The organism is Pedobacter sp. GW460-11-11-14-TSB4, from assembly GCF_059423705.1.
The window spans coordinates 57,672-110,203 of the sequence record NZ_JBWKYI010000018.1 but is presented as its reverse complement, the minus strand read 5'-3'; the positions used below and the strand labels follow the sequence as shown (position 1 = coordinate 110,203).

35 protein-coding genes (1 of these 35 only partly in view) are annotated in these 52,532 nt (G+C 38.8%); 33 read left to right on the top strand and 2 right to left on the bottom strand.

The genetic code is table 11. The features are described from left to right. The first annotated feature begins 327 nt into the window (after positions 1 to 327). Genes AC07YT_RS17155 through AC07YT_RS17145 form a run of 3 tightly spaced genes read left to right on the top strand, consistent with a single transcriptional unit; the run spans position 328 to position 4,403 of the window. Positions 328 to 696, top strand: coding sequence for a BlaI/MecI/CopY family transcriptional regulator (locus tag AC07YT_RS17155; protein WP_086547904.1), 369 nt, complete (start codon positions 328 to 330; stop codon positions 694 to 696). Continuing rightward, positions 693 to 2,246, top strand: a complete 1,554-nt coding sequence (locus AC07YT_RS17150; protein ID WP_086547903.1) for an N-acetylmuramoyl-L-alanine amidase — start codon at positions 693 to 695, stop codon at positions 2,244 to 2,246. The genes AC07YT_RS17155 and AC07YT_RS17150 overlap by 4 nt, the downstream gene beginning before the upstream one ends. 12 nt (positions 2,247 to 2,258) lie before the next feature. Next, positions 2,259 to 4,403 (top strand): M56 family metallopeptidase, encoded by a 2,145-nt coding sequence (locus AC07YT_RS17145; protein WP_494945430.1) that lies wholly within the window; start codon positions 2,259 to 2,261, stop codon positions 4,401 to 4,403. 123 nt (positions 4,404 to 4,526) lie between these two features. Here the strand turns inward: AC07YT_RS17145 and AC07YT_RS17140 are convergent, their stop codons facing one another. Next, entirely contained in the window at positions 4,527 to 5,657 is a 1,131-nt protein-coding gene (locus AC07YT_RS17140) for a BamA/TamA family outer membrane protein (protein WP_086547901.1), read from the bottom strand. A gap of 150 nt (positions 5,658 to 5,807) precedes the next feature. Here AC07YT_RS17140 and AC07YT_RS17135 point away from each other — a divergent pair, with 150 nt between their 5' ends. The 29 genes from AC07YT_RS17135 (at position 5,808) to AC07YT_RS16995 (ending at position 38,532) form a co-directional block, all read left to right on the top strand. Further along, on the top strand, positions 5,808 to 6,491 hold the full coding sequence (locus tag AC07YT_RS17135) for a carboxypeptidase-like regulatory domain-containing protein (RefSeq protein ID WP_494945429.1): 684 nt from the start codon (positions 5,808 to 5,810) through the stop codon (positions 6,489 to 6,491). 47 nt (positions 6,492 to 6,538) lie between these two features. Beyond that, positions 6,539 to 6,784 carry a hypothetical protein gene (locus AC07YT_RS17130; protein ID WP_494945428.1) on the top strand — a complete coding sequence of 82 codons (246 nt, stop codon included), beginning with the start codon at positions 6,539 to 6,541 and terminating at the stop codon, positions 6,782 to 6,784. 1,071 nt (positions 6,785 to 7,855) lie between these two features. Beyond that, positions 7,856 to 8,836 carry a deoxyhypusine synthase family protein gene (locus tag AC07YT_RS17125; RefSeq protein WP_086547898.1) on the top strand — a complete coding sequence of 327 codons (981 nt, stop codon included), beginning with the start codon at positions 7,856 to 7,858 and terminating at the stop codon, positions 8,834 to 8,836. Between the two features lie 255 nt (positions 8,837 to 9,091). Continuing rightward, a complete protein-coding gene (locus AC07YT_RS17120; protein ID WP_086547897.1) occupies positions 9,092 to 10,384 on the top strand; it encodes a c-type cytochrome in 1,293 nt (430 codons plus the stop codon). A gap of 48 nt (positions 10,385 to 10,432) precedes the next feature. Then, positions 10,433 to 13,465, top strand: coding sequence for a TAT-variant-translocated molybdopterin oxidoreductase (locus tag AC07YT_RS17115; RefSeq protein ID WP_086547896.1), 3,033 nt, complete (start codon positions 10,433 to 10,435; stop codon positions 13,463 to 13,465). 26 nt (positions 13,466 to 13,491) lie between these two features. Beyond that, positions 13,492 to 14,964: an NrfD/PsrC family molybdoenzyme membrane anchor subunit gene (gene nrfD, locus AC07YT_RS17110; protein WP_057931705.1), complete on the top strand. Its 1,473-nt coding sequence runs from the start codon at positions 13,492 to 13,494 to the stop codon at positions 14,962 to 14,964. A gap of 2 nt (positions 14,965 to 14,966) precedes the next feature. After that, the gene (locus AC07YT_RS17105) at positions 14,967 to 15,503 is read left to right on the top strand and encodes a DUF3341 domain-containing protein (RefSeq protein ID WP_029275887.1); all 537 of its coding nucleotides are present in this window, start codon (positions 14,967 to 14,969) and stop codon (positions 15,501 to 15,503) included. Continuing rightward, positions 15,475 to 16,080: a c-type cytochrome gene (locus AC07YT_RS17100; protein ID WP_086547895.1), complete on the top strand. Its 606-nt coding sequence runs from the start codon at positions 15,475 to 15,477 to the stop codon at positions 16,078 to 16,080. The genes AC07YT_RS17105 and AC07YT_RS17100 overlap by 29 nt, the downstream gene beginning before the upstream one ends. Before the next feature lie 14 nt (positions 16,081 to 16,094). After that, positions 16,095 to 17,318 carry a quinol:cytochrome C oxidoreductase gene (locus AC07YT_RS17095; protein WP_086547894.1) on the top strand — a complete coding sequence of 408 codons (1,224 nt, stop codon included), beginning with the start codon at positions 16,095 to 16,097 and terminating at the stop codon, positions 17,316 to 17,318. Between the two features lie 69 nt (positions 17,319 to 17,387). Beyond that, a complete protein-coding gene (locus AC07YT_RS17090) occupies positions 17,388 to 18,620 on the top strand; it encodes a cytochrome c oxidase subunit II (RefSeq protein WP_086547893.1) in 1,233 nt (410 codons plus the stop codon). 23 nt (positions 18,621 to 18,643) lie between these two features. Then, complete coding sequence (locus tag AC07YT_RS17085) at positions 18,644 to 20,524, top strand: cytochrome c oxidase subunit I (protein WP_494945427.1); 1,881 nt, start codon at positions 18,644 to 18,646, stop codon at positions 20,522 to 20,524. Positions 20,525 to 20,606: 82 nt separating this feature from the next. Further along, positions 20,607 to 21,665 carry a COX15/CtaA family protein gene (locus tag AC07YT_RS17080; RefSeq protein WP_086547891.1) on the top strand — a complete coding sequence of 353 codons (1,059 nt, stop codon included), beginning with the start codon at positions 20,607 to 20,609 and terminating at the stop codon, positions 21,663 to 21,665. A gap of 12 nt (positions 21,666 to 21,677) precedes the next feature. Next, positions 21,678 to 22,586, top strand: coding sequence for a heme o synthase (cyoE, locus tag AC07YT_RS17075; RefSeq protein WP_086547890.1), 909 nt, complete (start codon positions 21,678 to 21,680; stop codon positions 22,584 to 22,586). Between the two features lie 15 nt (positions 22,587 to 22,601). Continuing rightward, complete coding sequence (locus AC07YT_RS17070) at positions 22,602 to 23,168, top strand: cytochrome c oxidase subunit 3 (RefSeq protein ID WP_086547889.1); 567 nt, start codon at positions 22,602 to 22,604, stop codon at positions 23,166 to 23,168. A 31-nt stretch (positions 23,169 to 23,199) separates the two neighbouring features. Further along, positions 23,200 to 23,913, top strand: coding sequence for a cytochrome c oxidase subunit 3 (locus tag AC07YT_RS17065; RefSeq protein ID WP_086547888.1), 714 nt, complete (start codon positions 23,200 to 23,202; stop codon positions 23,911 to 23,913). Positions 23,914 to 23,938: 25 nt separating this feature from the next. Then, positions 23,939 to 24,292 carry a cytochrome C oxidase subunit IV family protein gene (locus AC07YT_RS17060; RefSeq protein WP_086547887.1) on the top strand — a complete coding sequence of 118 codons (354 nt, stop codon included), beginning with the start codon at positions 23,939 to 23,941 and terminating at the stop codon, positions 24,290 to 24,292. After that, on the top strand, positions 24,292 to 24,987 hold the full coding sequence (locus tag AC07YT_RS17055) for an SCO family protein (protein WP_086547886.1): 696 nt from the start codon (positions 24,292 to 24,294) through the stop codon (positions 24,985 to 24,987). The genes AC07YT_RS17060 and AC07YT_RS17055 overlap by 1 nt, the downstream gene beginning before the upstream one ends. Positions 24,988 to 25,039: 52 nt before the next feature. Next, positions 25,040 to 25,582 carry a DUF420 domain-containing protein gene (locus AC07YT_RS17050; RefSeq protein ID WP_086547885.1) on the top strand — a complete coding sequence of 181 codons (543 nt, stop codon included), beginning with the start codon at positions 25,040 to 25,042 and terminating at the stop codon, positions 25,580 to 25,582. A 182-nt stretch (positions 25,583 to 25,764) separates the two neighbouring features. After that, positions 25,765 to 26,364 carry an RNA polymerase sigma-70 factor gene (locus AC07YT_RS17045; protein ID WP_086547884.1) on the top strand — a complete coding sequence of 200 codons (600 nt, stop codon included), beginning with the start codon at positions 25,765 to 25,767 and terminating at the stop codon, positions 26,362 to 26,364. 62 nt (positions 26,365 to 26,426) lie between these two features. Then, entirely contained in the window at positions 26,427 to 27,587 is a 1,161-nt protein-coding gene (locus AC07YT_RS17040) for a FecR family protein (protein ID WP_086547883.1), read from the top strand. Between the two features lie 340 nt (positions 27,588 to 27,927). Beyond that, positions 27,928 to 31,515 carry a SusC/RagA family TonB-linked outer membrane protein gene (locus tag AC07YT_RS17035; RefSeq protein WP_494945426.1) on the top strand — a complete coding sequence of 1,196 codons (3,588 nt, stop codon included), beginning with the start codon at positions 27,928 to 27,930 and terminating at the stop codon, positions 31,513 to 31,515. Between the two features lie 11 nt (positions 31,516 to 31,526). After that, positions 31,527 to 32,981, top strand: coding sequence for a RagB/SusD family nutrient uptake outer membrane protein (locus tag AC07YT_RS17030; protein WP_086547881.1), 1,455 nt, complete (start codon positions 31,527 to 31,529; stop codon positions 32,979 to 32,981). 16 nt (positions 32,982 to 32,997) lie between these two features. Next, on the top strand, positions 32,998 to 34,326 hold the full coding sequence (locus AC07YT_RS17025) for a zinc-binding metallopeptidase (RefSeq protein ID WP_494945425.1): 1,329 nt from the start codon (positions 32,998 to 33,000) through the stop codon (positions 34,324 to 34,326). Positions 34,327 to 34,337: 11 nt separating this feature from the next. Beyond that, a complete protein-coding gene (locus tag AC07YT_RS17020) occupies positions 34,338 to 35,654 on the top strand; it encodes a DUF4302 domain-containing protein (RefSeq protein WP_086547879.1) in 1,317 nt (438 codons plus the stop codon). A 117-nt stretch (positions 35,655 to 35,771) separates the two neighbouring features. Then, positions 35,772 to 36,044 (top strand): hypothetical protein, encoded by a 273-nt coding sequence (locus tag AC07YT_RS17015; RefSeq protein WP_086547878.1) that lies wholly within the window; start codon positions 35,772 to 35,774, stop codon positions 36,042 to 36,044. 4 nt (positions 36,045 to 36,048) lie between these two features. Continuing rightward, complete coding sequence (locus AC07YT_RS17010; RefSeq protein WP_086547877.1) at positions 36,049 to 36,447, top strand: DUF983 domain-containing protein; 399 nt, start codon at positions 36,049 to 36,051, stop codon at positions 36,445 to 36,447. A gap of 92 nt (positions 36,448 to 36,539) precedes the next feature. Further along, positions 36,540 to 37,199 (top strand): DUF2461 domain-containing protein, encoded by a 660-nt coding sequence (locus tag AC07YT_RS17005; protein ID WP_086547876.1) that lies wholly within the window; start codon positions 36,540 to 36,542, stop codon positions 37,197 to 37,199. A gap of 78 nt (positions 37,200 to 37,277) precedes the next feature. Then, on the top strand, positions 37,278 to 38,117 hold the full coding sequence (locus tag AC07YT_RS17000; protein WP_086547875.1) for an OmpA/MotB family protein: 840 nt from the start codon (positions 37,278 to 37,280) through the stop codon (positions 38,115 to 38,117). A gap of 208 nt (positions 38,118 to 38,325) precedes the next feature. Beyond that, entirely contained in the window at positions 38,326 to 38,532 is a 207-nt protein-coding gene (locus AC07YT_RS16995; RefSeq protein WP_086547874.1) for a hypothetical protein, read from the top strand. A 241-nt stretch (positions 38,533 to 38,773) separates the two neighbouring features. Here AC07YT_RS16995 and AC07YT_RS16990 read toward each other — a convergent pair whose 3' ends face one another. After that, a complete protein-coding gene (locus tag AC07YT_RS16990) occupies positions 38,774 to 41,365 on the bottom strand; it encodes a hypothetical protein (RefSeq protein WP_086547873.1) in 2,592 nt (863 codons plus the stop codon). Between the two features lie 240 nt (positions 41,366 to 41,605). On the opposite strand from AC07YT_RS16990, the gene AC07YT_RS16985 reads away from it, so the two are divergent. Beyond that, on the top strand, positions 41,606 to 52,532 hold the 5' portion of the coding sequence (locus AC07YT_RS16985) for an Ig-like domain-containing protein (RefSeq protein WP_086547872.1). Its footprint extends 1,727 nt past the window's final position; the window shows 10,927 of its 12,654 coding nt (coding positions 1-10,927); it begins with the start codon at positions 41,606 to 41,608; its stop codon lies off the right edge, out of view.

The window sequence follows — 52,532 nt, the reverse complement described above, 5'->3', positions numbered from 1 at the left end:
AGCAGAGGTCTGTTACAGGTTCTAGATCGTAAGTCTGGATCGCAGCATAGTTCACCTCTGCTTTTAAGGTTTCCTTTATCAAATTTAATTCTTTGATAATCTTTCTCAAACCTAAGGGACAGCAGCGGTAGCCCCGATTTTTTTATGAGGGCTATAGCGAATGGCGGGGCTACAGTTGCCAATCACTACAATCTTTTCGTTTGCTAATTAAAAGAAATTTGTATTTTATTTATCTGTAAATCAGTTAATTAATTTTTTAAACTGATTTTTCAGTAATACAACTTGTTTTTTAGTTGTAAAACTGAAAAGTAAGTTATAGATTTGGGTATGGAAGAATTAACTAAAGCAGAAGAGCGTATTATGCAGATTTTATGGAAACTGCAAAAAGCATTTGTGAAAGATATTATTGATGAGCTGGAAGAAGAACCTAAACCACCTTATAATACCATCTCATCAATTGTGAGGCTTTTAGAAAAGAAAGGTTATGTTAATTATAAGGCTTATGGAAAAACCTACGAATACTTTCCGTCGATTACCAAAGATGAATATGCCAAAACTACCTTTTCAAAATTATTTTCAGGTTATTTTGATAATTCTCCAACCAGTCTTTTATCTTTTATGGTAAAAGAAGAAAAACTAAGTGAAAAAGATATAGAAGAAATTAAAAAAATCATTAACCAGGATTCGAAGTCATGATTTTAATTTACTTATTAAAGGTTTCGGCCTGTACCGTAATCTTCTTTGCGGCCTATCAGTTCTTGCTGGCTAAACTCACGTTTTTTAACCTGAACCGTGCTTATTTATTAATGATGCTGGTATTGAGTTTTAGCATCCCGGCAGTGACCATCGAAAATCGCCACGAAGTAACAGTAGCCAGTCAGGAGATTCCCTCAAAAATAGCGTATAGTAATGATGGTTTTGTAGAGCAGGATTTTGCAGATGAAGGCAATGCTACTAACACTAACATAAACTGGAACCAGCTAGTGATGTATGGTTATTGTTTAATTCTGGCCGCCCTTGTTTTTAGAATGCTTTTGATGATGGTACGCATCCAGATTCAATTGCGCAAACATGCGATAGATAGAAATGGAGCTGTAATCTTGGTCGATGGTAAATCAACCATAAAAAACTGCTCTTTTTTTAACCAGATTATTGTCGACGACTCGTTACAGTTGGAAGAGAAGAACCTGGTGATTAAACACGAATCGATCCACGTAAAACAGTGGCATGCTTTCGATAAACTTTTAGTTAACCTCGTAACTGCAGTCCTCTGGTTTAACCCCATTATTTATTTTTGGCGGAATGCCATTGATCATAACCACGAATTTCTGGCCGACCGTGAAACTTCTAAAGTTGCAGATAAGAAGGTTTATGCTTCTTTACTTTTAAATCTGGCTATGCCAGCTAAAAAATTAGCCATTAATAGTTTTAGTAAACTTCCACTAAAAAATAGAATCATGATGTTGTACAAAGAACCAAACGCAAAGCTGCAAAAGCTTGTTTATTTAGGCATTATTCCGGTTTTAATGATTTGCTGCATGGCATTTATAAACCGCAAAGAAATTATTGTTGAGAAAACATTGGATGGGAAACAGGCCTCGGCAGATGCACCGATAAAGCCAAATGTTTATGCCATGAATTACTTAAACAGCACGATTAAGGTTAATCCAAACCCTGCTTTTAATGAAGTAGAACCTATATTGGTTATTGATGCCGGCCATGGTGGGAAAGATGGAGCTGTAAGCGCCCTGGATGGTCAAAAGGAAAAAGACCTGAATCTAAGGGCAGTAAAAATCATTAAAGAAGAAGCAGAAAAAAGAGGGATTAAAGTTGTATTGACGAGAACTTCTGATGAATTTATCTCACTTCGCGATCGTTTGCCTAAACAAGAGGCTATGGCATTTATTTCCATCCATCATAATGCAGCAGTTGCAAATGAAGCAGTGCCTTTCGGTGGTATTGAGGTTTATGTTTCTAAACTGAACAGCAATATTAAAACAGCGGAAGACCTGGGTGCCGGAATTTTAAGCAATTTAAAGCAGCTTAAAGGAATGGAAGTAAGAGATTCGTTAAAAAATGCAAACCTTTTATTACTCCGTGAATCTAAAGTGCCTGCAGTTTTAATCGAGCTTGGCAATATATCCAACAGTAAGACCCTTGATTACATTAATAAGGAGAAAAATATCCGAAAAATCAGCAATCTGATTTTAGATGGCTTTGTTGCCTTTTCGAAACGTGGTTGTTAATTAATGATAGCTATGGAATGGTTAACCTATCTGCTTAAAGTTACCGCCTGTACGGTACTGTTCTTCGGATTTTACCTGGTGGTTTTAAGAAAACTCACTTTCTTTAAGATCAATCGCTTTTATTTGCTGGCTACGCTGTTGCTGAGTTTTATTATTCCGGCTTTACATTTTGAAATTAAACGCGAAATAACAACGGTAGAAACTGAGGCCCCGGTTAATATACCTGAAATAAAACCTGCTGATGAGGCACCAGTGCAGCTTATTCAGCCCATTATGCTGAAGTACCAGCCAGAGGTAAGAACTCAAGTCGACTGGATGCTGCTGATGTATACTGTTTACGGTGCTACGGCTGCACTTTTATTGTTGGTTTGCCTATGGCGGCTGTTTGGTTTGCTTAAACACACCGGTAGTTACACCCAAAATTACGACGGATTAAAGCTAATAAGCAAAACACAAGGTTTTACCAACTGCTCCTTTTTTAACTATGTTTTTATAAATGATGAGGATTTAAGTGCTGCTGATCTATCAGTTTTGCTGAAACACGAGCAGGTTCATGCCAGGCAATACCATTCTATAGATAAGCTAGTGCTCATGGTTTTTAAAGCTGTTTTATGGTTTAACCCTGTGGTTTACCTATACGATAAAGCTTTAGAGCAGGTACATGAATATGAGGCAGATGAAGTCACCTCAACAGGTTATGGCAGTAGGGCATATGCCAATCTTTTACTAAAACTGGCCATAACCAAGAGCGAGATGCCATTGATCCACAATTTTGTTAAAAGCCCGATTAAGGACCGTATTAAAATGTTGTTTAACCAAAAATCAACGAACATGAAAAAGTTAGTGTATGTATTGGCATTGCCGATATTATTGGGACTGGTGTATAGTTTTACAGTAGCATATGTTGATGTTGCCCCTACGGTACAAACCGAGATTAAAACATTGCAAACCGATTCTTTACTTGGAAAACCGATAGAAGGCGTGGTGATTGAATTTGGTAAGAAAAGGAACCATAAAACATTTGGCTTAAAAACGGCAACTGGTACTTATTCAATAGAATATAACAATGTTAACAATAAACTTAAAATAGGCGACAAAATAGTTGTACTAATTAGCGCAAGTATATTGCCGCCTGCACCAATTGGAGAGCCCAACCGATTTAAAGATGTCGACATTACTTACGTGCCACAAACCATAAAGGATTTAAAGGGCAATTTGATTTACGAGTATAAACCTGAAAAATATGCTTTTCTGTATGAAGCCAATAAGGCCCGTTTTGCCACCTCTAAAATTAAGTCGATAAAAAAAGGTGCGAATAATAAACTTGAAAAAATTGTTTTAAATGATGGCCTTTTTACTATCAATTTAAATCTTACCGCTCAAAATATAAAAGATGACAATTTTAAAAGGGGCGATAAGGTACTGGTGAAATTTATTGGCGAAAAGTTGGTTTCAAAGAATACCTATACGACTGATAAGCTGATCATTTTGTATTCTGAGCCTAAAAAATATATAATTAAAAATGAGGCGCTCTATGACCGTTTTTATCATCAGGATGGGAAGCAAAAGATTGCTGTTTTGAAATCGAATGATTATGCTGCGTTAGTGCCAAAAATTATTTCTTTCAGGACGCTTCGTGGAGATGTTAAAGGAAATATATCTTATTTCTCATTTGCTGACTTAATAATCGGGAATAGTAAGTTGATCGCGGAAGAATTAATTTGGGATAAAGAAAAAGGTTTAATAACTGCAAAAAAGGCAAGATTAGATGATAAAATGGGGGATGGATTCATTTCTGCACAAATTGTTCTGGACCTTAATAAATCAAAATCAAAAGATTTTTCTTCTAGCGGAAATGCAAAATATCTAATTACTTACATTGAGGATGGTCCGGCAAAAGGGAGTTTACTAGGGACTATAAAATATGGCGCTATAGATTCAGTTAAAACATCTAAAGATCAAAAACTAATAAATCTGTATGGAAGGGCTAGAGTTTATAATGATGATTTAATGTTAGAAGCGGATAAAATTATTTTTAATAAGCAAAACGGTGATGCAAAAGCTATAAATGGCTCACTATTAACCAAGTCTCGTGCTGGCGTCAAAAGATTTGATAGTCTACATGTAAAGTTTGATATTCAAGATAAAAAGAACTGAAGATCTGTCTTTTAGGAAAAGTAATTGGAGCATTTGGAATTGTAGGTCCTTCACTGCGCCCAAAATGGCAAAAAGCAGAGTATATATTCCGTTATCCCTTTTCCATTATACATCTTACATCCTTTAAAACGCTTCTGCTAAACTGATATAAAATCCCGATTGGCGTTTTTCGTTTGGCAGTTTTTCGCCAATGCCGTAATCTACCCGCACACTTAAACCTTTTGCCGGATCGAAAAAGTAGCGCCCTCCAAGGCCAAAGTTTGGTTTTAATCCATCGGCATTAAACTGGCCGTTTGCAAATACCTTACCGGTACCCGCAAAAGCTACAATACCAAAACGGTTCATAAAACGGTAACGGATTTCGGCTTGTGTGGCCATCAGGTTTTCATCACGGTAGCGACCGCTGTAATAACCGCGCATCATTTGGTCGTTGCCTAACTGTTGTAAAAGGTAAAATGTCGTAGCTTTACTTTGTATGGTGTAAAAAATACCCTGTACCCCTAAAACTACTTTTGGCGCCAGACTGAAGAAACCGCGAAGATCTAGCTTCATCTGTGAGCCGGTAAAACTATCGCCACCAAAAAAATCGGGTGCATACTGGTAGGTTGCCCTGCCAAAAAAACCCTTTGTTGGGTAATTGTTGCTGTTACGTGTGTCGTAACTCTGCGATGCACCTATCCACGCTACTGAGCCTCCATCTTTATCTAAAATTTGTGGATTCGTTGTATAAATGCCACCAATTTCCTTATCTATAAAGCGGTAATTCTCGAAACCCAATGATACTCCTGTATATGCTTTGGGTAAAGTGTTCATCTCGGCATCGAACAGCGTTTTAAAAACCCGTTGGTCTAATTTATCTTCATCTGCTTTTTGTGCCTTATTGCCAATGCCGTAAAAATTGAAAGGCTGATTTTTAAAACGGACATCGCCGATAAAATGGTATTTATTCCCTTTGGTCCAGGAATCGCCCTTAAGCATAAAATTGGCAGTTTTTTTTGTAGAATAGGTCGTGTTCAAAGCGAAATTCGAACTCCTGTTCAAAGTATCTTTTCTATCGACATAAAAGGAGTAAATCGCGCCAAGCCCAAATTCAAAACCGGTTTCCTGACTATAGCCGAAGGCGGGTAAAGGTAAAAAGCTGGCTTTGCGGGTGGTATCTTTTTCGTTCGAGAGCATCTTTTTAATCAATTTCATCTGCGCCATACCAGGCAGCGTAATTGTTAAAAGGAAAAAGAAAATGTAGATTCTTTTCATGGCGCAAAGAAAAGGAATTTTAAATTATGGTTTAACAATTGTCTGATTAAATTAATTTTATAAATTGAAAACAAAAGTAAAACGCTCTAAATAACGATGTATAAATTCGCGCTCCTAGTATTGGTATTCTGTTTTGGCAATTTTGTGACTATGGCTCAGAATAATTTTGCCATTAGTGGGGTAATTAAAGCTAAGGATGGAAAACCCATTGAGGCTGCTACTGTGTTTATAGCCGATTCGAAAAGTATTACCTTAACGGATGAGAAAGGAGCGTATTTTATTGGTGGATTGGCGAGTGGTAATTACGAATTAGTCGTAAAAATGATTGGTTATGTTTCTGAGAAAAGAAATATGAGCATTAATGGCAAATCGTTGGTGCTGGATATAAAATTAGCAGATGCAGTTGTAGAATTAAATAGTGTAACCATAAAATTTGACAAGAAAAGAGAAGAATATTTAAGGATATTTAGAGATGCCTTTTTAGGAACGTCGCCAAATGCAGCCAGTTGTGAAATAGAGAATACAGATGTTTTAAAGTTTAAATCTAAAACTGATTATTTAAATGCCACATCCAGCGATTTTTTAATCATTACAAATCATATGCTTGGTTATCGGATAAAATATCTGCTAAAGGACTTTACTTTTACCAGGGCTAGCCGTTTGACCAGTTTTGATGGTGATTGTGTTTTTGAAGAACTAACAGGTAATCAGGAGGAGCGAAGCGAGTGGATGGAGAACCGGAAAGTTGCTTACTTTGGTTCTTTTATGCATTATTTAAGAACTGTGTTTGCAAACAATGCAGAGCAAAATGGTTTTTTACCTATGCCGCTATAAATGAAACGGGACCGATGAAAATAAGTACTCAACCTACAAATCCCAGTATGTTTACGAGTGTAGTAGATAGTAATTTTATAAAACTTGAACTCCCCAGATCGGTGTATGTGTTGTATAATCATAAAATTGCTACGCGTTTGGATTATAATGCTGGATCACTTTTACGCCCTTACCTTAAGCATACACTGGTTGATAGCAAAGGTAGTTATGTAGATTATAAAAGTTTTTACGTGCGTGATTTTTGGGGCGGCAAAAGAATAGGGGATAGGTTGCCATTTGAATACCAGCCTTAATAATAGGTAAATGAGATTAGCTTAATTTCCACGAAAGATCCTGAAACAAGTTCAGGATGACGAAGCACGAGGGGAATTGGTTAACTGTTAATTAATAACTGTCAATTGCCAACTATTTCCATGAAAGATCCTGAAACAAGTTCAGGATGACGAATCGCGGTGTGAATTGGTTAATTGTTAATTGCCAACTATTTCCATAAAAGATCCTGAAACAAGTTCAGGATGACGAAGCACGAGAGGAATTGGTTAACTGTTAATTAATAACTGTCAATTGCCAACTATTTCCATGAAAGATCTTGAAACAAGTTCAGGATAACGAATCGCGGGGCAATCAGTTAATTGTTTATTGATAACTGTTAATTGCCAACTATTTCCATTAAAGATCCTGAAACAAGTTCAGGATGACGAACCACGAGGGGGAATCGGATAATTGTTTATTGATAACTGTTAATTGCCAACTATTTCAATAAAAGATCCTGAAACAAGTTCAGGATGACGAACCATGAGGGGAATCGGTTAACTGTTTATTGATAACTGTTAATTGCAAACTGTACTATTTCTGCTGCCCGTTGACACCTAAACCGGATTGAAGGGGAAAGCCCACAGGCGAGGTACGAGCCGAGGACTTTTACCGAAAAGCCGGACTGACGTTAAAAGGATTGCTGCAATTGCTTTTCAAATAAAGGATACTAGCTTAATTTTCATAGAGATCCTGAAACAAGTTCAGGATGACGAACCACGAGGGGAGAATTGGTTAATTGTTTATTGATAACCATTAATTGCCAACTATTTCCATTAAAGATCCTGAAACAAGTTCAGGATGACGAATCGGGGAGGGAATCAGTTAATTGTTTATTGATAACTGTTAATTGCAAACTATTTCCATTAAAGATCCTGAAACAAGTTTAGGATGACGAACCGGGAGGGAATGATCAGATAATTTTATGTAAGTTAATTGGCGCCATGCCCTAATCGCCATGCGCCAAACGCGATGCTCCAAGCGCTAAACGCTTTTACGTTTTAACCTTTCGGCCTAAATACCTATTTTTGCGGCAAACAATACAAAACGAAATGAGCAATACAAGAGGACCAATATCTCAGTTTATGGAGCGTAATTACCTCCATTTTAATGCTGCGGCAATGATGGATGCGGCTAAAGGATACGAAACGCATTTAGACGAAGGTGGTAAAATGATGATCACACTTGCTGGTGCAATGAGTACTGCAGAATTGGGAATTTCACTTGCAGAGATGATTCGCCAGGATAAAGTGGCGATTATTTCTTGTACGGGTGCGAACCTTGAAGAAGATATTATGAACCTGGTAGCACATTCACATTATAAACGTGTACCAAACTACCGCGATTTAAGTCCGCAGGACGAGTGGGATCTTTTAGAGAACCATTACAACCGTGTTACCGATACCTGTATCCCGGAAGAAGAGGCTTTCCGTCGTTTACAGAAACACATTCATAAAATATGGAAAGATGCAGATACGGCCGGTGAAAGATATTTTCCGCATGAGTTCATGTACAAAATGCTTTTAAGTGGCGATTTAGAGCAATATTATGAAATAGACCCTAAAAACTCGTGGATGCTTGCTGCGGCAGAAAAGAATTTGCCAATTGTAGTACCGGGATGGGAAGATTCTACTATGGGTAACATTTTTGCCTCATATGTGATGAAAGGTGAATTGAAAGCAACTACAATGAAAAGCGGTATTGAATATATGGGCTGGTTAGCCGACTGGTATATTGCAAACAGTGGTGGCAAAGGAATTGGTTTCTTCCAGATTGGTGGTGGTATAGCCGGCGATTTTCCTATTTGTGTAGTGCCAATGCTTTATCAGGATATGGAAATGGAAAATATTCCTTTCTGGAGTTATTTCTGCCAGATCTCGGATTCGACTACTTCTTATGGCTCATATTCTGGTGCTGTACCGAACGAAAAGATTACCTGGGGTAAATTAGATATTCACACCCCTAAGTTTATTGTAGAAAGTGATGCAACAATTGTAGCACCATTAATGTTTGCCTGGATATTAAAACAATAATCAGAAAAAATAAATAAACCAAATTGGTTTCTAGTATGCCCATTCGAGATAACATATCGAAAATGGGCATTTTTATTGCCTGAATGGCCTGAAACGACATTTGTTTAGAATGATTATAAATTGTATTTCCAGTCACTATTATGTCATGGGATTTATTAATAAGTTATACTTTTGTTCAAGTTTTGGTGGGGCTACCCCTAGTTCAGCATCAATTTCACAACAAAAAGTAAATTAAATAAGTATAAAGTGTTCATTATGAGAGATATCTCGATGATTTTAAAAAGCGTTTGGAAGTCGTTATTCGTATTTTCAGCAATTTCCGTAATAGCGGTTTCTACCGTAAGTGCGCAGGATGCTAAAGAGGGAAGAGCGCTTTTCAAAGCAAAATGTTCTTCGTGCCATGCGTTAGATGCTAAATTGGTTGGTCCGGCCTTAACTGGTGTAAGCGATCGTCATGATGAAGCATGGCTTTTGAAATGGATCCCTAACAGTGCTGCATTAATCGCTTCTGGCGATGCTGCTGCTGTTAAAGTTTTTAATGAGAACAATAAGGTGGCGATGACTTCTTTTCCTGAATTGGATGAGACTAAAATCAAAGACATCTTACAATACATTAAAGAAGGTGAGCCAAAAGCAGCTACTCCAGCAGGTGGTGTTGCAGTAAAAGACGAATCTACTTCAGGTTTATCAATTGCAGGTATCGTTGCTATCGTAGTATTGGCAATTGTGATTTTAGTAATCTTAGGTCGTGCTTCTAAATTGTTAGAGCGCCTGATTTTACAAAAACAAGGTATCGAGATTGAGGAAGATGTGCCATTAAAGGTTGGTGTGCGCAAGATGTTCAAAAACAAGAAATTTGTGATGTTCTTTATCTTGTGTTTAATCATCTGTTTAGGTTCGTTCGGTTGGATGGGCATGTGGAATACGGGTGTTCATACCGGTTACCAGCCAGTACAGCCAATTAAATTCTCTCACGAGTTGCACGCGGGTATCAATCAGATCGATTGTCAGTATTGCCACAACGGTGCATTTAAATCTAAAAATGCAACTATCCCATCATTAAACGTTTGTATGAACTGCCACAAAGCGGTTCAGGCAAGAGATAAATATGATGGTGAGATTTCTCCTGAGATCAAAAAAATCTATAATGCTTTAGGTTACGATCCTGAAACACAGAAATACGATGAAAGTAAAGCTAAACCAATGGAGTGGGTACGTGTACACAACCTTCCTGATTTTGCTTACTTCAATCACTCTCAACACGTAGTTGTTGCAGAAGATGCAATCCGTAAAGCAAAAGGATTACAACCAACAGAACCTGTATGTTTCGCTTGTCACGGTCCGGTTAATACCATGGAAGAAATTTATCAATATTCTCCATTAACCATGAAATGGTGTATTAACTGCCATAAGGAAACAGATATTTCTGGTCAGAAAAATAATGCTTTCTACGCTAAGGTTATCGAAGCGCACGAAAAGATTAAAAAAGGCGAGAAAATTACACCAGCGTTATTGGGTGGTTTAGAGTGTGGTAAATGCCACTATTAATAGATAGAGTTTAGTAAGAACGTTCGAATAAACAGTAATATAGCTTAAATGGAAAGCAACAAAAAATACTGGAAAGGCTTAGAGGAGTATAACAATACACCCGATTTTGTTAAGAATAACAAAAACGAATTCGCCGAGCCACTTCCAATAGAAGATGTTTTAAATGAAGCAGGGTTAAGTACCGTTACCCCACGCCGCGACTTTTTAAAGGCGTTAGGTTTTGGTTTAGGTGCAGTAACTTTGGCAGCCTGTCAAACTGCCCCTGTTCATAAATCTATTCCTTACCTGGTAAAACCTGAAGAGGTTACTCCGGGTATTCCTAACTATTATACTTCGAGCTTTAATGGCCAGAGTATTTTAGTTAAAACAAGAGAGGGACGCCCGATTAAAATTGAACCAAATCCAAATGCGGGTCAATTTAACTGTGGTACAGATGCGAGAGCCCAAGCTTCGGTTTTAGATTTATATGATGTATCTAAACTAAAAGCACCAGCTTTAGTAAAAGACGGAAAAGTGGAAGAAACCACCTGGGCAAAAATCGACAGCTTTGTAAAAGGCGAGTTGGCAAAAGCACAGGCAGGTGGAAAGAAAATCCGTATTGTATCATCAACAGTAAACAGCCCATCAACTAATGCGGTTATTGCACAGTTTATTGCAAAATATCCTGCTGCTAAATTGGTTCAGTACGATGCGGTTTCTTATACTGGTATTATCCAGGCCAACCAAAACAGTTTTGGTAAAGCCGTTTTACCAAAATACAACTTTGATAAAGCCGATTTAATTGTAAGTTTCAGTGCCGATTTCTTAGGTACCTGGATTAGCGGAGAAGAGTTTACCGCTCAATATACCGCTAACCGTAACTACAAATCGTTAGAAAATAAAAAAATGAGCCGCCACATTCAGTTCGAAAGTGGAATGAGCTTAACAGGTACCAATGCAGATACCCGTGTTCCGGTTAAATTATCGGAAGAAGGACCTGCTTTAATTGCTTTATACAATGCCATTACCGGTAGCGCTTTACCTGGTGGAACATTAGGTAATAACACCACTGCCGATAAAGTAATTAAACTGGTAGCGAAAGAATTGGTACAAGCTAAAGGTAAAGGCCTTGTAGTTTGTGGTTCGAACGATGTTTCTACGCAGATTTTAGTAAATGCCATTAACGCCGCTATCGGAAGTTATGGCACTACGATCGATTTAGATAACCCTTGTTATTTATATGCAGGTAACGATGCCGAATTTAATGGCTTAGTTGCTGAAATGAGCCGTGGCGAAGTTGGTGCTGTTTTATTCTTAAACAGTAACCCGGTTTACGATGCAGCAAATGCAAAAGCGTTTACTGATGCATTGGCTAAGGTTCCGGCTAAAATTTCATTCTCTGATCGTGCTGATGAAACTGCAACTGCTTGTGATGCCATTGCAATTAACCATAACTATTTAGAATCGTGGGGTGATGCAAATGCTTACGAAGGATATTATTCTATCGTTCAGCCAACCATCAACCCGGTTTTCAATAGCCGCCAGGCTGAAGAGAGTTTATTAACCTGGGCTGATGCTCCGGTTAAAGATTACTATCAGTTTGTACGCAGCAACTGGGAAGCTAAAATGTTACCAGCTGTTGGTTTGAAATGGGAAGAAGTTTTAGAAAAAGGAGTGGTTACGGCAACAGCAAAAACTGCCGGAGCTTATTCATTCACACAATCTTTAGCGCAAGTTGCTACTTCAATTGTTAGCAGCAGCAAAGCTTTAGATAAAGATATTCAGTTACAGGTTTACGAAAACATCCCGATGCGTGATGGTAAAAATGCAAACAATGCATTCTTACAGGAATTACCTGATCCGGTTTCTAAAGTAACCTGGGATAACTATGTTGCCCTTGCACCAAAATTTGCTGAGAAATTAAAGGTTAAAGAATTTGATGTGGTAACGGTGAAAGCCAGCAACGGATATTCAGTAGACCTTCCGGTATTGATTCAGCCAGGACAAGCACAACAAACTGCATCTATTGCATTAGGTTATGGCCGTACCAAAGTGGGTAAAGCCGGTAACGATGTGGGTAAAAATGCTTTCCCTTTTGTTTCTTTTATAAATGGAACCTTCCAATATGCCACTACAGTAACCATTACCCCAACAGGCGGTTACTATGAGTTAGCTCAAACACAAACTCACCACTCTTTCGAAGGTCGTGCAGTGATTAAAGAAGCTACTTTTAAAGAGTACTTAAAAAATCCTGGTGCGGGCAACGAAAAAGGCGAGCATAAAGATTACGATCTTTGGGATCAATACGAAAAACCAGGTAACAACTGGGTTATGGCAATCGATTTGAATGCCTGTACAGGTTGTGGTTCTTGTATTGTTGCTTGTAACGTTGAAAATAACATTCCTGTTGTAGGCCGTGATGAGGTTCGCCGTCGTCGTGAAATGCACTGGATCCGTATCGATCGTTATTACAGCTACGAAACTAAAGACGGTGACGTAACCAGAGAAAAAGAAATTGCTAAGTTAGAAGACTTAGATCACGTTTCTGTGGTTCACCAGCCAATGTTATGTCAGCACTGTGATCACGCACCTTGCGAAACCGTTTGTCCGGTATTGGCAACGGTACACTCAAGTGATGGTTTAAACCACATGGCTTATAACCGTTGCGTAGGTACACGTTACTGTGCAAATAACTGTCCGTACAAAGTACGTCGTTTCAACTGGTTTAACTACTGGAACGATTCACGTTTCGATAACTATTTAAATAACGAGTTTACCCAATTAGTTTTAAACCCTGATGTAACTACACGTTCGAGAGGGGTAATGGAAAAATGCTCTATGTGTATTCAACGTATACAAGGTGGCAAATTACAAGCTAAACTGGAGAAACGTCCATTAAAAGATGGCGATATTAAAATGGCTTGTCAGGAAGCTTGTTCAGCAAATGCGATTGTATTTGGTGATGCAAACGATCCAAATTCAGAGGTTTCAAAAGCATTACGTTCTGAGCGTATTTACTACGTATTGGAAGAGATCAATGTGAAACCGGGTATCGGCTACATGACAAAAATTAGAAATACAGATACAACAGTACAAGCGTAAGCTTTAGTATAAAGAAAATACAAATTATGTCAGGACATAACGAATCAATACTTAGAGAACCATTAATTACCGGAGATAACATCACGTATGCAAAAATTACGGATGATATTTTAAGCCCGGTAGAGAACAAGCCGAACAAGGCTTGGTGGATTGGTTTCATCGTTGCCTCATTAGGTGCTTTACTTTGGGTAGTAGCAGTAAGCTACACTTTCTGGAATGGTATCGGTGCATGGGGTTTAAATAAAACAGTTGGTTGGGCTTGGGATATCACCGGTTTCGTATGGTGGGTAGGTATCGGTCACGCTGGAACACTAATTTCAGCAGTACTATTACTCTTCCGTCAGAACTGGCGTAACTCCATCAACCGTTCGGCAGAGGCGATGACCATTTTCGCCGTAATCTGTGCCGCAACTTACGTTGTATCGCACATGGGCCGTCCTTGGTTAGCTTATTGGGTTTTACCTTTACCGAATCAGTTCGGATCACTTTGGGTAAACTTTAACTCACCATTGGTGTGGGATATGTTTGCGATCTCGACTTACTTCTCTGTATCATTATTATTCTGGTACACAGGTTTATTACCAGATATCGCTACCATCCGCGACCGTGCAGTGGGTACACGTAGAAAAATCTATTCTATCTTCTCTTTTGGATGGAGTGGAAGTGTTAAAACCTGGCAACGTTTCGAAGCGGTGTCTTTAATCTTAGCAGGTATCTCTACACCACTTGTACTTTCGGTACACACCATTGTATCAATGGACTTTGCAACATCGGTAATTCCGGGATGGCACACCACCATCTTCCCTCCATACTTCGTGGCAGGGGCGATCTTCTCAGGATTTGCGATGGTATTAACCTTATTATTGGTTGCACGTAAAGTATTGGGCTTAGAAAACTACATCACCATGTTCCACATCGAGTCGATGAATAAAATCATCATCTTAACCGGATCAATCGTAGGTGTGGCTTATTTAACTGAGTTCTTCATCGCATGGTATTCAGGTTCGGAATACGAGCAGTATGCATTTATCAACAGGTCTACTGGTCCTTACTGGTGGTCGTACTGGATGATGATGACCTGTAACGTAATCTCTCCGCAGTTGTTATGGTTCAAAAAGATCCGTTTAAGCATTAAAGCGACCTGGATTTTATCAATCGTAGTAAACGTGGGTATGTGGTTCGAGCGTTTCGTAATTATCGTTACTTCATTACACCGTGATTATATTCCGTCAAGTTGGGCAATGTTTTATCCAACATGGGTTGATATCAGTGTATTCGTAGGTTCAATCGGTTTGTTCTTTACTTTATTCTTATTATTCTTAAGAGTATTGCCATCAATCGCTATAGCAGAGGTTAAATTATTATTAAAAACTGCAAGTGAGCAAGCTAAAATGAAACAGATTAAAGAAGGGCATGAGAATAAAGAATACGTTGCAGAATACGTAGAGTCTTTAGAGAAATTTGATAGTGTTAAACAAGAAGATTACGCAAAAATATAACAATGAGTGATATCAAATATATTTTAGGCAGCTTTGGCGATCCTGACGAAATGATGCACGGCATCGAAAAGCTTCAGGAAAATAACATCAGCATTCATGATGTATATACACCGATGCCTATACACGGAATAGAAGCCAAATTAGGAATTAAAAGATCTAGAATCGATATCGCAGCATTTTGCTTTGGTATTACCGGTACTTGCTGTGCGTTCGCTTTGATTTATTTCTGCGCAGTAATCGATTGGAGAGTAAACATAGGTGGTAAACCATCATTCGCATTGCCGGATTTTATTCCGATAATGTTCGAGCTTACAGTATTATTCTGTGCTTTCGGTATGGTGTTAACTTATTATGCATCTACTCACTTATTCCCAGGAAGAGCACCAAGAGTGATGGATTTACGTGCTACTGATGATCGTTTTGTTATTGCAGTTGATGCAAAAGACAATGTGGAACATACTGTAATTGATGGATTATTAAAAGATGCAGGTGCTTTAGAAATAAAGTATAATGAAAGAAAGTACATTAGCTATGAATAAGAATAAATTTGTTTACACGGCGTTTTTAGCTATCGCTTTTGCAGCTACCTTTTCTGCTTGTAAAGATAAACGCAGTACTGGCTTAGAATATGCCAGAAACATGTATGATCCGATTGCTTACAATCCGGATCAGCCAAACAAAAATTTTAAAGATGGTAAAACAGCCCAGTTGCCACCTGCACATACTAAACCAGTAGGTTTTACTGAATATGATGAGTATCCTAATACAAAAGAAGGATACGAAGCAGCAGGTGTGAGCATGGTTAACCCTTTACCAGTAGATACTGTTAATTTAGCTCAGGGTAAACATTTATTTACCGTTTTCTGTAGCCCTTGCCATGGTGAAAAAGGCGATGGACAAGGACACTTAGTTAAAATTGAGAAATTTAGTGGTGTACCTGCTTATCAAACAGGCGCATCATCTAGAGGTGGTAATATGGTTGATCTTACCGCAGGTAAAATTTACCACACCATTACTTACGGTGTAAATAACATGGGCTCGCATGCTTCGCAAATCTCACCAACAGATCGTTGGAAAGTGGTGATGTATGTTCAACAATTACAAAAAGGACAATAGTAAAGCAAATATAAATGGGAACTCACAATATTAATTTTAGTGAACAGTTTGAGTTTACAGGTAAAGTAAAAACATTAAGCATCGTTGGTATCGTTATCGGTATTGCAGCTGTATTGTTCGGTTTCTTAGCCGGCGATAAAGTAATGCACGAGCGTACTTTTGCTAACCTGTTGCTTATGGCATATTACTTTGCATGCGTTTGTATGTCGGGTACATTTTTCCTGGCTGTTCAATATGTAGCTCAGGCAGGTTGGTCTGCATCAATTTTACGTGTACCGCAGGCTATGGCAAAAACATTGCCTATTGCAGCTGTAATACTGGTTGTCGTAATTTCGGCAGGTTTGTACACACACAACTTATACCACCACTGGCATGCAGATGGATTAACGGATCCAAACAGTGCTAATTATGATTCTATCATTGCTGGTAAATCGGTATTCTTAAATGTACCTTTTTTCTTAGGTCGCCAGGTGGTGTTCTTAGGTATCTATAGTATATTTTCGATCATGTTTGTTAAGTTTTCTTATAATGAAGATTTAGCAGGTGGTTTAAATTCTTACAGAAAAAGCTTTAAAAATGCTTGTATCTTTCTGGTAATTTACGGTTTTACAACACCGATTTTTGCTTTCGATACGGTAATGTCATTAGAAGCACACTGGTTCTCAACCATGTTCGGCTGGTATAACTTCGCCGCTATGTGGGTAAGCAGTTTAGCTACTATCGCCATTATTCTTATCTTATTAAGAAGAGCGGGTTATATGCAATGGGTTAACAATAGTCACTTGCATAATTTAGGTCAGTTTATTTTCGGTTTCTCTATCTTCTGGACTTATGTATGGTTTGCTCAGTTCTTATTGATCTACTATGCAAACATGCCTGAAGAGACTGTATATTTCTACAAACGCTTTGAGTATTACAAGTTCTGGTTTTTCTTAAACCTGGCCATGAACTTCTTAGCGCCAGTATTATTATTAATGGATAGAGATAACAAAAGAACAGATGCGAAATTATTATTCGTTTCTATCGTGGTACTTTTAGGTCACTGGGTAGATTACTACCAAATGATTATGCCAGGAGCGGTAGAAGAAGGACATAATGGTTTCGGTATCATTGAAATTGGTACTGCAATTGGTTTCGTAGGATTGTTTACCTTTACGGTTTTAACATCATTAAGCAAGAAACCTTTAATTGCAAAGAATCACCCATTATTACAAGAAAGTTTGCATCATCAATTGTAGTGGTGATAAGATAAAGCAAATATTTAATTATTATTATAATTAGCAGTACAGCGTACTACTTTTAAGAAAATGAGTTTAAGAAAGTTTATAACGAATAAAACGACCGCAGCTTTAGCAGTATTGATTACTGTTTTTGCAAACACTAGCGTATTTGCGCAAGATGCAGCAGCAGGTGCTGCCGCGGCACCGAAGGTTGATATGGGCGAGGTTTATAAATCGGTAATATTTTATATTCTGGTTTTCCTTGCCGTATGCTTATTCATTGCAATTATTGGTAAAGCCATAAAAGTATATGAATTAAGCCGCGAAGCACAAGGTAAACCTGTTGGTATTAACTGGAACAGGGTACACGCAAGTTTATTTGCGCTGTTTTTAGTGATCGGTTTATATGGTGTATATTGGGAATATACAGTACATGGGGCAATGTTACTTCCTGATGCGGCATCTGAGCACGGAAAGAAAATTGATGAAATGTTTAATTTAACATTAATCATTACCACTATTGTATTTGTAGTTACACACATCTTATTATTCGGATTTTCTTACATCTATAAATACTCAGCTAAAAGAAAAGCTTACTACTACCCACACAATAATACCATCGAAAAAATCTGGACAATCGTTCCGGCTTTAGTATTAACCGTTTTGGTATTAATGGGTTTCTTAACCTGGAGATCTATTTTCTTCAAAGTTGAAGATCCAAATAACAAACCATTACAGATCGAAGTTACTTCTGAGCAGTTTAAATGGTCTATCCGTTATCCTGGAGCTGATGGAATAGTAGGTAACAAAAATTATAAGCTAACTACTGCTACTAACGCGTTGGGTATCGATTTTAAAGATATCAACTCCCGCGATGATGAAATGGCTGATGAGATGGTGCTTCCTGTGGGCAAACCAGTTAAACTGATTTTAACCAGTAAAGACGTAATTCACAGTTTTTATATGCCACACTTCAGAGTACAGTTAAATACCGTACCGGGTATGAGAACGATATTTGAGTTTACGCCTACAAAAACAACTGCAGAAATGCAGCAAGAAACCAACGATCCTAACTTTAAGTACCTTTTCCTATGTGCTAAAATTTGTGGATCAGGTCACTACAACATGCAAAAAGTGGTACGTGTAGTTTCTGAGGCTGAATACAAAACCTGGATTGCAGAACAGAAAACATACTTAAACGACGATTTAAGAAAACAATTTAATTTGCCAGTGGCACCTGCACCTGTTAAATCAGTAGCAGATTCAGCAGCTAAAGATTCAGCAGCTGTGAAAACTAACCAAATGGCTTTAAATAAATAATATTAAGCAGGAGCGAACGAATTATGTCAACAATAGCATTACACGACGAACACAATCACGATCACGCTGATCATGGGCATCATAAAGAGACTTTGATTTCAAAGTACATCTTTAGTATGGATCATAAAATGATTGCTAAGCAGTTTTTAATTACCGGTATTATTATGGCGGTAATAGCAATGGGCTTATCCATTTTATTCCGTATTCAATTGGCATGGCCAGATCAAAACTTCCCTTTCTTAGAAACATTTTTAGGTAAATGGGCTGAAGGTGGTCGTATTAAGTCCGACTTTTATCTGGCTTTGGTAACCATTCACGGTACCATCATGGTATTCTTTGTACTAACTGCCGGATTGAGTGGTACATTTAGTAACTTACTTATTCCGCTTCAACTTGGAGCAAGAGATATGGCTTCGCCATTTTTAAACATGCTTTCATACTGGTTCTTCTTTATGGCCTGTGTGATCATGATGTCATCATTCTTTATTCAAACAGGTCCTGCATCTGGTGGTTGGACAGTTTATCCGCCATTATCGGTTGTTGCTAAAGCAATGCCGGGTTCTGGTTTAGGTATGACTTTATGGTTAATCAGTATGGTACTTTTCGTGGCATCATCTTTAATGGGTGGTATTAACTATGTAAGTACAATCTTAAACATGCGTACTAAAGGTATGGACCTTTGGAAAATGCCATTAACCATCTGGGCTTTCTTCTTAACCGCTATTTTAGGTATCTTATCATTCCCTGTTCTTGTAGCCGGGGTAGTGTTAATGGTATTCGACCGTAGTTTCGGAACAAGTTTCTACCTGTCTGATATCGTAATGGGTACCGATATTTTACCAAATGAAGGTGGTTCTCCAATTTTATGGCAACACTTATTCTGGTTCTTAGGTCACCCTGAGGTATATATCGTAATTATGCCGGCTTTAGGTATTTCATCTGAAGTAATCTCGGTAAACTCACGTAAACCAATCTTTGGTTACCATGCAATGGTTTACTCGTTAATTGGTATTACTGTATTGTCATTCATCGTATGGGGTCACCATATGTTTGTAACCGGTATGAACCCATTATTGGGTGGTGTGTTTATGATTACCACGTTGATCATTGCAGTACCATCGGCAGTAAAAACATTCAACTACTTAGCTACATTATGGCGTGGTAACATCCGTTTTACACCGGCAATGTTATTTGCTATTGGTTTAGTTTCGTTTTTTATCTCTGGTGGTTTAACCGGTATCTTCTTAGGAAATGCTTCATTAGATATTAACTTACACGATACTTATTTTGTTGTTGCCCACTTCCACCTGGTAATGGGATCTGCAGCAATCTTTGGTATGCTTGCAGGTGTGTATCACTGGTTCCCTAAAATGTTCGGTAAAATGATGAATGCCAAATTAGGATATTTACACTTCTGGTTAACTTTCATTGCAGCTTACCTGGTATTCTTCCCACTTCACTTCTTAGGTTTAGATGGTGTACCTCGTCGTTACTATGCATTTACCGAGTTTGAATTTATGAAGAAATGGTTAACTGTTAACGTATTTGTAACATGGGCAGCTATTATGGCAGCACTGGCTCAGGTAGCGTTTTTGTTTAACTTCTTCTACTCTATCTTTAAAGGAAAAGTATCTCCTCAAAACCCTTGGGAATCTAATACATTAGAGTGGACTGCTCCGGTAGAACACTTACATGGTAACTGGCCAGGAGAAATTCCTACGGTTTACAGATGGCCATATGATTATAGTAAACCAGGACATGATGCAGATTTTATTCCTCAAACTGTTCCTTTCTCTCAAACCATGAGCTCTAACTTGCCTCACGATTTTGAAGGAAATGCAGAAGCAGAAAAAATACAGCAAGATTGGGAATTAGCTAACCCTGTTGCAGAAAACAAGGGCTAGTTTAAGCTTCAAATAAAATTTTAAAAGGGGTATCTGATTAAGTTTCTGCTTATCCGGATACCCTTTTCATCTTAATAGATATATGGTCAGCAGATCAGAACAACGTTTCATTAGCATTAATCTTATAACCATTATAGTTACGCTATTGGTTATACTTGCCGGAGGTATTGTACGCAGTACCGGATCGGGCATGGGCTGTCCGGATTGGCCAAAATGTTTCGATCGTTATATTCCGCCAACTGATGTATCGCAACTACCTGCCAACTATAAAGAAAAGTATGTAGCAGGTAGGTTAAAGAAGAATGAGAAATTTGCCAAATATCTGGAAAGCATGGGCAAAGTAGCCTTAGCTGATAGTATCAGGCATGATAAGAGTATAACGATACCAGAGGAGTTTAACCCAACTAAAACTTGGACAGAATACTTAAACAGATTGGCAGGGGTAGCTGCAGGGATATTCCTGTTTTTAACAGTGGTTTATTCTTTTACCTACCGCAAAACTGCTAAACGTATTATTGTACTCAGTATCCTGAATCTTTTTGTGGTTGGATACCAGGGCTGGTTAGGTTCGATAGTGGTTTCTACCAATCTGACACAATGGGTGGTAACCGTGCACATGTTACTGGCATTGGTTATTTTGGCGATATCTATTTATACCTACAATTACGCGAAGCAATTGAATAAAGCGCCTTCTGTAATTATGTACCGCATAGCCTGGTTAAAAGGATTTTTGTTCTTTACCCTGGTCATTAGTATCGTTCAGATTGTTTTAGGAACCGAGGTTAGAGAGGCCGTAGATGTGATTGCAAAATCGCTCTCTTATGGAAGCAAAAATACCTGGATTTCGAAGGTAGGTGAAGTATTTTCCTATCACCGCGATTTAGCTATTCTGGTGGTAATTGCCAATGCTGTAGTGTATAAAATGGTGATCGACCGTTTTAGTGGTAAGGCTGCCCCGCTGTTAACGGCAAGGTTTATGTTAATCACGCTTCTCGTACAGTTATTAAGTGGTTTTGCATTAGCATATATAGCTTTCCCACCGGCAGCGCAGGCATTGCATATTTTATTCTCTACGCTGTTATTTAGTTTACAGTTTTACCTGTACTTATTGGTTTACCGAACAAGTACATATAAACAATAATATTTAAGAAAATTGAAGCAATATCTTTCAGATTTTTCTAAGCTTATCAAATTCAGGCTATCGTTTACGGTGGTGTTTTCGGCATCGATCTCTTTTTTGATCGGACAGAAAATGCAGGTGGGTAGAGGCCATATCCCTAGTATTGATTGGGGCAACTGGTTGATACTGATTGCTGGTGGTTTTTTAGTTACCGCTGCTGCAAACTGCTTTAACGAAATTATTGAGAAGGACCTCGATAAATTAATGTCGAGAACTAAAGACCGCCCTATGCCTGCGGGTAGAATGACTACCGGACAAGGATTGATTTTAGGGGTTTTCATGGCCTTTTTAGGGACCTGGTTACTCGGTAAATTAAACCTGGAAACAGGCCTGCTTTCTGTATTTTCAATCCTGTTATATGCTTTTGCTTATACACCGTTGAAAAGAAAATCGCCAATTGCTGTTTTCGTGGGTGCCATTCCAGGCGCTTTACCTCCGCTTATTGGGTATTTAGCCGCATTTGGTAGTTTAAAAGCCGAAATGTTTCATGAAATTGATTATTACATTGCTGGCATTTTGTTTTTAATTCAGTTTGTATGGCAGTTTCCACATTTCTGGGCAATTGCCTGGGTTTTGGACGATGATTATAAGAAAGCTGGTTTTAGGTTATTACCAACCAAGAAAAGAGACAAAACTTCAGCATTGCTGACCTTTTTAAGCACACTGGTTTTAATTCCGGTAAGTTTGTTGCCAACCATTTATGGGTTTGGCGGTTATTACATTGCAGGTTTATCTTTAATTGCCGGGCTCATATTTAGCTGGTTAGCTTTTAAACTTTTAATGAACAGGGAATTGGCTGATGCCAAGAAAGTAATGTTCTGTTCGTTTTTTTACATCCCGGCAGTACAGCTGGGCTTATTATTAAATTTTATAGCAAAATAATTTATGGTGCTAACAATGGAAAAGATGCAGGATACGTTTGACCCTAAACCAAGGAAATTTATTGTTTGGTTATTTGTCGTATCATCAACGATTATGTTTGGTGGTTTTACCAGTTATTACCTGGTATTTGCTGCTTCGAAGGGTAAGGGGCATGGTTTAGTTTTACCTGATGCTTTTATTTACTCAAGTTTGGTAATTATTGCCAGCAGTATCACTTTGGTGCTTGCCTCAAAAGCTTTAAAGAAACTAAACTTTAGCTTACAGCGCAATATGCTGTGGATTACGGTAATATTAGCCATCGCTTTTGGTGTAATGCAGTTTAATGCATGGGGAAGCATGGTTAGAACCGGAGCAACCCTGGTAGGAAATAATGCCGCCATATCATTTATATATGTGGTATCGGGCATGCACTTATTACACATTATTGCAGGTGTTGGCCTTATTATTAATGCTTTAGCAGGAAGTTATAAAAGCCTTCCTATTGCCAAAGTCCAGTACAGAATGGAAATTGCTTCTATTTTTTGGCATTTTATAGATATATTATGGATATATCTGTATGTTTTTTTACTTTTGAACCGTTAAATTTGTTAACAAACTATTATACTATTTCCAAATGAATGCAGTATCACAATTAGATCAAGTTAAAACCGGACCATGGAATGGTGGTCGTTCTCCGTGGTCGGTAGAATATGGTAAAATCATGATGTGGTTTTTCCTTTTGTCAGATGCTTTTACCTTTTCATCTTTATTGATCTACTACGGCGCTCAGCGTTTTTCTAAATTAACATGGCCAGCTCCAGATAAGGTTTTCCAATCTATCCCAGGTATTGCAGAACATGGCGCTCCATTAGTTTTCGTAGGTATCATGACCTTTATCCTGATCATGAGTTCGGTAACCATGGTTTTAGCTGTAGAGGCAGGTCACAGACGTTCTAAAAAAGAAGTTATCGGCTGGATGATTGCAACCATCATTGGTGGTTTCATGTTCTTAGGCTGTCAGGCAATTGAGTGGACTCACTTACACCACGATGGTTTCTGGTGGGGACATATTCCTTCTGCAGAAGAATTAAAACACTTCTTCCTTAAACCAGAAGATGTATCACTTGTGGCTTCACAACAGTTTGCAAACTTATTTTTTACCATTACCGGTTTCCACGGTTTCCACGTATTTAGTGGGGTAATCATTAACATCATCATCTTAATCATGACGATTAATGGAACTTTCGAGAAGAGAGGACATTATTTAATGGTGGAGAAAGTGGGTTTATACTGGCACTTTGTTGATTTAGTTTGGGTGTTCGTATTTACATTCTTCTATTTGGTTTAATTTATCATATTATAAAAATATTTTTATGTCAGAGCACGCACATAGTACAGAAGGCCACGGCCACGAAGAACATGCAGGTTTATCAAAAGGTAAAATCTGGAAAGTTTTTGGTATCCTTTTATTAATTACAGTTATCGAGTTTATTATCGCGTTGGTTTTTATTCCCAAAGGATATATGACCCAGCACATTGGTAATTACATTTATATTGCATTAACGCTGTTAAAAGCATTTTATATTGTAGCTTATTTTATGCACTTAAAATATGAAAAGCTTGGCTTACAACTATCATTAACGGTTTCATTCATTTTCATTATTTACTTTATTGTTTTAATGCTAATAGAAGGTGGGTTTTTAAACATCCACATGATGAACCATTAATGAAAAGAAGTCCTATAAAAAAGGTAATAATCCTGGTAAGCATTTTAGCTATACCGGGATTTTTGTTTTTTTACTTATTGCCACAGTTTGCCAAGAACAGGTATAAGAGCTTACCCATTTTTGGTGAGAAGGTTGTTGCATCAACCTTTCACAGTGTAAAAGGGAAAAAAATACCAGATACCATTTACCATCTTGTTCCTGATTTTAAACTCGTAAACCAGCATAATGATACGGTTACCTGGAAGTCGCTAGAGAATAAGATTGTGGTGTTGAATATGTTTTATACCAGCGCAAACAATCAGGGAACGAGTAAGTACATTAAAGAATTAGCTGATGGTTATGCGCAGAAACCTTTGGTTAAATTTTTAAGCTTGTCTGTCGATCCGCTGGATGGAACCAGGATAAAAGATTTTGCTGAGCAGTTTAAAGCGAAGGCTGGAAAATGGGATTTTCTGGTTGGCGATACCATTCAAACCTATCCACTCATTAGAAAGGGTTTATTACTCGACGTAATTGCGGATGAAACGAAAGAGAAAACCAATTTTATTTTTAGTAATAAAATTGTACTTATCGATAACCTGCACCGTATACGCGGTATTTATGAGGCCGACGATGCGGGCGCAAATGCCAGGTTAGAAGATGAAATTAAAGTACTTATCGCTGAGTATTTAAGGAACGTTAAAGACGGCAGGTAGTTAGTCTGAAGTCGATACAAAAAATAATAATATAAAAGAGATTTAAAAACTCATGGAAAATAGTCCGATCGAGAAAAAATATAGCAAGTGGATCATTATTCTTTCCATTTTTATACCCGTAGCTGTAGCCTTTTTATTCGTAGTGAAGTTAAAGGATCTGGGAATTGATGCGCCAGCTTTACCTTTCTTACCACCAATTTACGCTACCATTAACGGGATAACAGCTGTACTGCTGGTTGTTGCAGTATGGGCGATAAAAAATGGTAAAATACAATTACACCAAAACCTGATGAAAACCGCTATTGGCTGTTCGCTATTATTTTTGGTCATGTATATCGCCTATCATATGACTACGCCATCGACCAAATTTGGAGGCGAGGGCGCTATTAAGTATGTATACTTCTTTATCTTGTTAACGCATATCCTATTGTCGATAGCCATTATTCCTTTGGTATTGGTTACTTATGTAAGGGCCTTAGCGGAGCGTTTCGATCGTCATAGAAAAATCGCCAGGATTACTTATCCACTATGGCTTTATGTAGCCATAACAGGTGTAGTGGTTTACCTGATGATTTCACCATATTATCAATATTAGCGTTTTTCGCTTTTAAAAAAAGACTGAAGCCTTACCTAACAAGTAAGGCTTTTTTAGTTAATGTGATTTAAAGCGGTACATGATATTTGTTTTAACCCAAATTTTTTTTCACTTTTATGTATATTACATCACACAACAGAACACTTATAAATTTGTAAGTGAGCAGGCAGATCGACTAATTTATGGCTCCAGGAAGGATAGAAGATGAACGTAAGCTTATAGAAAAAATCGTCGGAGGAGATGAGCAGGCTTTTTCTGTTCTTTTCTTCAAATACCTTCCTGTACTCCAGATTTTTGCCACAAAGTTTACCAAATCTGATGATGCGGCAGAAGAGATTATCCAGGATTCATTTTTAAGGGTTTGGCTAAATCGCGATAAATTAGCAGAAGTAGATAATGTAAAGGCCTATCTGTATAAATATGTTTCTAACGAATGTTTAAGCTACCTGCGAAAAAAATTAAAAGAGGATAGGGTTGTTGATGCCTTTACTGCCAAGCAACAAAATAGCCATAATAGTACAGTTGAAACAATTAATTTAAACGAGGTAACTAAAATTATTGCTATTGCCGTCGAAAAATTACCCGATCAACGCAAAAATATATACCAATTGAGTAGGCGCGATGGTAAAACCATACCTGAAATCGCAGAAATACTCAATATCTCGCCCAATACGGTAAAAAACGCCCTTGTAACTGCCTTAAAATCGATACGGATACAACTCGATCAGCATGGCATTGTGTTCATTTTCCCGATTGTTTTTTTCTTTTTGAAAATAAAATAGAAAAAAATTAATATCCCGATAGTCCTAATCTTCTTTTGCTGCTTCTTAGTATCAGAATCTTTATGGAAGAACGTATACATTATCTCTTACAACAGTTTACAGCTAAGACCTTAAGCGAGTCCGAAAGGGAAGAACTTTTAGTTTTAGCAGAAAACAGCACCTCATTGCTTTCTGACGAAATCGTGAAAATGATTATCGCAGAAGAAGAACATGCAGTTGATGTTGTTGAAGAAAAATGGAATCCGGTTTTAAATAAAATTCTGGCGGTAGACAAACCAGGCCGTTCGCCTAAACGGATTTTAATGAATAGCTTAAAATGGGCTGCAGCAGCAGTTGTTTTTATTGTGTTTTCGTTAACCGCTTACATTTCTCTACAGAAAAAGAAGGAACATATTTTTGCTACTGATGTAGCACCGGGAAAAAATAAAGCTATTCTCACCCTGGCTGATGGTAAGAAAATTTCACTTTCAGACGCGATGAAAGGTGATATTGCCAAAGAGGCTGGTTTCTCGATCACTAAAACTGCTGATGGCCGGTTGGTGTATAATGTAGCAGGATCAGAAAATGTAAACGATACCAGATTGAACACCATTTCGACCCCAAATGGTGGCGAATGGCAAATCCAGTTACCTGATGGTTCTACGGTTTGGCTAAATGCAGCATCTTCTATTCAATATTCGTTAAATATCGGAACAGCGAAACAGCGTAGAGTGAAACTGGATGGTGAAGCTTATTTTGAAGTAGCTAAAAACGCTGCACATCCTTTTATTGTGGAAACTGATAAACAAGCTGTTGAAGTATTGGGTACACACTTCAATATTAACAGCTATAGAGATGAAAGGCTAACTAAAACCACCTTATTGGAAGGAAGCGTACGTGTTTCGCACAAGACGACTAATGAGAGCGAAGTGCTTAAACCTGGAGAGCAATCTTTGGTATCCGTTTCTGGCATGGATGTGAAAGAAGTAGATGTTGATGAAGCAATAGCCTGGAAAAATGGCTATTTCATGTTTAATAACGAGAGGCAGGAAAGCATTTTACGCAAAGTTGCGCGCTGGTATAATGTAGAAATAGAATATGCCGATCCTGCTGCAAAAGAGGTGATGTACTACGGAACAGTAAGTCGCTTTGAGAAAATTTCGAAAGTATTAAGAAAATTTGAGCAGACCGGAGAAGTGCGTTTCGATATTAAAGGCAATAAAGTAATTGTCTATAAAGAATAAACGAGAAAAGATGAAGGAGTAACTAACCTTTATCTCTAAAAATAAACTAATTAATCAACCCTTAACCTAACAAATGATGAATAAACTTCGACAAAACTCCTGACGATTCAAATGTTGAATAAATAAAAAAGGAGTGCTTGCAACACCCCCCTTTATTATCTGTTTAGCTATTCCGTAAGCCGGAATCGATTAAAAATCAATTATTTCTTGGATAACCGCGAAACGCTTTTTGGCGTCTAAACTTTATTGCGCTTCGCACAAAACAGACTATTAAATGTACAAAATTTATATTAGAATTTTATGTACGCATCAACGCTACATACCTAAATTGCTATTAATTATGAAGTTAGTTACGGTCATATTGCTTGCCTCGTTAATGCAGGTAAGTGCAGCTTCATTTGGCCAGCTGGTTACATTAAAGGAAAAGAATGTAACATTAGAGAAAATGTTTAGGGAAATCAGACAGCAATCTGGTTATGATGTATTGTTATCAACCAATACCATTAAAAGTACAACTACTTTAAATGCGAACTTTAATAATGCTACCATTGAAGAAGTAATGGCTAAAATTATTTCAGGACGGGATTTAACCTATACTATTGAAGATAAAACCATCTTAATTAAACCTAAAGAAAAGAGTATTTTCGATAAAATTGTTAACTATTTTGCTGTTATTGAGGTAAAAGGGAAAGTATCGGATGATAATGGAAGTGGAATCCCGGGTGCCAGTATCCGTGAAAAAGGAACCACTAATTCTACCACAACCAACGCTAATGGTGAATATACAATTAGGGTAAGTGATGCCGGTACACTTGTTTTTAGTTATGTAGGTTACAACACGATTGAATTGGAGGTTAACAACCGCACGAGAATTAACGTAAGTCTCAAAGAAAATGTTAATGATCTAAAAACAGTTGATGTAGTATCAACAGGATATCAAAATATACAGAAAAAATTATTTACAGGATCCGCAACAACCGTTAAAGGTAGTGATGTAAAACAAGATGGTGTTGTAGATGTTAGCCGGATGTTAGAAGGCCGTGTTGCAGGGGTTTCGGTACAGAATGTTTCGGGTACTTTTGGTACTGCACCAAAAATCCGCGTTCGTGGTGCTACGTCTATTTCGGGAGAGAATAAACCACTTTGGGTAGTTGATGGAATTGTATTAGAAGATATCGTTAACATTTCTAATGATCAGTTATCCAGCGGAGATGCTTTAACGCTAATCGGATCATCGGTAGCAGGAATAAATGCCGATGACATAGAAAGCTTTAACATTTTAAAGGATGCTTCGGCAACTGCACTTTATGGTGCAAGAGCCATGAACGGGGTAGTCGTAATTACAACCAAAAAAGGAAAGATCGGAAATACAACTATTAATTATAGCGGTAACTTTTCTTCTTTCTTAAAACCAAATTACGATTCCTATAATATCATGAATTCTGCAGATCAGATGTCGTTATATGCAGAGGTTTATCGTAAAGGTGGATTATCGCCAAATATTGTAAATGGAATGAATGGAGGTGTATTTGCAAAAATGTACCAGGAAATTAATAAGTATAATAGCAGCACCGGTCAATTTGGTGTTGTGAATACACCAGAAGGAAGAGCGGCATTTTTGCAAAAATACGCAACCGCTAATACCGATTGGTTTGATGTGCTTTTCAAAAATTCTTTTGTGCAGGAACATTCAATCAGTATTTCTTCGGGATCTGAAAAATCACAGCACTATTTCTCAGTTGGTTATTATAACGATAACGGATGGTCTATTGCAGATAATGTGAAGCGATATACCATGAACCTTCGCGGAAATTATACCCTTTCTCCTAAAATCAATATTGGCTTATTGGCTACAGGAGCATACAGGCAACAAAGGGCTCCGGGTACATTGGGCAGAACCAGTAATGTGGTAGAAGGAACCTATACACGCGATTTTGATATTAACCCTTTTAGCTATGCATTAAATACTAGCCGTACAATAAGGGCATATGATGACAATGGTAATCTGGAATATTTTACCAGAAATTATGCGCCATTTAATATCCTTAACGAAACGCAAAACAACTACATCGATTTAGATATGTTGGATATGAAAATGCAGGGGGAGTTTAACTATAAGTTTATTAAAAACTTTGAATTCAGATCTGTAGGTGCAATGCGTTATGTAAAAACAACCCGCGAGCATAAAATTACAGAATATTCGAATATGGCAACTGCCTATCGTTATGCACCAAATTCTACTATTGCCAATGCTAATATTTTCTTATACGATGATCCGGACCGTCCGGAAATTATCGATAAGGAAAGTGTACTCCCTCAAGGTGGATTTTACAATAGAAACGACGATTATCTGTTAAATTTCAATGTAAGAAATCAAATTGATTGGAAACAGGACTTTGGTAAACATGCACTCGGCGCTTTTATCGGACAGGAGATCAAATTTGCAAACCGTCAAAACAGTTTCAATAATGGTTATGGTTATCAATACGACAAAGGAGGTGAGCCATTTATCGATTACAGAATTATTAAAATGCTATTGGAAGGTAATTACAATTACTATGGCATGGATAGATTTTTTGATAGATATGCGGCCTTTTTCTTAAACGGTAGTTATTCTTACGATTCTAAATATGTATTTAACGGAACATTCAGGTACGACGGAAGTAACCGTTTGGGCGAAAGTGCTGTGGCAAGATGGCTTCCAACCTGGACTTTAAGTGCAGCCTGGAATGTAGATCAGGAAGAATTTATTAAAAATATTTCGCAAATCAGTTACTTAAAGTTAAGAGGTGGTTACGGTTTAACAGCAAGTATGGGTAGTGCCACTAACTCATCTGTAGTTTTAGCCAATAGCACCACATTAAGACCAAGGTTATCTGAAGTAGAGCCACGAATTACTTTAAATGGATTAGAGAATTCGGAACTTACCTGGGAAAAACAATATGAGGCTAACATTGGGGTAGACTTAGGTTTGTTCCAAAGCCGCTTAAATGTATCATTAGATTATTACAATAGAAAAGGTTTCGACCTGATCGGCAACTTTAGAACTTCTGGTATTGGTGGTGAGTTTACAAAATCGGCCAATTATGCTGATATGAATTCACATGGATTTGAAGTAAACCTGAGCGGTATGCCTGTTAAAACGACTGATTTTAAATGGAATACCACCTTTACATTTGGATACAATAAAAACACCATTACCAATTTAAAAAGTAAACCACGTATTTACGATTTAATTATCCCGGAAGGTGGCCCTAAAGAGGGTGGTGCGGTAAGAGGATTATATTCTATCGACTTTCAAAAACTAAATAACCTGGGCGTACCGGTATTTACAAACGAAAGTGGTGTAGCCAGCAGTAACGTATACGTACAAAGTACAACCACAGATTACCTTAAATACGAAGGTTCCGTTGATCCGCTTTACACTGGTGGTTTAAACAATACTTTCAATTATAAAAATTTCGCCCTAAACGTATTTGTTTCTTATCAAGCTGGAAATAAAATCAGGTTAACAAATGTTTTTGCAACTAACTACGATGATAGTGATGCAATGCCAAGAGAATTTTTAGATAGATGGACTTTACCTGGTGATGAGACCATTACCAATGTACCATCAATTGCCGATTATTTATTAAGAAAGTCTTTAACCGGAACTTATCCTTATACGGCATACAACTATTCTTCAGATCGCGTTGCTGATGGTTCTTTTGTACGATTGAAACAAGTTTCGTTAGCATACAATCTGTCTACAAAATATGCGAAATCGATCGGTTTAAACTCGTTATCGTTAAAACTGCAAGGAAATAACATTTGGTTAATCTATGCCGATAAAAAACTGAAAGGGCAGGATCCTGAGTTCTTTGGATCTGGTGGTGTAGCATTACCAATACCTAGACAAATTACTTTATCCCTAAAAGTTGGTATTTAATAAGAATTAAAATGAAGAAATATATAATTTATTCGTTCATCACGCTTGCAGCATTTGGTTCTGGCTGTAAGAAATATTTAGAGGTATCGCCAGATCAGCGTACCAAATTAAACACGCCTGAGAAAGTTTCAGAATTATTAGTTACTGCTTATCCTGGCGGAAGTTATGTGATGGTAGCAGAAGCCATGTCTGATAACCCATCTTTTGTAAGTTTAACAGGACTTGATAAACCTGAAAACAGAGATGCTTATTATTGGAAAGATGTGCAGGGTACTGGTCAGGATACGCCAAATAACTATTGGAATAACTGTTACGAAGCGATTGCTGCTGCAAACCAGGCATTAGATGCCATTGATAAAGCACCGGATCCACAGAATTATACACATCAAAGAGGAGAAGCACTAGTGGCTAGAGCCTATGCGCACTTTATGTTGGTTACTTTCTTTTCGAAATGTTACGATAGTGCAACAGCAGCTTCTGATTTAGGTATCCCATATGTTACCACACCGGAAACAGTGGTACTGAGAAACTACGACCGCAAAACAGTGGCTTATGTTTACGATCAGATAGAAAAAGATTTGCTTGAAGGTATTCCATTAATAAAAGATGAGCTTTACAGAGTACCGGCTTATCACTTTACACGTAAAGCATCATATGCTTTTGCCACACGTTTTTATTTATTTAAGAAAGATTATGAGAAGGTAATTACCTATGCTAATTTAGCTTTTCCTTCCAACAACTTTGCTACAAATGTAAGACCGTGGTTTGCTTATTCAGCACCGACAGGTGGTTCAACTGAAATTGCTCAAAACATGTCGAGTGCGGCAAATCCTGGTAATTTATTGTTAGCAGAAACCGCATCTTGGTGTGCCAGGAATTATAAAACTACGGTCTATTCTTTAAGTCAGAATAGACTGAATACCATTATTGCTCCACTAGGTATAAGTTTAACGGCATATCAACGATATTCAAGCTCTTCAACCTTTTACTTTATTCCTAAACATTATGAACATTTTGTACGTACCAGTATAAACGCAAGTACAGGGGTTGGGTATGTAATGCAAACATTATTAACATCAGAAGAGGTATTGTTAAATAGAGCGGAAGCCTATATTATGAGAGACAGGCTTAGTGATGCTTTGGTGGATATGAATACATTAATTAGTCAAAGAGTTGCTGGTTATGTAGCATCTACCCACAATTTTACCGATGCAAAAATTAAGAGCTTTTACACTTCAAGAACCTCTGATGCCAAACAGGCCTATATTTTCGCTTTATTGGATTTGAAAAGGGCAGAGTTTGTAGAAGAAGGAATGCGTTGGATGGATATTTTAAGGTATAAGTTACCTGTTAGCCATCTTGATCCAGATGGAAATACCGTAGAGTTAGCTGCTGATGATTTGAGAAAAGTTTGGCAGTTGCCAAGTGAAGTAACCTTAGCAGGAATGCAACAAAATCCTAGATAACCTAAAATTTATCAACATGAAAAAATTATATATTTTAATGCTGGCGCTCTTAGTTGCGGGTTCTGGTTGTAAAAAAGAAGACGAAAACCTTAACCGCGAAATTGTTGGGCTGGGTGGCGATAAATGGGAAGAAACTACCCTTGATAAATGGCTATTCACCAACTTTACCCAACCCTACAATCTGTATGTAAAATACAGATGGGATGGTACAGAGTACGACAATAGTAAAACCCTTACCCCTGTAAAATACGATAAGGTACAACCATTAATGGAAGTGGTAAAAGGTTCATGGATTGATCCTTACACTGCTGAGGCTGGTTCAGATTTTATAAAGAAATACTCTCCTAAACAATATGTTTTAGTTGGAAGTCTTCAATATAACTCTGGCGGTACTGTTACGCTGGGCGAAGCTGAAGGTGGAGTTAAGGTAACTTTGTTTAACGTTAACAACTTCGATAAATCTGAACGCTCAGTAGCGAAAAGAGTTTTAAAAACCATTCACCATGAATTTACCCACATTTTAAACCAGACGATTACTTATCAAAAAGAATTTCCGCTGATTACGCCGGCTGGTTATACTGCCGATTGGAACAATAGTACAGGTTTTGCAGCTAATGGCTTCATTAGTCAGTATGCACAGGCTGCACCAGGCGAAGATTATGCAGAAATGGTTTCCATTATGTTAACCGAAGGGAAGTCGGGTTACGAAGCATTGCTAAAAGCCAATACTTCTGCTACTGCTGTAGCCTCCATCAGGGCAAAAGAAGCACTGGTTGTAGCATACTTTAAGCAAACCTGGGGAATAGATTTTTATGGATTACAAACACGGGTTCAAAAATCTTTCAATGATTTATCGCCGATAAGTTTATCAGGCTATTTAGGTTTTGGTAAAGCATTTAGCTCCGTGAATATTAATCCCGCAACCACTACAGGTTTATCGGATGAGTTTACTACAGCTTATAATAATGCTAAAACTGCACTTTTAGCTTTAAATACCACTGCAAAATATGAACTGGATAATATGACCATCACATTTACCAGTGCAACAGAGATGCAGATGAAGGTTAATTTTCATGCTACTGCAGGAACAGCGATTGGAACAGCTTATACTGGCTTATTTACCCATACTTACGCTGCGACTGGAAACCAGGTTACCTTTACGGCTACCACCAGAGATGCAAATGCAAATGTAATTGCTACAGCTGTTGCCCCGCTAACGGGCTATTTTGTTCAAAGTCCTTTATTGTTAAATTATTTTTATACTCCAGATATGAGGATAGAATATGGTGGCTTTAGAAAAACTACCAATGCTGCATCATTCACTTATGGCGTTTTAGGAAATTAATTTTATAAAACATGAAAAATAAAATTTTATATATAGCACTTGTTGTCTTGTTAATGGCGAGTTGTAAAAAGGATTCAGATCCTATTTTGGACGATCCTGATACTAGATTAACAGCTGAGCTGGCTGCTAACCAAGCTAAATTAATAGCTGCACCAAATGGATGGAAAGCCACCATTTACCCTTCGGGAGGAAAAGGTTTTTCTTTTTACTTTAAGTTTTTGGCTGACGGAAAGGTTGATATGATGGGCGATGTGAACAACGCGTCGTCTACAGCACCACAAACTAGCACTTACCGGTTAAAAGCTTTGCAAAGACCAACTTTAATTTTTGATACGTATAACTACATCCATTTAATAGCCGATCCTGATGCAAGTATCAGTGGTGGCGCAAATGCGAGTGGTTTAAAATCTGACTTTGAATTTGCTTTCGCAGGCGTTGCAGGCGATACCCTTAAATTTGAGGGAACGTTTTACGGAAATAAGATGTCGATAGTAACTTTATCTGCTGCAGAAAGCCAAAGTATATTGGCCGGCGGTTTAAAAACCATGACCGACGCCAATACAGCATATATTGCAGCGAATAAAAACCCGTATTTGCAATTTGCGGATGGAACAAAAGGAGCTTTATCTATTGATCCAACTTCAAAAACTTTAAAGCTAACCTATTTAGATAGCAAAGGAGTTGTCCAATCCAAAAGCGTAACTTTTGCATATGGCATCAATAAACTCTCACTAAGTGCTTATTTAAATTACGGAAGTGTTTATTTTAATGAACTGTTTTACGATTCGGCAAGCAAGACTTATTATATTATGGTTGGTACGACCAGGATTAATGTACAAAACTCTAACGTTCCAATTGTACCACTATCATTGCAATTTGGTTTCCCATCTGCTTTTGCTTATAGGAGTATTAACATTGGTACAAGTTTGCCATTAGGAGTAACGTCAGGATTCAACGCAATATATCAGGCAAGTGTAACTAAATTTGCAACAACTCTTACTCCATCTCGGACTCTTGTAGCCGTTCGTTTTGCATTGACTAGTAATAATACTGCAACGGTGACAACCCAAAATAACAATGGTACTACTACACTTACAGCAGTAGCGACATACAATTATACAATGAATGATGGAGTTATTACACTAAGTAATCCCATTTACGATAGTAACTGGGTTGCAAGGACAACCCAGTTAATTGATATTCAAAATTATTTTTTAACCGGTCCGTTTAAAATTGATTGGGTAAGCAGTACCAATGTAAATAGTCCTTTGTTGGGAGGCTTATACCGTACAGCAGATTTAAGTTCTTTTATGTACGGAACGCTATAAATAATTAAAATCTAATTTTAATCTATCTCTCCCGTAACCCTTGCCCTAAAAAGCAAGGGTTTTTTTATGACATAATTTTTAAACCCCTCCAAGCGTTTATGCTTATATTTGTACCGAATGAAGAAGAAAGTAATTTTTATCCTGTTTGTACTGGTATGTACATTTGCGGTAAGTCCCAATGTTAATGCCCAATGCTCTATGTGTACCATTAATGCCGAACAAGGTGTTAAAAACGGGAATACACAAACCGCAGGTTTAAACACAGGTGTATTGTATCTTTTATCTCTTCCCTATTTAATGGCTGTTATTGTTGGTGTAGTGTGGTATAAAAAATACCGAAAAAAGAATGTGCACCTTAATATGAAAAAGGAACCTTTTAATTTAAATTAAAAGCATGTCTGATCAAACAACCTCAAAGCTTTACGCCATTGTACATTGTAAGTGTCCGCATTGCCGCAGGGGAGATATTTTTACCGGCAGTATGTATGGCTGGAACATTCAGCATACCAAAGAAATCTGCGGGCATTGTGCACAACGTATAGAAATTGAACCCGGTTATTTCTATGCCGCCATGTATGTAAGTTATGCCATGAACGTAATAGAGATGCTTTTTGCCAGTTTGATCACCTATCTAATTTTTGGCCCGCTTACCGATGAAACCTTCTGGCCTTATCTGATTGTTATTTTTGCAGGTTGTTTTACCCTGTATCCGTTTAACTATCGCTATTCTAGAATGATACTGCTCCATGTTTTATCGCCAAATATAAAATACAAACCGTATTACGATAAGTAATTATTGGTTAATCGTTTAAATCGTTTAGACTGGTTAATTGTGACATTTAGCGATTAAACAATTAACCGATTAACCAGTTAACCCAATGCTGTATGTTAAAAAAAGAGACCCTTAGTTTTATAAAAGATGTAGCGGAAAATAACAACCGCGAATGGTTTGCCGATAATAAAGAAGTTTATGAAAATGCAAAGGCTGATGTACTCGAACTTGTAGCGAGTATTATTCCAGAGCTGGCCAAAGCAGACCCCATGCTTCCTGCAGAGATGGACCCAAAGAAGTGCCTTTTACGCATTTATCGTGATGTCCGCTTCAGCAAAAACAAAGACCCATATAAAAATAACTTCGGCGTATGGTTCTCTACCAAAAAAGGAGGTAATGACCCAGGTTATTACCTGCACATTCAACCTGGGAAAAGTTTTATAGCCGGTGGATACTGGATGCCTGATGCGCCGCATTTAAAATTGATCAGGCAAGAGATCGATTATAATATTGGCGATTTTAAAGAAATTATAAATAACGCAGCCTTTAAGAAAAACTTTAAACTGGGTGTTGATAATGCCCTTAAAAATGCACCTAAAGGTTATGATCCCGCAGATCCAAACATCGAATTTTTAAAGTTGAAAAGCTTCGAGGCCACCACAAAAATCGATGATGCAGAATTTTTACAACCAAACCTCGTTAATAAGTTGATAAGTTCTTTTAAAATAGTACAACCTTTAGTTGCATTTTTACGGAATGCAATAGATGGTTAATTGTATAAATCGTATAAGTTGGTTAACCACCACGATTAAACAGTTAACCGATTAACCAGTTAACCCCCAAATAAAATAATGAAAAATACCTTTCTTGCATTTGCGCTTCTCTTGTTTATCTCTTCCATAAGCTCGTGTGTTATTTTATCGCCTAAAAAGTATAAAGCTTTATTGGGTACTAAAGATTCATTGTATACTGCTTTTAACGAGGGCTTAGTTAAGATCGGAAACTTAGAAAAAGAAGTAAGCAAGCTTAAAAAGGATACAACTTTAATGGCTGAAGAACTTCGCGATTTGCAGAACAACTACAATGCAATGGATGCGAGCTATAAAAAGCTAAAAAATAATTCCTCATCAGAAATCACCAAACTATCTGGCGATTTAGCTGCCCGCGAAAAACGGTTAAAAGAAGTTGAAGAAGTTTTGCGTAAACGCGATGAGGCAACCAATGCCCTGAAAGAAAAACTTCAACAGGCTTTATTGGGTTTCACCAAAAGTGGTTTAACCGTAGAGATTAAAAATGGTAAAGTTTATGTTTCGCTAACCGATAAACTGTTGTTCCCTTCGGGAAGTATTATTATTGATGAAAAAGGAAAGCAGGCCCTTACCCAATTGGCCAATGTATTAAAACAACAACCTGAAATCAACATTGCGGTAGAAGGCCATACCGATAATCAGAAAATAAACAACCTGGGGCAGATTAAAGATAACTGGGATTTAAGCGTGTTGAGGGCTACCTCTGTGGTACGTTATTTAACGGAGAACGGAAAGGTAGAAAGCGTGAGGATGACGGCTACAGGTAAAGGCGAATTTCAGCCGCTGGGTACCAACGCCAATGCCGATGGAAGAAGCAAAAACAGAAGGATAGAGATTGTGCTTTCGCCTAAGCTGGATGAGCTTTATAATTTGATTAAATAAAATCACAATACTTAAGGGAGGGTCTGTTGTTTGTACAGGCCCTGCGTTAAATAAATCTTAACGAATAATTCTATCGGTTGGTGTCTCACCGACCGAAATCAAGGAGCGCCCATAAGCATCATCATGTTTTTTATGATTAGGGAATGGGCGGCTTGTATTTCTTGGCAACTACAGCCCCGCTATCGCTTTATCCCGATGAACAATCGGGATGTTCGCTTTATCGGGTTTAGGAACAAGGTTTTTTGCACCCGGCAACCCCAAAAATGAAAAACTGGTTTTGCTCCCCAGCCCCCTGCCCGAAGCAGGCGGGCGGTTGCAGCGTTACCCTGCAGCGACGAGGTACGAGGAAGCGAAGCGTAAAAGCGGAAAACGGGAAGAAACTTTTTGTAGTGTACAGGCTTTGCGCTCCAAATAAACCTTAACGAATAATCCTATCGGTTGGTGTCACCGACCGAAATGAAGGAGCGCCCATTAGTATCATCATGTTTTTTATGATTAGGAAATGGATGGCTTGTGGTTCTTGGCAACTACAGCCCCGCTATCGCTTATAGTCCTCGCTACGCTCCGGGCTATGACGCTTTATCGGGTTTAGGAACAAAGGTTTTTGCACCCGGCAACCCCGAAAATGAAAGTCTTGCCATTCGCCGGGCTTTTTTCTATAGGTTTTGGTGCCGGCGGTAAGATTTTAAAATCTTAAAGGTATGTTCGAATTCATGACTGCTCAAGTTAGAATAATCGGGCATGGAGAGTTTATGTACCGTTAAAAAGTTTAGCAGTTCTTTAATTACGTTCGATACTTCTTCCGATTCTTCCGTATGTTTTAGGGTATCGATTTTGCTTAATAACAGGGCAATCTCGAACATCTTAAAATCATTCTTCCTGGTAATCTCCAGGCCAATATTCGTTTCAATAAGTGCTTGCTCGTAATTATGTGTGGCGCTGTAAAAATTGGCTTTAAAAACACTAAAGCTGGCCGATATAAAATTGGTATAATAGGTATAATCGCTGCTGATGATTTTATCAACGAACTGTATAATGCGCTGCGCCTTTTTAAAATAGTTGAGCTTGATATAGGTTTGACCCAAATGAAGCAATAAAAAAGGGGAGAAAACCGAATGTCTTACATAAAATATATTGGGATACTTACTCAGTATGGCCATAATAAAACGGTGGCATTCTGCATAACTTTTTTGAGAGAATAAGGTAATCAATACCAGCCGGTAAGAAAGTATTTCGGCAGAGGTAATTTCTTCATTTTTAAGCGGTTTACTCTGATCTATCTCCTGGCAAAGTTTTATGATTTTATCTTCGAGCGTTTTGCTCTCATTGGGTTTGTTAACAAGATTATTGTAGAAATAAAGAATTAAATCATAAGGGTTAATCGGGAAAAGTTCGTTTAACCTTTTATAATTTCGCTTTAACAACTGCATGGTATTGGCTAGAGCCACTTTATCTACATCGATAAGGTTAACGTTACATTCTATTACATGCAGCATAATCTGAACATCTTCATTCAGTACATTCTCCGAAATGGTTTTGATGGTTTCCTTATACAGGTTACTCATGGTTCGCCCGGTAGCCATAATGTCGATAAAATCGATGCCAATGCTTAACTTATTGAAGTTAGAATTGGGTTTACCGAGTTCGTATTTAGATACATAACAGATAAAATCGAAAGCACTGTTTTTTTCGCTGTTGGTAAATGGCAGTCTGAAAATGCTTTTTAAAGCGGCAATTTCGTTCCGGTTGATACAGAATCTGATGGCCCAGTTCAGTATATGATCTCTTCGGGAGGTTTGACCAGGGAAACTGTTTAAGATATGCTCGAAAAATGATTTACAAGGTTTATATTCAAATTTATCGGTGATCTGTATAAAAAGGAAATAGGTATAAATATCGTCGTTTAAAAAACGGACAATTTCTGTCGGAATGGTTGTACTTAATCTTTTTTCTTCAATGATAATCCCGGCATGTAAAAGTTCTTCATATGCATCAGGGTAACAATTGATATAACTCAGGATTTTTTCTTTAGCAACCCTTAATTTTTTATTTCCTTCTGAAATGCAATCGCTTATTTTTTTGAGGAGAAATATTTTTTCAGTGCTTTTTTTTGCAAGAAATACGCGTTTTTCTAGAAAATAATTAATTAATTCATAACATAACAAAGGGTTATTCAACTCCAGATGGTGGTTCTCATCTTTGAGCTTGAAATAAACCTGTAACCAGAATGGCGTTTTAAACTGTGCTAATAGGGGAGCGCTTACATCTGCCCGATTGATAATTTTATTTTCTATATGGCTTAGGGTATAGAGTACCTCATCAACATTTAGCGATGGTACATTGCTTAAGGTATCCTCATCATAAAATAAGCCCGTATACCAGGCTTTAGTTAAAGATGCAGAACCGTAAATAGCGGGTTGAAGATTAATCCAGCTATTTGTTCGCAGGCCAAATATGAGTTTAACAAAGTTGTTTTCTTCTATACTATATAAAAAGTCGATAAACGTTTTAAAATAATTGCTTCTGGCTAAATGTTCATCAATACCATCAACAATAATAATGAAACGGCCTTCTCTCTTCTCGGGATTTTTTTTGAAAAAACTGATTAACTCCGTCAGGCTCCCGAATTTAAACTCTTTTAAAAACCAGTCTTTTAAAGTATTTCCATTTTGGATAATGGTATTAATACTGGTAGAGTTAACCAATAATACGATATCGTTTTTGTAGAGGGCATTTTCTGATAAGAAAAAATATTCTACCATGTGTGCAAGCAATATCGATTTCCCCTGACCCGGCTGAGCACTTACTGTGGTAAACTGGTAGTTGTTTTTTAAGAAGTAATCAAAATCAGGATAAAAAAAACTTCTGTTGGCGGTAGCATTAAACGGAACGCCTGAATTATTTTTATTCGCAATTAACGAGATCTCTGTAATGGCATGTGCTTTTAGCTTTAAATCCTGCCAGATACTTTGAACAGAGGTGGTTTGATTTTCCTTGTCTTTACAAAACGAATCCCAATCGTTATAGCCAATATATTGTGATAAGCTATTTAAAGTAAATAAAGAGAATTTATGTAAGGTGTTTGCGAAGCCAAAGAATCGCTTGATCGTTGTTTCACTTACATAATTTTTGGTTTCTTGAAATACATACTCAGAAATAATCTTACAATGAGCTGGGTCGATATTTCTCAAACCAGATTTTATAAGGACAAACTTCCTGAGTTCGATAAGGAGATCGTTAGCATTCATTAATTAACAGATGGGATGACTACCGCTAATGTCATCATAATTTCACAATTGAGGAAATCTATTCATGAAGAAAGTCCTGTATGAATAAAATGAATGAAATGGATTGCATAAAAATGAATAGCAATGGATAGGATAGGATGCTATTCTAGATTTAGATTTGTCATAATTATATAATGCCTGAAAATCATTTACCAAACAGCAGCATTAGCACATAGTAAGTCTCCTAAAATAACGCCTGACATGATGAAAACTTATACTTTCTCGTCCCGAACAGGGATAATTCGCAATACTTGTGTTGCAATCATCATTCTATTAACGCTCTTTTCCTCGAAATCGTATTCGCAAACTAAAATTTTTGCAAATACGGTTACCAAATCAGATCATGTAGATAATGCAACAAATGCAACATTAAACAACAATAACTTCGCTACGGTAAATTCGTATGGCGGAATTGCTGTTGGTATAGGGTCGTATAGTGGCGAACTGGAATTAAAATATCCGGCTTTGGTAGCTGCAGGAGTTACATCTTATATCAGAATAGATTTTGATGGCGACATCCTGAACAGGTTATTAGGTGGTAGTTTAGGTACCTTACTGGCCAATGTGGGTGGAACCGTAGTTCTTGGAAACCATTCATTCCAGGTAGGAGCCAGAAACGGTGCTTCGGCAGTACCCCCGGCAGGGAATAGTGTAGACGGATTTTCTTCAGATAATTTACGACTGGTAAAAGATGCAAATGGTTTCTTTTATATTGCAGTAACTCCTACACAGGCTTATGATAGGGTGTTTATAAAAGATGTAACCAATGCACTTTTGCTTTCAGTAGCTAATAATACAAAGGTTTATTACTCATTTTATACTTCAGGAAATGATCCTTGTGCGCAGGCATTTACTACAGGTTATGAAGGTACCGGTATTACACTCGATGCCTTGCAATTGGGCAGCTCAGGGGTAACCAATAGCGAAAGGGCCATTGATACCGACCCAAATAATTTTTCTCAACTTAGTTTAGGTATACTTGGCGTGGGCTCATCCATTAGCCAAAATTTTTATTTTGCAACGCCATCAAATCCTGGCGACGATATTAACCTTCGGTTTAGTTCTACTCCTGCTTTATTAACAGCAGGGCTTTTGCAAAATATTTCAATTACAGCATATAACGGCGGTACCCAGGTATATACCGGATCAGTTCCGACTACCTTAAATCTGGATTTACTGGGTTTATTAAATAGTGGTCAACCGGTGTCGATACCGTTTTCTCCAGGTGCAAATGTGGTATACGACAGGGTGAAAGTAACACTGGGCTCAGTAGTTACCTTAAACCTGACGCAAACCCTTAATGTTTATGGTGTAATTCGCTCTGCAGGCAGACCAACGCCGGCGAGCACGGCCATTGCTGCATGTTACAACAGTACAGTAGATTTAAACGCCACTACGCCAAATACCAATGAATTGAGATGGTATGATGCCATTGAAGGTGGAACAGCTTTACAAACAGTTGCTTTTAATGGTACTTTCACAACACCTGCATTAACTGCTTCTAAAACTTATTATGTTGCCGCCAGAAGAATAGGCTGTACAGCAGAATCGACAAGGATTCCTGTCGTAATTACAGTAAACCCACAAATTATTTTTAATGGGGCAACATTAACCAATGCGACACCGGGCTTTGCTTATTCTAAACAATTAACAGCAGCTACAGGTGGAACAGCAGGTTATACTTATGCTTTGGCTGCGGGCAGTGCCTTGCCAGCTGGCTTAACCCTGTCGCCAACTGGTGCAATTACAGGAACACCAACTGTAGCGGGTAATTCAACTTTCGATGTGGTTGCAACAGATAGTAAAGGCTGTAAAGCAACTGCAACTTACAGTTTAACAGTAACAGCTTCGTTGGTATTTGCACCAGGTACCTTGCCTGATGGTGTGACCGGAACGGTTTATCCAACACAAACTCTTCCGGCAGCTACTGGCGGAACAGGACCATATACTTATAGTGCAACAGGTGTGCCTCCGGGCTTAACATTTAATCCGGCAACCAGAGAAATTACCGGAACACCAACGCAACCTGGAACATATTCGATTCCGGTTACCGTTGTTGATGCGAATGGAAACACCATTATTTCGAACTATACGATCAAAATTACTGATCCATTGTTACTACCTGCGGCCACTTTAGCTGACGGTACAACAGGAACAGTTTATCCTACGCAGATTATTCCGAGTGCAACTGGTGGATCAACACCTTATACTTATTCGGCAACAGGCCTTCCTCCGGGATTAACTTTTAACCCGTCAACTAAAGCCATTACCGGTACACCAACAACACCGGGAGCTTATACCGTACCCGTTACGGTAACAGATGCTGACGGAAAAACGGCGACTACAAATTACAGCATTACGATAAACAGTCCATTGGTATTACCATCGGCAACTTTACCAGATGGAACAGAAAATGTGGCTTATGCTACACAGGTTCTTCCAGCTGCAACAGGTGGTGTTGGCCCTTATACTTATATCGCTACTGATCTTCCTGCAGGCTTAACGTTTAATCCGGCAACAAGAGAAGTTACAGGTACGCCAACCCAGGCCGGTAATTATGCAATAAATGTTACCGTTACTGACAGTCAAGGTAAAACAGCAAGCAACACCTATCCAGTTAAAGTAATTGGAACGTTAACCTTGCCGACTAAAACTTTACCTAACGGAATTGTAGGTACTTCATACTTACCACAAACTTTACCTGCGGTAACAGGTGGTACTTCGCCATATACTTATGTAGCTACGAACCTTCCTCCGGGATTATCGTTCAACCCAGCTACAAGAGAAATTACCGGAACGCCAACACAAGGAGGTAACTATAATATTTCTTTAACAGCAACTGATGCAAATAACAATAAAGCAACAACCACTTATGCCATAACCGTAACAGTAAATGCTCCGGTTGTAGCTTCTGCTACGGTATGTTTAGGTAGTACTGCAACTTTAACGGTTAGTAACCTGCAACCAGGTGTAACTTATAACTGGTATGCATCTACCGGAAGCACCCCATTGGTAACTGGTAACAACGGTACTTTTGTAACACCTGTTGTAAATTCGGCAACCGTGTTTTATGCTGAGGCCGTTTCCGGAACAGCAATCAGTTCAAGAACATCGGTTAGTGTTTCCGTTAATCCGCCTGCAACTTTAGCGACGGTTACGACGAATAACCAGGTGATCAACTCCGGACAAACTACAACGTTAACGGCAACTGCCGACGCTGGAAATACCATCGCCTGGTTTGATGCACCATCAGCAGGAACACAGGTTGGAACAGGAACTTCGTTCACTACCCCAGCTTTAACTGCAACTAAAATTTATTATATAGAAACCACAAGCAGCAATGGCTGTAAAAGCGCAAGCCGCGTTCCGGTAACAGTAACCGTAATTAACGGCGGTGGTGCTACAGCTTGTAATGCCGCTAATGGTCAGAATACAGGTATTAATGGGATCTGTCTGTTATGTGCGGTAAATGGCGCAGGTAATTCAACTGATGCTGATGCCAACAACTTCACCAGGATTTCTCTTGCTGTAGGTGTTGCCGCTACAGGTTACCAGCAATTAATTTTCCCATCTACAGGTGTGGCTACTGATAGCATCCGTTTAGATTTAGCTTTACCAACCGGTTTAGCTGATGTGGGTCTTTTAAACAATGTAACCGTAACTGTATTAAACGGTGCTACCGTAGTAAGAACAGTACAATTAAACGGAGGATTATTAAACCTTCAACTTTTATCGGGCAATCGTTTTGCAGCAACTGTTTTGGCAGGTGGTGCGTATGATAGGGTTCAGGTAAGCTTCGGCGCATTAGTTTCGGCTTTAACCAGCTTAGATATTTATGGTGCAACCGTAGTTTATCCTAATCCAACATTTATTGCTGGTGCACAATCTATTTGTTCGGGCAGTACAGCAACCTTAAGTGCAACTGCAAATGGTGGTACAACCTTAACCTGGTTCGACGCACCAACAGGTGGAACGCAAGTGGGAACAGGAGCCAACTTCACTACTCCTGCTTTAACCACCACTACTACTTATTATGTTCAGGTAACTAAAGGAACCTGTTCAAATACAACAAGGGTTCCGGTAACAATTACGGTTAATCCGGCAATTGTATTCGCAGGTACTACTTTAACCAATGCAACCATTGCATCTCCTTACAGCAAACAACTTCCGGTTGCTACCGGCGGTACACCAGGTTATACTTATACCTTAGCTGCCGGCAGTACTTTACCAGCTGGTTTAACCTTATCGCCAAGTGGTTTGGTAAGTGGAACACCAACTGCAACGGGTAACCCAACATTCGATGTTGTGGCCACCGATACCAAAGGCTGTAGCACAACTGCTACTTTTACCTTAACGGTAACACCAGCATTAGCGTTGGCTCCGGGAGCATTGCCTAACGGCGTAACCGGTACGCCATATACTACAAATGGAATTCCAGCTGCAACAGGCGGAACAGGTCCTTATACTTATTCGGCTACTGGTGTTCCTCCAGGATTAACCTTTAATCCGGCAACAAGAGAAATTACAGGTACGCCAACTCAAATCGGAACATTTACGATTCCGGTAACCGTAACAGATGCCAATGGCAATACCATTACATCTAACTATACGCTTAAAGTAACCGATCCTTTGGTGTTACCTGCGGCAACTTTAGCCAATGGAACCACAGGAACTGTTTACCCTACACAAACTATTCCATCTGCAACGGGTGGAACAACACCTTATACTTATGCGGCAACTGGTCTTCCTCCGGGATTAACTTTTGATCCGGCTACAAGAGCAATTTCAGGAACGCCAACACAAGCAGGTACATTCACTGTACCGGTAACGGTGACCGATGCTGACGGAAAAACAGCAAGCAATAATTATAGCATTACGGTTGTTAATCCTTTAGTCTTACCAGCAGCAACTTTGCCTGATGGAACTGAAGGAACAGTATATGCTACACAAACCCTGCCTTCGGCAACTGGTGGTGTTGGTCCATATACTTATGTAGCAACTAATCTTCCAGCGGGATTAACTTTTAACCCTGCAACAAGAGAAGTTTCGGGTACACCTACACAAGCCGGAAATTATTCAATTGGCGTAACGGCTACCGATAGTGAAGGCAGAACCGCAAGTAATACTTATGCACTTAAAGTAATTGGGGTATTATCATTACCTGGTGCAACTTTACCAAATGGTATTGTAGGTACACCATATCCAACGCAAACTTTGCCAGCGGTAACCGGTGGAACAGCACCATATACTTATTTAGCAACAAACCTTCCTCCGGGATTAAGTTTTAATACGGCAACAAGAGAAATTACAGGAACACCAACTTTAGGTGGAACGTTTATCATCTCTTTAACCGCAACAGATGCCAACGGAAACAAAGCAACAACAGCCTATAGCTTAACCGTAACGGTCGATGCACCAGTGGTTGCAGCAGCTACAGTGTGTGCCGGAAGCCCTGCTACCTTAAGCGTTAGCAATTTGCAAGCTGGTGTTACCTATAACTGGTATGCTTCTACCGGAAGTACACCTTTGGTGACCAATAATACAGGTGTTTTTGTAACACCTGCAGTAACTGCTCCAACAGTATTTTATGTAGAGGCGGTATCAGGAACAGCTGTAAGTTCAAGAACTGCAGTTAATGTTTCGGTTAACCCACCAGCAACTGCGGCAACAGTAACCACCAACAGCCAGGTAATTAACGCCGGACAGTCGACTACTTTATTGGCAACGGCTGATGCCGGAAATACCATTCAATGGTACGATGCTGCTACAGGTGGAACACAGGTAGGCGCAGGAACTTCATTTACTACACCAACATTATCGGCTACGACTACTTATTATGTAGAAACGACCAATGCCAGTGGTTGTAAAAGTGCAAGCCGCGTACCAGTAACCGTTACCGTATTAAATAACGGTGGTGGTACTGCATGTAACGCTGCTAATTCACAAAACTCAGGTATAAACGGAATTTGTTTATTGTGCGGTATAACCGGCGCAGGAAATTCTACTGATGCTGATCCTGCTAACTTTACCAGAATATCTCTTTCTGTAGGTGTAGGTGGCTCAGGTTACCAACAATTAATTTTCCCTAACGCTGGAACAGCTACAGATAGTCTTCGTTTAGACTTAGCATTACCAACCGGTTTAGCTGATGTTGGTTTATTAAACAACGTAACGGTTACCGTATTAAATGGTACTACCGTTGTAAAAACAGTACAATTAAACGGCGGATTATTAAATCTCCAGCTGTTATCAGGTAACCGTTTCGCTGCAACCATATTAGCAGGCGGTGCTTATGATAGGGTACAGGTGAGCTTCGGCGCATTAGTTACAGCTTTAACCAGTTTAGATGTTTATGGTGCAACGGTAATTTATCCTAATCCAACGGTAACTGCAGGTGCTCAAACCATCTGTGCCGGAAGCACTGCAACTTTAACTGCAACAGCAAACGGTGGTACAACATTAGCCTGGTACGATGCTGCAACCGGTGGTACACAATTGGCCACTGGCGAAACATTCACTACACCAGCTTTAACTGCTACTACCACTTATTATATCCAAGTAAGCAAAGGTGGTTGTCCGAACGTAACAAGAGTTCCGGTAACGGTAACGGTTACACCAGCATTACCAACACCAGTATTGGCTACAATTGCTAATGTTTGTGAAGGATCATCAGCAACTTTATCGGTTGCTAATCCAGATGCTGCGGTAACTTATAAATGGTACGATGCTGCAGTAGGTGGAAACCTGGTTTTCACAGGTGCAGTGTTCCCAACACCAGCATTAACGGCAGCTACGACCTATTATGTTGAAGCCGCTCAAGGAAACTGTACAAGTGCTGCACGTGCTGCGGCGGCTGTATCCGTAAATCCTCGTCCGGTTTTACCTGTAGTAACTGCAAGTTCATCAACAGTGAGCGCAGGGCAAACTGCAATTTTAACAGCCAGCTCGGCAGATCCAACCAATACTTTCAATTGGTATACTTCTAATACTTCAACTACACCAGTTTATGTAGGCGCTACTTATGTTACTCCTCCATTATTGGCTACTACAACCTATTATGTAGAATCTGTTTCTACCAATGGTTGTACTTCTGCAAGTCGCGTTCAGGTAACCATCACCGTTGATGGAAACGGATCTCCAAATCCGGTACCATGCGAGGCGGCAACCACACAAGTTGGTGGCGTTACAGGTGTAGCTTTATTATCAGGCGTGTTTAATCCAACATTAGCGATTGATAACGATACACAAACTGCATCTTCACTGGTTATGCCAGTTGGAGCACTTGGTGCATCTGTTTATCAAAGAGTTGGTTTCGGTTCGTTATCTAAAGTTGGTGATACCGTACGTGTTCTGGTATCATCACCAGGAAAACTATTATCACTTTCGTTATTAGGAAACGCCTCTATTACCACTTATGTTGGAACCAACAGCAATGGTGATTCGAGATTGTTAAATGATAACTTAATCAATATTCAATTGCTAAGCGGCAATACCCAGGCTTTGATCACTTTTGTACCAACGAATGTTTTCGATGGGGTAGAAGTAAGGTTAAACTCTGGTTTATTAGGTGCTTTAACATCAATCAACTTAAATTACGCACAACGTATTTTAGTGGCACCAACTGTAGCATCAGCAAATGTTACGGCTTGTGTGGGCCAAACCGCTCAGCTTGAGGTAAGCAACCCATCAGCAAGTTTAACTTACAGGTGGTACGATGCCACAGGCACTTACTTAACTGGTAAAGATGGTATCATATTTACCACACCAGTATTAACAGGCGATACGAAATTCTATGTTGCCGCAGTTTCTGCAACAGGTTGCGTAAGTTATAAAACAGTAGTTAATGTAACCACCAACCCGGCACCGGTAACACCAGATCTATTATCAGCATCTGTTAATACTTGTCCGAATACATCGGTTACTTTCCAGGTTAAAAATCCAATTGTAGGCACAACCTATAACTGGTACGATACAGCAGTATCTACAACCGTATTGTTTACAGGTGATAACTTTACAACACCATTAATTGCAGCCAACAGAAGTTATTTCGTGGCAGCGGTAAATGGCTGCGGTAGCTCGTCAACAAGAACTGAGGCTAAAATTATATTGGGTACTATAGATGTTCCGGTAATTACGCCGCCATCAATTACCATCAGTGAAGGTTCTGTTGCCGTATTAAAAGCAACTTCGAGCACAGCAGGTGCAACCATTAACTGGTACACTACTGCAAACGGACTAGTTCCGGTATATACTGGTGAAACTTATGTAACACCACAATTAACCGCAACTACAACGTATTATGTAGAAGCTACAGTTCCGGGTGGATGTACTGCAACAAGCAGGGCAACGGTAACGGTTACCGTAATTCCTAATGGTACACCGGTAACCACACCTTGTGGAGCGGCTACCACAACAGTTGCAAGCGGTGTAACGGGCGTAGCTTTACTGGCCGGTGTTTTCAATCCAACTTTTGCGGTTGATAACGATATCAATACCGGATCTAGTTTAGTTATCCCAGTGGGATTACTTGGTGCATCTGTTTATCACCAGGTTGGCTTTACCGGATTATCAAATGTAGGCGATACTTTAAGAGTGAAAATTACCACTCCGGGTGCATTGCTTTCAGTAGGGGTGTTAAACAACTTAACGGTAACTACTTTCCAGGGTACAACCAGCAATAACGATGCGGTTTCAATATCTAACCCATTAATCAGTTTAAAATTATTATCAGGCGGTACATCTGCTATATTAACCTTCGTTCCAACCAGTAAATTTGATGGAGCAGAATTGAGGTTAAGCTCGGGCTTATTGGGCGCATTAACATCTGTTAATTTAGATTATGCACAGCGTGTAATCACCACACCAACCGTTAGCGCTGCTACAGCAAGTGCTTGTCAAGGTTCATCTGCAACATTGAGCGTGCAGAACCCACAAGCAGGAGTGGTATACAAATGGTACTTAGGCTCAACTTATCAGGCAGGAAAAGACGGAACAACTTTCACAACAGATCCAGCTTTAACTGCAGGTACTTATACCTATTCGGTAACGGCAACAGCTAATGGTTGCGAGACTTTAGGAACCAAAGTAGTGGTAACTATCTTACCTCCGGCAGTAGCACCGATTCCGTCTACTACCAACCCAGCCACAACTTGTATCGGCTCATCTGCTACCTTAAGTGTACAGGCAGTGGCAGGTATTACTTATAACTGGTACGATGCTGCTACAGGCGGCAACATGTTGGTAACCAACAACAGTAGCTTTACTACACCTGCATCGCTTGCAGTAGGACCACATGATTACTATGTGGAAGCCGTAAGTGGAGCGGGTTGTTCAAACTCAACACGTACCAAGGTTTCCATTACAGTTAATCCATCAGCAGTTGCTGCCGATGTAACAGTAACCGGAACAACATCATTATGTGCTTCTGGAACAGCAGTACTTACTGCAAGTAGTACAACAGTGACCAGTCCCGTGTTTACCTGGTACAGCGATGCCGCCTTAACACAGGTAGCTTTTGTAGGTGCCGTATTTAATACACCAGCCATTACCGTAACAACTAAATATTATGTTACCGTTAGCGGCACAAATAAATGTGCAAATACAGCAGGTAATGCAAAAGAGGTAACCGTAACGGTTAACCCAGTTGCCGGCCCTACTGATATTAACTTAGCAGGAACAAGCACCATTTGCGGTGGCTCTTCTGTTACTTTAAATGCAACCAGCACCACAGTAACCAACCCGGTATTTACCTGGTACAGTGATGCGGCTTTAACTACGGTAGCGTTTACAGGTGCTAACTTTATTACACCTGCACTTAATGCAACCACCACTTATTATGTAACGGTTAAAGGCGATAATAAATGTGAGAATACAGCAGCTACTGCAAAATCGATTACCATCACTGTTAATCCGGCAGCTACTGATTCAGATATTGCCATCAATGGTATAACAACGATCTGTAAAGGATCAACAGCCGCACTGTCTGCTTCAACAACAACAGTAATTAATCCGGTATTTACCTGGTATAGCAATGCAGCATTAACCACTGTAGCTCATGTAGGTGCCAGCTTTACTACACCTGCACTTAGTGCCACCACTACTTACTATGTAACCGTAAGAGGTGATAATAAATGTGAGAATTTAGCGGCAAATGCTAAGGTAGTTACCGTAACCGTTAAAGAATTTGCAACAGCTGCAGATATTGCAGTAAGCAATGCTAAAATCTGTTCAGGTTCTACTGTAATGTTAATGGCTTCGAGTACAACAGTAACCCAGCCAGTATTTACATGGTATAGCGATGCTTCATTAACCAGTGTAGTATTTACGGGTCCAACGTTTACCGTAACCGGATTAACGGCCACCACTACTTATTATGTAAGCGTTAAAGGTGCCAATAAATGTGAAAACACTGCAGCTGATGCTAAAGCAGTAACCGTGACGGTTAATCCATTGGCAACAACTACCGATATTATTCTAAACGGAAGCACATCTGCTTGCGCAGGATCATCGGCCGTATTAAGTGCAACATCACCAACAGTAACTAATCCGGTATTTACCTGGTATAGTGATGCCGCTTTAACCAATGTAAGTTTCATTGGCGCAACCTATACTACACCTGCTTTAAACAGCACCACCACTTATTATGTAACGGTTAAAGGCGATAATAAATGTGAAAATGCACCGGGTACAGCCAGGGTAATTACAATAACCGTTAATCCGGTTGCTACTGCTGCAGATATAACAGCAACTGATGCCACAATCTGCTCAGGATCTGGAACGACGTTAGTAGCCAGTACAACTACCGTAACCAATCCAACATTTACCTGGTACAACGATGCGGCCTTAACTTCGGTAGCTTACGTAGGAACATCATTCGTTACCCCTGTATTAACTGCAACAACTAAATATTATGTTACAGTTAAAGGTGATAACAAGTGTGAAAACTCAGGTATCACGGCTAAAGTGGTAACGGTTAATGTTAATCAAGGCGCAACAGCTGCGGATATTACCTTATCAACCCCAGCTAGAATATGTGGTTCAGGAACAGCGGTAATCAATGCAAGTTCAACAACTGTAACCAATCCGGTATTTACCTGGTACAACGATGCTTCGTTAACCAGTGTGGCCT

Bases quoted from the DNA above. Each gene is read 5' to 3' on its own strand.
- AC07YT_RS17130 (WP_494945428.1), top strand. From the start codon at position 6,539: ATGTTTACGAGTGTAGTAGATAGTAATTTTATAAAACTTGAACTCCCC.
- AC07YT_RS17115 (WP_086547896.1), top strand. From the start codon at position 10,433: ATGGAAAGCAACAAAAAATACTGGAAAGGCTTAGAGGAGTATAACAAT.
- AC07YT_RS17140 (WP_086547901.1), bottom strand. From the start codon at position 5,657: ATGAAAAGAATCTACATTTTCTTTTTCCTTTTAACAATTACGCTGCCT.
- AC07YT_RS17150 (WP_086547903.1), top strand. From the start codon at position 693: ATGATTTTAATTTACTTATTAAAGGTTTCGGCCTGTACCGTAATCTTC.
- AC07YT_RS17060 (WP_086547887.1), top strand. From the start codon at position 23,939: ATGTCAGAGCACGCACATAGTACAGAAGGCCACGGCCACGAAGAACAT.
- AC07YT_RS17135 (WP_494945429.1), top strand. From the start codon at position 5,808: ATGGCTCAGAATAATTTTGCCATTAGTGGGGTAATTAAAGCTAAGGAT.
- AC07YT_RS17020 (WP_086547879.1), top strand. From the start codon at position 34,338: ATGAAAAATAAAATTTTATATATAGCACTTGTTGTCTTGTTAATGGCG.
- AC07YT_RS17105 (WP_029275887.1), top strand. From the start codon at position 14,967: ATGAGTGATATCAAATATATTTTAGGCAGCTTTGGCGATCCTGACGAA.
- AC07YT_RS17100 (WP_086547895.1), top strand. From the start codon at position 15,475: ATGAAAGAAAGTACATTAGCTATGAATAAGAATAAATTTGTTTACACG.
- AC07YT_RS17055 (WP_086547886.1), top strand. From the start codon at position 24,292: ATGAAAAGAAGTCCTATAAAAAAGGTAATAATCCTGGTAAGCATTTTA.
- AC07YT_RS17080 (WP_086547891.1), top strand. From the start codon at position 20,607: ATGGTCAGCAGATCAGAACAACGTTTCATTAGCATTAATCTTATAACC.
- AC07YT_RS17050 (WP_086547885.1), top strand. From the start codon at position 25,040: ATGGAAAATAGTCCGATCGAGAAAAAATATAGCAAGTGGATCATTATT.
- AC07YT_RS17155 (WP_086547904.1), top strand. From the start codon at position 328: ATGGAAGAATTAACTAAAGCAGAAGAGCGTATTATGCAGATTTTATGG.
- AC07YT_RS17065 (WP_086547888.1), top strand. From the start codon at position 23,200: ATGAATGCAGTATCACAATTAGATCAAGTTAAAACCGGACCATGGAAT.
- AC07YT_RS17035 (WP_494945426.1), top strand. From the start codon at position 27,928: ATGAAGTTAGTTACGGTCATATTGCTTGCCTCGTTAATGCAGGTAAGT.
- AC07YT_RS17005 (WP_086547876.1), top strand. From the start codon at position 36,540: ATGTTAAAAAAAGAGACCCTTAGTTTTATAAAAGATGTAGCGGAAAAT.
- AC07YT_RS17070 (WP_086547889.1), top strand. From the start codon at position 22,602: ATGGAAAAGATGCAGGATACGTTTGACCCTAAACCAAGGAAATTTATT.
- AC07YT_RS17145 (WP_494945430.1), top strand. From the start codon at position 2,259: ATGGAATGGTTAACCTATCTGCTTAAAGTTACCGCCTGTACGGTACTG.
- AC07YT_RS17030 (WP_086547881.1), top strand. From the start codon at position 31,527: ATGAAGAAATATATAATTTATTCGTTCATCACGCTTGCAGCATTTGGT.
- nrfD (WP_057931705.1), top strand. From the start codon at position 13,492: ATGTCAGGACATAACGAATCAATACTTAGAGAACCATTAATTACCGGA.
- AC07YT_RS17025 (WP_494945425.1), top strand. From the start codon at position 32,998: ATGAAAAAATTATATATTTTAATGCTGGCGCTCTTAGTTGCGGGTTCT.
- AC07YT_RS17010 (WP_086547877.1), top strand. From the start codon at position 36,049: ATGTCTGATCAAACAACCTCAAAGCTTTACGCCATTGTACATTGTAAG.
- AC07YT_RS17015 (WP_086547878.1), top strand. From the start codon at position 35,772: ATGAAGAAGAAAGTAATTTTTATCCTGTTTGTACTGGTATGTACATTT.
- AC07YT_RS17090 (WP_086547893.1), top strand. From the start codon at position 17,388: ATGAGTTTAAGAAAGTTTATAACGAATAAAACGACCGCAGCTTTAGCA.
- AC07YT_RS16990 (WP_086547873.1), bottom strand. From the start codon at position 41,365: ATGAATGCTAACGATCTCCTTATCGAACTCAGGAAGTTTGTCCTTATA.
- AC07YT_RS17045 (WP_086547884.1), top strand. From the start codon at position 25,765: ATGGCTCCAGGAAGGATAGAAGATGAACGTAAGCTTATAGAAAAAATC.
- AC07YT_RS17085 (WP_494945427.1), top strand. From the start codon at position 18,644: ATGTCAACAATAGCATTACACGACGAACACAATCACGATCACGCTGAT.
- AC07YT_RS16995 (WP_086547874.1), top strand. From the start codon at position 38,326: ATGTTCGCTTTATCGGGTTTAGGAACAAGGTTTTTTGCACCCGGCAAC.
- AC07YT_RS17125 (WP_086547898.1), top strand. From the start codon at position 7,856: ATGAGCAATACAAGAGGACCAATATCTCAGTTTATGGAGCGTAATTAC.
- AC07YT_RS17040 (WP_086547883.1), top strand. From the start codon at position 26,427: ATGGAAGAACGTATACATTATCTCTTACAACAGTTTACAGCTAAGACC.
- AC07YT_RS17095 (WP_086547894.1), top strand. From the start codon at position 16,095: ATGGGAACTCACAATATTAATTTTAGTGAACAGTTTGAGTTTACAGGT.
- AC07YT_RS17120 (WP_086547897.1), top strand. From the start codon at position 9,092: ATGAGAGATATCTCGATGATTTTAAAAAGCGTTTGGAAGTCGTTATTC.
- AC07YT_RS17000 (WP_086547875.1), top strand. From the start codon at position 37,278: ATGAAAAATACCTTTCTTGCATTTGCGCTTCTCTTGTTTATCTCTTCC.